Consider the following 52328-nt stretch of genomic DNA (forward strand, 5'->3'; position numbering starts at 1 on the left):
CGAAAGGAATATCAGGCCTAATAAGCTGATTTCAAATCGATCCCTCTTGATATCGTCACTAAATCGTATTATATTAATTAGTTAGAAGCTTTTATAAAATTTTAACCGGACACTAATGACTTAAGTTCTTTCTTAACAATTTCTAATACACTCAAACAGTTTCCTCATTTAAAACGGAACATATTTTTGAGAATTACTATAATCGGTAGATGATCCTGATTATTATATCACCACCTGCTTTTTGTGGCATCATTTTTGCTTATTAAGTTTGTTGTATAAAAAACGAAAAATATTTATGGCAAACAGTATTTAACTTATACCCAAACAGGAGATCCGAAATGAAGAACAGCAAAGAATCCATCTTTGTCGTCGATGATGATCAGGGAATTTTAGATTCTTTTGATGTCATGCTGGGAGACGAATATAATCTGGTTATGATTGACAATGGAACCAAAGCAATAGAACTGCTCGGCAAGGAAATCCCCCGGCTTATATTTCTGGATATTAAAATGCCTGCTCCAAACGGACTGGAGGTTCTAAAAAACATCCGCAAAAAAGCCATTTCTGCAAAGGTAGTCATCGTCACCGCTCTTGTTCAAGATAGCTTTTTTGAAACAGCCAACCGATATGGAATTTACCGCTACCTGAACAAACCGCTTGATGTGGATGAGGTGGAAGATATCGCCCGCAGGGTGCTTCATTAATCTATTTTAAAAACCGAACATAAGGGCAATATCAAATGAATACTTATTTTGCACCTGCCGAAAGAACGGCCGAAAAGGAACTCGCTGTTGAAATTGATTTTGTGAGCAAGAGCCCGGTTGTGTCCGCCCTGCTCCAATCAATCAGTGGCCTGCTGGCCGTACTGGACGACCATCGGCAAATTGTAGCTCTTAATGATTCATTTATACAGATGCTGGGCATCGAGGACCCATCGCAGGCTTTGGGGTTACGGCCGGGTGAGGCGTTACAATGCGTCCACGCCGACGAAGAACCAGGCGGATGCGGCACCACCAAGTTTTGTTCTACTTGTGGTGCCGCCATCGCAATCGTGTCAAGCCTGGGACATGATAAACCTGTTGAAAGAATCTGCGCCCTGTCAGCCAAGAGAGGTGGCAAGACAGTAGATATAGCCCTGCTGGTCAGATCTCACCCAATTACGATTAATAAGAAAAGGTTTCTTTTATTATTTCTTCAGGATATTACGCGACAACAACAAAAAGCGGCACTGGAAAGAACCTTTTTCCATGACATAAACAACATGCTATCCCTGATAGTCGGAACAAGTGAAATGCTTGTAGAAGACCATCCCTCAGAACTAGCAAAAACCATTCATCAGGCTTCTTTGCGTCTACTCAAAGAAGTTGATATTCAACAATGTTTGTCGGAAAACGAATCCTGTAGTTATCAGCCGATATGGAATGAGTTTACCACTGAACAGATTCTTAAAGAGCTTCAATTTTTTTTCGCCCGTCATCCCGTTGCGCATGGAAAACATATTGATATTTCTAAAAGTTATCCAGTTGTCTCAATCAAAACAGATCTATCTTTGCTATTGCGCGTGCTGTGCAACATGATCGTAAATGCCCTGGAAGCCACCGCTAAAAAGGGGGTCGTTAAGGTTTGGCTTGAGCATGAAGACCATTTTCTTTCTTTTTTTGTGTGGAACTCAAAGAAAATACCTCAAAAAATAACCAACAGAATTTTTCAGCGCAATTTTAGCTCAAAAGAACAAGCTGGAAGAGGGATTGGCACGTATTCGATGAAATTGTTTGGGGAAAAGATTCTAGGAGGGAAGGTGAGTTTCACAACATCACAGGAACAGGGTACGGTATTTAAATTTTCTCTTCCCTTATAAAGGATCATGTCGCTGTCATGGAAAAAGGCAGCAGGTTTTATGGAGAAAAGAAATCTTTTAACATATAGAACAACTCATAGGCGATATACAAAATGGCCGGAATGACAATTACAATGACGGCAATGATTATATTAAGGGTTATAAAAGGCTTATTTTTAATGCGCGCCTTAACTTTCGCTTCCTCAGATAGAAGCAGTTGTGAAGCTGACATAATATGAGATCCCGTTTCATTAAAGTTTTCGTTGTTTATCGCTGTCGTTGCTTGCTTTAACAGGCGATGTAACCGTTCTTTGGCGTTGGTTTTGGCATATTTAATGAATTGGGGATCATTAATACGTGAATGTAATGATGATATTTTTTTCTGCAGGCTATCATATTGTTTGTCATCTTTAGCAGCGGTACCGCCATCTTTCTCCGGCGTCTTTTCCGTTGGTTGGGTGTCAGACATTTTGGGTGCCGCACTGTCAGCCATTTCATTGATTTTTAAAAGTTTGCTGACTTTTAACAGTGTGTTTTGTTCCGGAGGGACAGCCTTTTTGGTGACAGGGATATCTATTTCCCTAAACGAATCGGCAGAATCAGACATTCTATTTTGCAGTCTTTCCACGTGGCTGAATATTGCTTTTCCCATTGCTTTACAATCAGTATATCGCTTTTCCTTATCTTTATTCAGCGATTTTGAAAGGATTTTATATGAATCATCAGCCAGGCCGGGTATCTGTTGTTTGAAATTCGGTAACGGACTTTCGCGAATTTTATATATTAAGTCCTCTATGTTTTTGCCCTTAAATGGCAATTTATTGCTAAGAAGGTTAAAAAGTGTCACTCCCAGCGACCAAACATCAGATTTCGGGCCGACATCAGAGGAATATGTCTGTTCCGGTGACATGAAAAAAGGCGTTCCCATAATCATTCCCACCACAGTTTTTTCCATGGCTTGATTTTGTCTGTTATCAAATGCTTTCGCAAGTCCAAGGTCCATGACCTTGACGTTGCCTTCCCGGGAAATCATAATGTTATCGGATTTAATATCGCGGTGGACAATGCCCCTTGCGTGCGCTTCAGCCAATCCCTCGGCCGCCTCTTTTACGATTTCAAAGGCTTGATACTCGGACAGTTTCCCCATGCGTTTAAGACGTTCATTAACAGTTTCTCCATCCACAAATTCCATGATCAGGTAGTTAATTCCGTGTTGTGCTTTAACGTCGAAAACATGGATAAGGTTCTGGTGAATGATTCCGGCAGCAGTTTGTGCTTCGCGAATAAAGCGGTTGGTAAAAGTTGCCCGAGCGTCTGATTCAACTTGCGCTGGTAGCATCATAATTTTAACCGCAACGTCTATATTTAGCCGCAGATGTCGGCCCTTATATATGGCGCCCATATTGCCCTCTTTGAGTTTGGCATATATCAAGACCGGTTCGAGAACTTTATAGTTATCAAAGATGGGGACGTCGGCTAACAAGGGATCCTGAACAAGTGTGTAATTTTTTTTCATGTTCACCAGGGATGTTGCGGTTAACAGTGATTATTTTATACTGGTTTGCATATGCATGAGATAGATATAAATTATTATCGGCTTATGGTGTTTGAAACTTGAGAGTTGAAGGCGGTATCGATTAAAAAGTTTAATTTTTCATATTTTCTCATAAAATAATGAATAAATCAAACAGTTTCGGTGAGAAACCATATAAAGTCGCTGAAGAACAAAGACTTTTAGTTAAAGGCAATCGAACAAAATTAAAGATAAACAGGACCGTGGTTAGACAGTCATTCTTGTTGTAAAAGGATTACCGTAATGCAATCGTTTTTACGGGCAAATGCACTGAGAGCAAAACCATCTTTTTATACCATAGGGCTTTCTTAATAAGATGGTTAATAGTTTAATCAGTTTTAAATCTATGTTTTGGAAAACTACCCGGTAACATGTGATCCGCCTTCGACAAGGTTGGATATTTTATCACCTATATTGACAGCGTAGAATAGCATATTTGTTTGACAAGCCCTTAAGATAGTGTTAGAAATTGGTATCAATGCGCTGGGGGAGCCGGTGAAAACCGGCTGAGAGGAGACTTTTAGTTTCGACCCCTGGAACCTGATCCGGATAATGCCGGCGAAGGAAAGTCGATAAATTCATGACCCTTTTTATCCCACCTCCGCCGTTTTCAAAGCATATCCTTTATATGGTATTTCCAAATCACCTGAATGCGGCCTTTTAACATGCTATCGATTAAAAATTTAAGCAAAAGATTTAACAGCCTTTCCATATTGGAAGATTTCAATTTGACTGTTCCAAAGAATGGATTCACCGTGCTTATCGGCCCATCAGGTTGCGGCAAGAGTACCCTGTTTGATTTACTAACCGGTGTCGTGGAAATAGATAGCGGTGATATCTTCTGGTTTGGTGAGAGGGTGCCTCATCTGAGGGAAACTGCCGCATATATGCAGCAAAAGGATTTGCTTTTGCCATGGTTTTCCCTGATGGATAACGCCCTGTTGCCGGCACGAATTGCGGATATGGATATTGAACAATCGAGAAATAAGGCTCTGGCGCTCTTCGAGCGGCTGGGCATCGGCGGGTTTGAAGACTATATGCCGGGAGAAATATCAGGGGGAATGCGTCAGCGGGGTGCGCTTGTTCGTACGCTTATGTTTGAGCGCGATCTTGTTTTGTTGGATGAGCCTCTTTCAGCTCTGGATGCCATTACCAGGAGAAGTCTCCAATCATTGCTTTTAATGCTCCAGAAGGATTTTAACAAGAGTATTCTGATGAATACCCATGATATTGAAGAAGCGTTATTGCTGGCTGATGAACTGCTGGTGCTTACCTCACCACCCATGCGTATCCGTGAGCAATTTACCTTTGAAGATGAAAAACCGCGGAGTGTCAGCGACCACCGGTTGATTGAAATAAAAGAATACGTTCTCAGCCGGTTACAAAAAGATATGAAAAATGAACCGATCTAGTTTGATTGCATCTTCAGTTGCTTTAGTGATCCTTGCCGTATGGGAATTGTTGTGCCGGAGTTTAAATATACCGGACTTTATTTTACCTGCCCCGGTAAACATCTTGAAAATTGCAATTTTTCGGGCACCGCTTCTTTTACCCCATGCAGGAGTGACAGCGCTCGAAATTCTGGCGGGAATACTGATTTCTCTGGCTGTGGCGGTTCCTCTTTCCATGGTCATGTTTGCATATCCCTCAATAGAAAAGGCGATTGCTCCTTTTCTGGTTGCGTCCCAGGCAATTCCTGTTTTTGCGGTGGCCCCCCTTCTGGTGGTGTGGCTCGGATACGGCATTGCGAGCAAGGTTTTTATGGCTGCGGTGATTATCTTCTTTCCCATTACCGTTAACCTGCTGGAAGGTTTTAAAAGCTGTGATTCGGAGTATCGGGTACTTTTTCAGCTGATGGGGGCACGATTTTTAAAAACCATGCGCCTGCTTTACTGGCCATGGGCCCTGCCCCATTTCTTTGCCGGGCTCAGGGTGGGGGTTTCGGTGGCAACCATCGGTGCAGTGATCGGTGAATGGGTAGGCGCGCAGAAGGGGCTCGGGTATCTGATGATACAGGCGAATGCAAGGTTAAAAGTGGATATGGTCTTTGCCGCAATTCTGTGGCTGTCTGTGATGGGAATGATGCTGTGGATACTTGTCGGCTTTCTGGAAAAAAGGGTTATCAAATGGAAATAATTAGATACCGCCTGAACGAAAACTCCTGTTTTCGGTCATGCACTATCTTGTACCGCAGATTATAGTAGCTGTACACGGCTTGAAACTTGAAATTGGAAAGTAGAAATTTGGGATAGCAGAACCGAGTTTAGAGATGGATGAATACAAACCGGCATAGGCGTTATCAGATATGTTCTGGCACGATTTTTTTAAATATAACAAAAGTTAAAAACTCGGTCCAAAATTGACAATGTTCATCAACGGCAAAAAACATATAGACTGAATTTCCAATTTCAATTTTCTAATTTCAACGTTCTATGAACATTTATCTATTTTGATTATAATTTTTTAAGTTAAGGAGAATAATATAATGAAAAAAGGATGTTTCGTTTCAGTTGTGGTACTTTTTTTATCCCTCTGGGCATTTTCCGCTGTTGCTGCTGAAAAACTCACGGTTATGCTCGACTGGTTTCCCAATGTGGATCATCTTCCGATTTATGTGGCCAGGCAGCAGGGATATTTTTCCGAAAAAGGACTGGAAATCAAAATACTGAGCCCTTCAGACACTTCAGATGCGCTCAAGCTTGCCGCTTCCGGCAGTGTGGATATTGCTGTTTCCTACCAGCCTCAGACCATTATTGCCGCTTCAGAAGGGATAAATATCACTGTCGTTGGTCGCCTGATCGAACACCCTTTGACCACCTTGCTTTTTTTAAAAGGAAAAGGGATAAACAAACCTTCGGATCTGGAAGGCAAAAAGATAGGCTACACGGTTCCGGGTTTAATGGATGTTCTGCTTAAGGCGTTTGCCCGAATCAACGGCATTAAAAACTACACCCCCATAAATGTCGGGTTTACCATAGTACAGTCCTTGGCAGCAGGAAAAGTCGACGCGATTATGGGGCCGTTTAAAACCTATGAAACTGTTGCAATGCGGCACAGGGGATATCAAGCCGGCTATTTTGAGCTGGAACAGTGGGGCATACCGGATTACGATGAACTGATTTTCGTATGCGGCGCAACCGCCTTGAAAGAAAAAGAAAGGGCGATAAAAATATTTTCCACCGCAGTTAACAGGGGTATTGCGTATTCCCGGGCAAATCCTGAAAAAGCGCTTGAGCAATATTTCAAAGCGGTTCCTGAAGCCGACCGAAGGACCGAAACCGAAGCATTTAAACTGACATTGCCGTATTTTTGTTACAGTCAGCAACACGATGTAAGGCGTTGGCAACGATTTGCCGATTTTGCACATAAATACGGTCTGGTGGATCGGCCGGTGGATGTAAAATCAGTGATTAAAGTGTGGGAGAAATGATGCTTTAGCTTTTCTGATCTAACAAATAGTTCAGGGTTCAGGGAGTTTTTCCCAAAGGGCCATTTTGGTAAACTAGTAGCTCTTTAATGATTGTCAGCGGTTCGTCCGGGGAATAGCCCACTCGCCCCGCGTAAGTCTTAACAATATTATCGGGGGACTGACGTGCGGTAGCTATCTCGCTGAGATTAGATTTGAACCAGCCCCAATAGAAAGATTCCCACGGCGGCAGTGATCGTTTCTGCCTGTATGGGCTTAATGCAAAGGATAGGGGGCGGCTTCGAGACATTGTAATCATTTGTTAAGACTTACGCGGGGCGAGTGGGCTATTCCCCGGACGAACAGATTAGAGATTGAAAGACTCCCCGACCCCTCAACTATTTGATTTTCAACTAAAAAGATCTACCCACGATTGGAATCGCAGAACCTTGTCGCGGCCGTATTTTTCAAGACGCTTTAAGATTTTTTCAACCGGTTTTTCTGTTGCTTTTAACTGGCCGTTTTTAGAAAAAAACTTGTCGGCATAACAGATAATCTGTTCTTCTATGGAAACAGGGCACATGTCGCGCTGGGGAAGAGGAAGATGATGAGATATGATTTCTTCTTTGGTAATGCCGAGACCCACGTGTCGTTCACATACCAGGGCATGTTTCGGCAATCGGTTTTTTTCCAGAAGTTCACGGCCCAGATATCCGTGGCAAACATAAGGGTGTTTACCAAAGCAGCCTTTTTTCGGCCAGGCAGTCAGAAAAACACCGATATCATGGAGCATGGCCGCTTCTTTGATAAAATCCCTGTCACACTTGAGGTGAGGTACTTTGTCTGCGGCGTCAAGAGCTTTTTTTGCAACCTGTCGGCCATGATTCACCATGATATCAAACAGCTTTGATCCCGGAGTATAATACTTACTTATAATTTCAATTGGGTCCATGGTTTACGTGTAACCATTCACACTTATTCGGTAAAAAAGGTTGTACAACCTGCCTTCTGTAAACAACCTTGACTATGCTTTTCTCACCAGAAGCGCTTTCTTGATAAAAGGGTCAAGCCCGCCATCGAGGACCTCATTCACGTTCCCTGTCTCGAGGTTTGTCCGGTGATCCTTTACCATCTGATAGGGGTGCATCACATAGGACCGGATCTGGCTTCCCCAGGCGATGTCATCTTTGCTGTTATGTATTTCCTTAAACTTATCATCCTGTTTCTGCTTTTGTTGCTGGTAAAGTCGGGCTTTAAGTACCTTCATTGCCATTTCTTTGTTCCTGTACTGTGATTTTTCCTGCTGGCACTGCACCACAATGCCGGAAGGCATGTGTGTAATTCGGACCGCGCTACTGGTCTTGTTTACATGCTGACCACCGGCTCCGCTTGCCCTGTAGACATCAATACGCAAGTCCGTATCGTCAATCTCTATCTTAATTTCTTTATCCAGCTCCGGATAAACAAAAACAGAGGCAAAGGAGGTGTGACGTTTGCCGCTGGCGTTAAATGGCGAAATACGAACCAGTCGGTGGACACCGGTTTCCGTTTTTAAGTAACCGTACGGATATTCTCCGCTGGCGGTGAAAGTCACGCTTTTGATACCGGCTTCATCACCCGGTTGAAAATCGACCATATTGACTTTAAAGCCTTTTCGCTCCACCCATCTGACATACATTCTAAAGAGCATTTCGGCCCAGTCCTGTGCTTCGGTTCCTCCCGCACCGGCATTTATGGAAACGATGGCATTGTTTTGGTCATCTTTGCCGTTAAGCATGAGATCGAGGGAAAGCTTATTTATTCTTTCATCAATTTCTTCAAGCTTTGCACTGACTTCTTTTCGAGCTTCCTCATCCGACTCTTCCAGTGCCATTTCCAGAAGGAGTTCATTTTCTTCCATATCGTTGGAAAGCGATTTAAAGCTTTCTATTCTTGCGGAAAGGGATGTTCTTTCCTTCAAGATGGCCGTTGTTTCATCCGGGTTGTCCCAAAATCCGTCTTTGCTGATCTGATGTTCAATTTCAGCAAGCCTTTTTTCTTTGCCCCCTATGTCAAAGATAACCTCTTAACTGTTCCAATCGATCGTAAAATTCCTTTATGGTCTGCTTAAGTTCGCTGGACATGGTTATTTTCTCCTGTTGTTTTATTTCTTCCCTGCATTTCGCATAAGGTTTGCCAGTATAACCAGAAGCAGCAGCCCCATGCAGCAGATGGCAAACCAATCTCCAAAGCGGGTATAAAAAGATGTTTCGGTTATCAAGGGAACTGAGTCTGTCCTGACCGCGTCCTGAAACAGTTCGGTCGAATCAGTTACCCTGCCCACCGGGTCGATAAACCCGCTTATGCCTGTATTGGCACTCCTGACAAGGGCTCTTCTGTTTTCCACAGCCCTGAAGACGGCTTTGGAAAAATGCTGATACGGAGCGCCGGTTCTGCCATACCACGCATCATTGGTGATATTTACCAATAATGCCGCCCGATTTTTTGCCATGGCCCGGGAAAGATCCGGAAAAATAATTTCATAACAGATCAGAAAACCGAGTTTGTGTGTGTTCCACTGCAGGGTGTCTCCCTTTTTTCCGGGCCGAAAGTCCCCGACATGCTCCACTATTTTTCCCAGAAACGGAAGCCATCTCTTCAACGGGACGTATTCTCCGAATGGCACCAGATGGGCTTTGTCATATCTGCCATACACGTGACCGGCAGAACTGATCAGATAAGCGCTGTTGTAGTATTCTACCTTATGATTCCGGCGATCATAACACGGACTGCCGATGACAAAGTCTGCTGGGATATCGGCAATTCCCTTTATGATCATCTGAGAAAGCTTTGTGTCTTTTAAAAAATAAAAAGGAGCGGCTGTTTCCGGCCACACCACCAGGTCCGTCTTTTGTCCTTTCGCCGCATGAGATAAATCGATATATTTTTTTATGGTTGCCAGCTGAAATGCCTGATCCCATTTTTCTGACTGTTTTATATTTCCCTGTACAATGGTAACACGCTTTGAGGAAGAGTTCGCCACCAGTCGGTCAATCGATTCGATACGCAGTGCGCCATAGGACCAGACAATAATAAAAATAAATAAAAATAGAGATATAGAAAATAAAGCAAGCTTTATGGTAATTTTTGTATCCTGCCATTTAAGCCCGCTCAAAAATAAAAATCCGATGAAAATGGCCGCATTGGACAGCACAACCAAAAAAGAAACACCATATACTCCAAATATATCGGAAATCTGGAGGATATGCAACTGGTTAAATTGGGAATAGCCGATCAGTTCCCAGGGGAAACCGGATAAAAAAAATGAACGGATATACTCCAGTCCAACCCAAAAAACAGGGAGCATTAAAAATAAAACCGAAGGTTTTACCAGCAGTCGAGAAATGGTTGCTGAGAATACAGCAAAATAGAGTGCAAGATAGGCGGAAAACAGAATGAGAACCATTACAGATAGATGCCAGGGGAGGTGACCATATGTTCTCATCGTATGTATGAGCCAGTATATCAGGGTAAAATAGTGGGTAAGTCCGGTGCAAAAACCAAGCAAGAAACTTTTTTTCCAAGACAGGTCTCTTAAGGATATGAACAGCGGAACAAAGGCAAACCAGGCCAGCCAGCTAAAATTGACATTGGGAAAAGATCCTGTCAGTAACAGGCCGCTGGATATACTTAAGGCTAATTTTATTTTGTCAGATTCTGGTGTTTTCAATTTCGGTCACAGGTTGTATTGGTGAAATGTCGTATACATGCATTCATAAAATACTATTCATTTTTTGCTGACGATTCATGTTGTTCTGCCAAGGATTTTTGGTATGCCTTCCAGCCTGGACACCACGTGGTGTGCCACTGCCAGAGCCTGGCGATTATTGAACCGGGCTTCTTTTCAGCATATTTATGTAATTTACAGACCTCGCAACGAGACTTCATTTTTTTACCTCCTTAAAAATATGTTCGGCCATTTGCAAATACGAAAAGCATTGGCGGTGCACAATTAGGGCTAAACCGGCTGATTGAAAAGACGTATGAGTAAGCGTTAAAAAAAGAGAGCGCTTAAATAGGATTTTCGGCGAGTCGGATAATACCGGTGGAAACTGACTTTTTTGTTATCGCTTACTTATGCCAGAGTTTCAGTCGTTTAGCAACCCAATTGCCAACTGCCTCGAATTTTCCTTACAATCAGTTTGTAAATTTATACTCATAGATTTTGGCGGGCTTGATTTATTACAGCCCCATATCCAAAAATATGTTATGGTGGTTTTTTTTTCATCAGGCGATGCATTTTACCGGGGAACTTCTTGTTAAAAAACGTTTCCAGCTTTTGAGAACAGTTTGCAACCTTTGATATATCTACTCCGGTCTCAATGTTTAACGATTTCATCAGCCAGGCCGTATCTTCCGTGGCGATATTTCCTGCGGCTCCGGGCACAAAAGGACATCCCCCCATGCCCGCCAGAGCGGTATCAAAACGGGCAACCCCACATTCCATTGCAGCCATCACATTCACCAGTCCCAATCCACGGGTATCGTGAAGATGCAACACAACGGGTATTTTATCGACCTCGGGCAGCAATTTTTTAATAAGGCCTTTAATTGAAAATGGATTTGCCATACCGGTGGTATCGGAGATGGCAAGGGTGTGAATTCCCGTTTCCAGGAAATCCCTGGCAATTTTAACCACATGTTCTTCAGAAATCTTGCCTTCATAAGCGCAGCCGAATGCACACTGAATACCTGCGCGTATCTTCATCTTGTATTTTTGTGCAAGCCGAATCATGTCTTTTCCCTTTTCCAGGGCAGTTTCAAATGGCATGCCGGCATTTTTCCGGCTGTGGGTGTCGCTGGCAGATATTGAAATTTCTATATGCTGCAAACCGGAAAGCTGAGCGCGTTCAATTCCTTTCTCGTTTAGCACCAGCGCCCAGTAGCGCACGTCTTTTATGCTGGGAAGGCTCTTTAATAAATCTTCGGCATCTGCCAGCTGAGGGACCACTTGTGGATGAACAAAAGAGGTCACCTGGATATCTTTGAAACCGGCATCCACGAGACCGGAAATGATTTCATCCTTGAGATGGGTGGGAACTATTTTTTTTTCAAACTGGAAACCGTCTCTTGGCCCCACTTCAATCAGTGTTATTTTGTCCGGAAGATTTAAAATCATTAGAAAATGTCCGCATAATAATCTTTTTCAGATTTCGGCTTTTATTGATATACAACTGGGTTAAGATTTTATCAACTCTCAACTTTGATGATGTCGTAAAAAGCTCAAATAAGACACTTTGTGGCACTGTAAACTATAACAAATTATCAATCATATCGAAAGGCTATGATTTGGTTGTTTGAATATTGCTTGAACATCGAGTGATAAAATCGTTGAACCTATGCTGAGGAATCGAGGTGCTCTACCCGTCATAAATTGGCAGAATGTCTTATTCAAAATTCAGCGTTGAAGGTTCGATGTTGGACGTTCATCGCTTTTTAACAGTTCAACACATTCGATTGTTTTGCAAAAAGTCCTTGACCATTTCAACCCGCTGCCTGTAATCAAATCTCACTTATGGAAAAACATGCCCCCTTGAGAATTTGCCTGTTAAGTTACAGAAGCAATCCTCACAGCGGGGGTCAGGGCGTCTATGTTAAAAATCTCAGCAGAGCGCTGAAAGACCTGGGCCATTTGGTTGAAGTGATTTCCGGCCCTCCTGACCCGCAGCTTGACAAGGACATTCCTGTCTTCAGATTGCCATGTCTCGATCTTTACGACCCAAAAGACCCCTTCAGGACCCCCACCTTAAAGGAGCTTTCCAATCCCATAAATCTCATCGAATGGATTGGGGTTTCCACCATGGGGTTTCCTGAGCCGTTTACCTTTGGGCTCAGGGCATATCTTTTTTTAAGAAATAAATATCATCAATACCATATCATCCATGATAACCAGAGCCTTTCTTATGGAGTATGGGCAATCAGCAAATTGGTTCCCACCATTGCCACCATTCATCACCCCATCACCGTCGATCGAAATATTGAGATTAAAGCCGCTTCATCGTTGTGGAATAAATTGAAACAGATGCGATGGTATTCGTTTATCGGAATGCAAAAACAGGTGGCCGGTCGACTGTCGCGAATCATCACGGTATCCAAATCGGCAAAAGTGGATATCAGCAACAATTTTAAAATCCTTCCGACCAGATTCAATATTGTTCCCAATGGCATTGATACCAACCTTTTTTTCCCCATGCCGGGGGTGACCAGGGGAAAAAACCGCATCATTGTCACCAACAGTGCGGATACACCCTTAAAAGGGCTTAGCTACCTTATGCGGGCGGTGGCTGAAATAGCAAAAAATCGTAAAGTCAGGCTGGTTGTGATCGGAACTCCCAAAAAAAGAAGCGGCATAGTAAAACTGATTAGAGAGCTTAATATCGGAAGTTCAGTGACATTTACCGGCCGAATCGATCATCAGAGCTTTGTGGAACAATATGCCAAGGCCGCTCTGGCAGTGGTGCCTTCCGTTTATGAAGGGTTTGGCCTTCCTGCGGGTGAAGCCATGGCATGCGCCGTTCCGGTGATCAGCACAACCGGTGGTGCGTTGCCTGAAGTAGTGGGTGATGCAGGAATCGTGGTTCCTCCTGCCGACGCTGACGCACTTGCCAAAGCCATCATAAAAATCCTGGATAACCCTGACATGGCTCAGCATATGGCCGCAGCCGGCTATAGAAGGGTGCAGCAACATTTTACCTGGAAAAGGGCGGCTGAGAAAACGGTGGAAGCATACCAGGAGGCGATCAATGATTACCGTAGATTTTAGCAGGCTTTCCATCAAGCCTGGCTTTCGCATCCTCGATATAGGTTGCGGGTCAGGCCGGCATATCTGTGCCGCATACCGGTTCAAGGATATCGTCGCTGTGGGTGCCGATCTTAACTTCAGTGACCTTTGCGAGGCAAAAGAAAGGTTGAAAACTCACCACCAGCTGGGAGAACACGGCGGGGGCGTATGGAGCCTTTCAGCTGCGGATGTAAGAAGGCTTCCGTTTAAGGATAATTATTTTGATCTGGTGATCTGTTCTGAGGTGATGGAGCATATCCCGGAGCATGAAGCCGCTGCAAGCGAGGTCATCCGGGTATTAAAACCCGGTTTTAATCTTGTGATCAGCGTTCCCAGATACTGGCCCGAGCGCATATGCTGGTTTCTTTCCGATGAATATCATCAGGTAAACCAGGGGCATGTCCGTATATACAAAAAAAAAGACCTTGTAATCCTGTTTGAAAACTTCGGCGTTAAAAAATGGGCCGGCCATTTTGCCCACAGCCTCCATACACCTTACTGGTGGCTGAAATGCCTGGTCGGCCCGACCCGGAAGGATTGCCTGCCGGTGAATCTATATCACCGGTTTTTGACCTGGGATATCATGAAAAAACCCCGGATTACTCGATTTGCCGATTACCTGCTCAACCCGATACTGGGGAAAAGTGTGGTGCTATATTTTAAAAAGACTTTTGAGCCAATTTCAAAACGTCTCAATATGCCCAACCTTTGAGTCAGACTCGGATCCCCTATCATCAGACCGCGGCCCTGGATTTTCATGACAGTACGTTAACCGCTTCTCTCATCAACTTGCCGATAGCCATCTTTTGAGGACACCTTTTCTCTGCCAAGGAATAGTCTATATTTTCCATTTGGAGCCGGACATTTTCCGGAATTGTTTTAAATTGAGCAGTGGCGTAATCGAATTCACCATAGCTGCGGAAATACATGAGATACCGCATCACATCACCGATGGGCACATTCATTGCAACATTGGATTCACAAATCTGGGTACAACCGGCGCAATAGTCTGAATGCGTTTCCCCAGCATAGCGGTGTAATAAATCAGTGTCTTTTACAGAGAGGTCGGTCCTGTTCAATGCAGCGGCTACATTGGCCTTAAGAATTGTCATGTTCGGCATCTGAGAACATATGCTGGAAATATTCGGATTTTGCCAAACGGCCATTAATTTGGCTTGGGCATCGGTAAATCCTTTTTGCAAAAATCGACCGGCCATTTTGAGTTCGGTAGCTGTATTTGTTTTAACCGATCCTCCGCCCTGTGTTTTCATGGCGGTTAATCCGATGCCCGCTTTTACACAGGCCTTTACCGCTCGCTTCATGCGGTCGGTATGCATCAAACGAAAATTGTAAGTCATCATAATGCCGTCGATCCAGCCAAGCTTGGCAGCCTCCAGCATGCAGGTTTCCATATTGCGGTGGGTACTGAAGCCGAAAAAACGGATTTTTCCCTCCGCCTTGGCCTTTTCCGCCCAGATTTTGGTGCGTTCATCCAATTCACCAATATCGCTGATTCCATGAACAAAATAAAGATCAATATAGTTGGTATTCATTCTTTTAATGGATCGATCAAGGAGCCGGGTCATGCCTCTGGGATTCCGGGCATCGGATTTGGTCACCAGAAAAATCGTATTGCGATCTTCGGGATATTTTTTAAAATATTTTCCAATGCCCGTTTCGCTGCCGCGCTGATAGCAATCTGCTGTATCCCAGTAGGTTACCCCCCAACGCACGGCCTGTTTCATCATTATCTGGTTAGAAGCGATGTCGAACATTCCGCCCAGTGAAAGTATTGAAATTTTTGCTCCGGTTTTGCCGAAGGACCGGACAGGGACCTTTTTATGGGTTTCGGTTGCGTTTGCAATTTGACCGACCGGTACCATGACCGCTCCCAATCCAGCACTACCGGTAGCCTTTAAGAAATCCCTGCGAGACCATCTTCCATCATGTGGGTTCATTTTATATCCTCCGATATTTTCTATTTTTTTTAACATTTCACTTTAATCCTTGAATCTTTTTAGGCTCAACAATTCTTTGGGAAAAGATTGTAGAATAATAAATGGCTAATGGCTGAATTAAAGTTGTGTTTTCATGAAAATACATCTATCGCTTCTTTCATCAACTTGCCGATAGCCATATTTTGAGGGCACCTTTTCTCTGCCAAGGAATAATCCATATGGGTGATTTCCTTGCGGACATTCACAGGTATTTTTTGAAATCTTGTTTTTGCCCGCTGATGGTTTCCATAGCTGCGGGCATACATGAGACAGCGCATCACGTCACTGACCGGGACATCACCTTGAATAGAAGGTTCACAGATGTCGGCGCAGCCGGCACAATACTGTGAACGCGTTTCTTGTGCATATTGTCGAAGAAGCCCCATATCCCAAAGGGAAAGTTTTGTTTTATCCACTGCAGCGGCAACGTTTGACATCAAAATGGTCATATTGGGCATTTCCGAGCATATGCTGCTGATATAAGGATTGTCCCAGACGGCTTTAAGTTTGGCCTGGGCACAGGCCTCCACCGCTCGTTTCATTTCATCGGTGTGCATCATTCGATAATTATAACTCATCATAATGCCGTCAATCCAGCCCAGTTTGGAAGCATGTAACATGCACGCTTCCATGTTTCTGTGAGTACTGAAACCAAAAAACCGGATTTTGCCCTGGGCTTTCTTTTTGTCAGCCCATACCTTGGTTTTATCATCCAGATCACTGATGTGACTCACCGAATGTATAAAAAAAAGGTCAATATAATCGGTTTTCATGCGTTCAAGAGATAGGTCAAGGTCCTGGCTCATTCCTTTAAGGGTCCATGCGTGGGATTTGGTTACCAAAAATATCCGTTTCCGGCTTTCCGGGTATTTTTGCAGATATTTGCCGATACCCTTCTCGCTCTTGCCACCCATGTAAGAATTGGCCGTATCCCAATAGGTGACCCCCCATTTGAAGGCCTGTCTGAGCACCAACAGACTCATGGATGTGTCCAGGCTCCCTCCATAAGACAGTATAGAAACATCTGCTCCAGTTTTTCCGAACGGACGAGTTGGTATTGTTTTTGGCCCTTTGGAAGCTCCTGCAAAAGGGGGGATAGCTGCAAAGATTGAACCCAAACCCGCTGCACCGGCAGCTTTCAAAAAATTTCGTCGGGTGTGGCTGTGTTTTATTGCTGACATACAAAACTCTCCATTTTTAAGCTAGACGCTAATATTTAGGCTGTTGAAAGAAAATTACCCCCAAAATATCATGACTGTTTAACAAGCAATACGTGTTCGGGATTTCTCGATTCATTGTCTGCCGTTACCCGGATCGCACGCTTTCCCGGAACCGGGCACTCGTGTTCGCAGATGCCGCAACCGATGCAGTGTTTGGGATCGACATAGGGTTGCTGAAGCCGTATCTGAATTTCAAGGCGACTTCCCGGTGGCGGTGGTGATTCAAAGGGCAATCCGTCGGCAACTCTCAAGCCCCTTTCCCAGGTGCTGACGATTCTCCGCCGACGAGGACTCGAGGACGATGGAACCACCGCAAAATAATCACCCGTAGCAAATTGATTCATGCTGGACACGGTGCCTTGAAACTCGATATAATATGCATCGGCCTTTGCGACAGTTAGCCTGGAACCCTTATCAACCGTGTTGAAAACTTCGCGGGTTCGAATGGCCTTGGGACTCACCGGGCAATTCTCCTGGCACACAATACAGGGCCTGTCCATTGCCCAGGGCAGACAACGACCCCGGTCGACAAAGGCGGTTCCAATTTTAATTGGTCCCTGTTCGGCATAGCTGTTTTTTCCCAGTCTTTCATCAAGGCTGATGGGCCGTATCGCTGCTGTGGGGCAAAGATTCCCACAGGCAATACAATTAAACTGACAACCGCTGGTTCCGATACGGAAATTGAGAACCGGGGCCCACAAACCTTCAAGACCGCCCTGCACACCCGCCGGCTGGATCACATTGGTCGGGCAAATGCGCATGCACTGGCCGCACTTGATGCAGCGGGATAGGAACTCTTTTTCCGGTAGGGCACCGGGAGGACGCACCAAACCCGGGTTCCAATTTCCAGCAAGATGGCCGCTCACCCGCAGCATGGGAATGGCTGCAGCTCCGGAAACTGCCGAGACCAAAAATTGCCTGCGAGACAGATCCGGTGCGAGAATTTCACCCGAAGCGGAAGGAACGATCTGATACGTCATTAAATGGTTGCGGCACTCGTTCAAACAGTTCATGCACAGGACGCATTCGCTGATTCGAATTTGCGAGGTTGGTGAGCACGCCCCTTCACAATTCTTTTCACAGAGTTGACAATCGGCACATTCATTTTTTGTTTTACCCATTCGCCAGAGGGTGACACGACTCAATATACCGAGCATTGCCCCCGTCGGACATATGAAACGGCAAAAAAAGCGCGGTACCACTATATTTAGCAATACCGCTGACAAGAATATACCTGCAATCAGCCAGGTACCGGTGTAGGCACGTGGACGGGTTGAAATGGATATAGAAGTGTGATCCACAAGTGGCAGGAGAATCAGGTTGATGGAGCGGTACACCAACGGAATTGGATCCAGCAGTCCGATTTGAAGCGCGGCCTGCGAAGTTTGATAGCCGTTATAGAGGGCGCTTAACAACAGCCAGACCGCAAGGATGATCAAAAATACAAGGGCCATTTTTTTTGCATTCGCTCGAGTTTGGCGCATGGCATTGAAGATCATCCAGGTCAATATGGCCAATAACAGGATCCCGAAAAGCAACCGGTTGGTTTCGGGTAAAAGAATGAGATCAACTGCCAATTCAAGGGCCGAAACCGTCAAAAGAAAAATCAGAATCCAATATTTGATCGATTGTCCGGGATGGTATCGATTGAGTTTTATTTTTTCGGGAATCGGTCTGTTGCGTTTGGCCAGAAAACCAACAAACTGGTGAATGGAACCAAACGGGCATATCCAGCCGCAAAAAAATCTTCCCAGAATGATGGTAAACACGATCGTTACCAGTCCCCATAATAGGCCGGCATATACCGTTTTGGTGCTCAACAGGGTCGCCAATCCCACCAACGGATCCAGCTGAATCAACCAGTTTACCGGCCAGCCGCGCAACTGCCACCATTGGTCCCCAAGGGTAGTGACCACACAAAACCATAAAAGCAGCATAAAAAAGAATCCCTGACAGATTCGTCGGGTGGTTACAATATTCATGATTTTTTTTAATGGTGCGCCAAAGAAGTTTTTTAAATGGATGCCATTGCAGGATTCAATTTGTGATAATCTGCGATTCCAATTCCAGCGGCTTCCGCTTTTTTAATGAACGGAAGGTCGTCCAAGGATCTTCCGAGTAAGGATGCACCAATTGCATCGGCAGCGACCTGATCCGTACTGACGATCATCGTATTGGTATTTTTAAGGTCTGAAAGAGAACCTCCGGTGGGACCGTTGGTCATCATACTCGTGGTCGCGTCCAATATCACCACAGACGGCTTGACCATCATGGCCAGCTCCATGATAATGTTGTGTATATCCTGGTGAAAGATATTCCGCCGTCCCCCCAGAAGTCCATACCAGTTTTTCATGACCATGGATGCACCGCTTCGATGGTGATCTTTAAGCGGCGCCATACCGATCACTTTGGTGATGTTCACAAAGGGTTTGTAAAGAACCGGCCAATTGCGGATCAATTTTGCATCTTTAACCGTTACCGGGCTGAACAATTCATCGCGCGGCAATAACACCCGGGCACCGGCACTTCGGGCGGCGTCGGCAATGCCTGTCAGGCCAAAACAGCTGACAGGATCATTAATGGGGTTATCCGTTACCACCACGGATGCAGCGCCGGCCCGAAAACAAAGCCGAGTCATTTCGCTAATAATCGCAGGATTCGTCGTGGCCGACAGCATGGCCGGAGTTGCAAAGGCCGCATTGACTTTGAGCAGCACCCGATCTCCTTTTTTTATAAAGGTTTCAATTCCACCCAGAGATTTTACAGCCATCCGTAGTGTGGCAACTCTGTCCTCTCCGCGGACAATACTCATTTTTTGTCCCACAGCAGAAATAGAAAAATCCGGCAGGATCAGTTGTGATTGATCCTTTTTACGAGAGGGACCCCGGGAGTCATGAAACCAGAAACCCGCGGCACAGGCAGCAGTTATGGAAATCCCTGCTTTGGTTAATCGACCCAGAAACTCGCGCCGGTTCAATCCGTTTATGTCCGGATTGAGGTTCATCGCCCATCCCCCCTTATTCGATGATATAAACGCGTAGCCAGCATTTTCGCCTGTTCAATGGTTGCCGCTTCCCGAATACCTGCCAAATAGGAACCATTAGAAAAAACTATTTCATAGGTGTCCAAAATTTCGATCAATCGCGCATCCTTTATCGATAGCTGGGCTTTTATCTTTTGTCCCCCATAGGCCAATAAAAAAGAGGCATATGCCGAAGTCAATTCTTTTGCCTCCACCGGTGTGTTGCGAAGAGAAAGATAGGCCACAAGCCTGTGGTTATTGAGCTCATATTCGGCTGTGTAAATTTTATCGAATCCATCATAACCAAAAGCATCCGAAGAGATTAGGGTCACACTGTTCTTAACCAAATTATTTTCGGGGAATAAATCCGTCTCATTGACAGTGGCTGCTTCCACAGGCGTGTTACGCATGAATGTTTCGGCCATCAATTTTATAGACCGGGGCAACTGTCCGGATATTTTGGAGGCGATGATTTCGATATAATAATGGCCATGAACAAGAAAAAGAGCATTGAGTGTCCGGTAGGCATATGGTGTCAAATCGAGCGACTCTGCATCTTGCCGGCGTTGGGCGCTAAAAACCGAAAAAGCATTCTGGCCGGTGTCCATGTCATAAACAAAGGCTTCCATCCACAGGTCGGCGGTACGGTCATCCTTAAAGCGCTGACTAACCAAACGGGTAAAACCGGCGGATAGGTACAATTCTGCTTTACCGTTTATTTTATCTGAAAGATTATGGACATCAAATGTCTCTATTGATGTCAAGGGGTGGATGCCTTCTGGCAGGGGGACAAAGGATGCATGCGGAAACAATTGAGAGGATGTTTTGTCTTTGTTTGGCTCGGGTAAAAGCGCATTTTTTTGCAATACCCCGGGGTTGAATTGCGATTGAGTCATCAATATGCCGACCCCGATAAGCACGAGAATGGATAAAATAACCATACTAAAAAACGTTTGCTGCCGACTGTGTTTTTTATTCTCCCGAATCACTGAATCCTCAAACTTTGACTATAATTTTTACAAATACACCTAATGAAGCAATGGGGCGTTAGAATAGCATAAGATCCGGCTGCCAGTGAGAGAAGTCTTTCTGGGATATCAATAAAGGGTGTATGACTAAAATCTGATTGATAGCTTAGCATAATGCGAAAACCCACCAAGTGTCAATTGGCAAATGGATTTTAGGCCTTTTACTAGAAAGTTTTATGACAGCCTTCGTTGAACTTCTGAGTACATTCCAGTCAAAAGAGATGACAGGTAGATGCTGTGTGTCAATAATCATGTGGCAAAAGGTTGTTATATGGTATTGCATGCGGGATATAAATCCATGGAGCCCTTGTTTCATGTACCCGAGGCATTCTTCAGGCGCAAGAATCGTTATTAAATCTTGCCTCTCAAATATCGCTGTCGTTTTGATTCGGGAAATTTTTCAATGGCATAGCGCAACATGGTCCGCGGCATGGTTTTATAATGGTTTTTTAAAAAATTTTCTTCCACGCTCATATCTCGTTTTCCCACTTCGCGAAGCATCCAGCCAACCGCTTTATGGATGAGATCTTCTATATCTGATAATAATATTTTTCCAATCTTCAATGTATCAGAAAACTGGTTGCGCTTGATAAAGAAAAACGTGGATATAATCGATATTCGCCGTTCCCATAAATTTTCAGATTTTGCCAGGTCGTAAAGCGGCTTTTTGCCTTTATCGAAAAGAAAGGCTCCCACAATATGTCCGGCTGAGCAGTCCACCAGATCCCAGTTGTTTATCGATTTGGTATTTTTTAAGTAAAGTTCATATATTCTTTTCTTCTCAGCCGAATCTCCCATTGAATATCGTTGTATGAGCACAAAAAGGGAGAGTAATCTTTCCTCATGAATGGGAGATCCAAGCAGAAGTTTGATTTCCTGAAATGGTAGGGCGTAATATTCCTTGGCCAGCTTTCTTAACTTCGGAACGGGTACCCCGATAAAAGCGTCTCCTTCTCCATATTCACCCGGCCCGGTCTTAAAAAAGCGCTGATGTATTTTTGCCTTTTCTTTGTTTCCGAGGCGCTTTAACTTGTTTTGTATGTCTTTCAGCGATTGGGTCATATAGGTTTATCCTTAGTGATAAAATATGGGTGGTGTCCATAGCTCGTTGTCAGTGGTCATTTGTATTTTTCCCAAATATTCAAGTTTTACGACCCTGATTTCCATCGATGTCAAGCGGTAAGGGATAAAAATAACATTATTAGGATTTATTTGCATCTGACTGAATCAACTGTTTTCTTCGTCCTTATACCACGGACAGCTGACCACTATCAACGGACATAACCAAAAGAAATATATCCTGATTATCCGGTTACTCCTGTCTATAATGAACTACTGTTTTGACAGATTATGCGGAATATGTTCGCTGCCGAGTCGTTTGAGAACGCCCAGGGTTTTAGTCATGGGAAGTTCATGGAAAAGACCGGAGGCAATGGCGAGCTTATAAATACGATAAGGGGCCTGACCGCCCTTGGCAGGGTCTTTAAAGATATCGTGGATAAGAAGATAGCCATCGGGAATGAGGTGGCCGGCCCAGGAATTGTAATCGGTAAATGCGGTTTCATAAGTATGGCCGCCGTCTATAAAAACAAGACTGAGTGGCGTCGTCCACTGCCGCGCAGCCACTTCCGATTTGCAGACTATGGGAACCACCGTATCTTCGAGATTGGTAGTGGTGATGGTTTTCCTAAAATTTTTAAAAGTATCCACGCAGCCGATCCGTGCATCAAAAAGTTCCGGGTCAAAATATTCCTGGCCGGGCTGCTGTTCTTCGGATCCACGATGATGGTCGATTGAAAAGAGTATGCTGCCGGATTTCCTACAGGCAGTCCCCAGATAAACTGTGGATTTGCCGCAATAGCTTCCTATTTCCAGGCAGGGTCCCAGTTTTCCGGCCTCAAGGGCAATTTCATACAGACGGCGGCCCTCATCTTCGTCAAGAAAGCCCTTGATTTTATTTAGTATATCTTGGTCAGGTAGCAATTTGTATCGTCCGATTTAGACGGTTTCGTAATCCGCCTCAGATCAAATTTCCCCGCTAAAAAGCACCGGAATAAAAAGGCGTGTAAATTTTGTAATCATGAGGCGTACTAATGATACGTTGAATGATTACGAAATGCAGCACAACGAAGAAGGTGGCCTTTTTACGAAACCGTCATGGCATCTTATCATATCCCCTCACCAACACTTCACGGGGTTTGGAGCCATCTGAAGGTCCGACAATTCCTTCTCTTTCCATTGTTTCGATAATACGCGCGGCACGGTTGTATCCGATACGCAAATGGCGTTGTAGCATTGATATGGAGGCCTGCCGTGTCTTTGTGATAAGCGCCACGGCATCATCGTATCTTTCATCATAGTCCTCCCCGCCACCTTTTGTTTCATCGACAGCCACAGTTTCAGTTACCTTTTCGTTGTACTCCGGGGGTTTTTGATTGCGCAAAAAATCAGTAATTCCGGTAATTTCTTCCTCTGATATGTATGCCCCGTGAATACGCTGGAGTCTGGACGTGCCGGGTGGCAAAAAAAGCATGTCGCCATCGCCCAGCAGGTTTTCGGCGCCGTTCATATCGATGATGGTTCTGGAATCCGTTTTTGAAGACACCTGGAAGGTAAGACGGGTGGGAAAATTGGCCTTGATGATTCCGGTCAGCACATCTACCGACGGTCTCTGGGTAGCCAGTATCAGATGTATTCCTGCAGCCCGTGCCATCTGTGCCAGGCGTGTCAAGGCAACCTCTACATCCCTGGAAGCCACAATCATCAGGTCAGCCAGTTCATCGATGATAATGATGATAAACGGAAGTTTTTCCAGAGTTTCACCTGCTGAAGGCTTTTTTTCTTTTTCTAGTTTATTGTTGTACTGCTTTATGTTTCTTGCTTTTTTTTCAGAAAGCAGTTCATACCTTCTTTCCATTTCGCGTACAGCCCAGAAAAGGGCATTGGTCGCCTTTTTTACGTTTATGACTACAGGGGTAATCAGGTGGGGAATTCCGTCATAAGTGGACAGTTCTATTCTTTTGGGATCAACCATAATGAATTTTACTTCGTCCGGATTCGATTTATACAAAAGGCTGCAAATCATGGCGTTTAAAGCCACGCTTTTGCCTGCGCCTGTGGCACCGGCAATCAATAAATGCGGCATTTTGTCGAGCTCGGTAACCACTGGATTTCCCACAATATCTTTACCGAGACAGATGGTGAGCTTTGATTTGGCCTTTCCAAAAACACCTGAGGCGACCACTTCTTTGAATCTGACCATCTGCCTTTCAGCATTGGGAATCTCTATTCCGATAACCGATTTTCCGGGAATCGGCGCCACAATGCGGATACTGGTTGCGCGCAGTGCAAGCGCAAGATCATCCGTCAGGTTAACAATTTTGTTAATTTTAATTCCTGGAGCAGGCTTATACTCAAAGGTGGTAATCACCGGCCCGGGTGACACCTCTACCACCTGGCCCTTCACGCCGAAATCATCAAGCTTCTTTTCCACCAGTTTTGATTGCATGCGCAAATTTTCATTGTCCGCATCCACATGTCTTGTTTCCGAAGATTTCAGAAGATTGAAAGATGGAAGCTGAAATCCTGTTTTTGTTTTCATAAAGTCGAAGACATCCTGTTTCGGAGCCGGCATTGTCTTTATCGGTTTTGTTTTTGACGGCTTAATCTTTATCTCCCGGACTTTATGAACGGTTTTCTCTTTTTTTCTTTTTAGGCGTTTTTGTGCTTTTTCCCTGCGTTGTTTTCGTTTTAGATAAAATGTTTTTGCATGATCTTTAAAAGTATAAAAAATATTTCGCCAGCGCTTGAAAAGCCGAACCAGTGATAAACCGGTGGCCATAATTAAACCGATGACCCATAACAGTACAAATATGATAATGCCGCCTGCAGAATTGGAATATTGTATCACATATGTTTTAAACCAGGTTCCGGCAATGCCGCCGGCTGAAAATTTGCTTCCGAAAATCAGGTAACTGCTTTGTTTAAGCGCAAAAAGGCTTCCTGACGTTATAATAAGTAAAATGCCACCAATGATGGTCAGCACCACCGCTTTGCCTTGTTGATCACTGAAAAAATGAATACTCAAAAGAAGGAATAAGAGGGGAATCCAAAAAACACCCAGGCCAAATAATGTGACCAGAATACCTGATAAATGAGCACCAAGCACACCGAACAGATTGTGGATTTCACCCTTCGCCCCGGGGTGGAAAATTGAAGGGTCGCCAGGACTGTATGAAACCAGACTGATCAAAGTGAAAACAACTACAAAAAAAAGCAGTATTCCGATAATTTCCTTACGCATATTTGTTCCGGGTTTCGGGTTACAGGTTGCGCGTTACGGGGTGCGGGTTGGGTGTTATGAAAAAGGATTGTTTTCAATTAACAGGTCACCACACGTAACCCGCAACTCGTAACACAATCTTTCAACATAGGAGCAACATCAAGTCTGAGATCGACAATAATTTTTGGTGTTGCTGCAGCCAGCGCCTAAAACCTTTTTACACTTCAATAATAAACGGGAGTATAACCGGGCGGCGCCCTATGGTAAAGAAAAAATAGTTTTTTAAGTCTGATTGCATTTTTGATCGTATTTTGTCAATCCTATCCGGAACGTCCGGACCGATTTCTTCGATAATTTCCAGAATAACACATTGCGCATCTTCCACAAGATGGCCGGTTTCGGTTTCAAACACAAAGCCTCTGGAAACAATTTCAGGTCCATAAACCACGATTCCGGTTTCTTCATCAAAAGCAATGTTTACAACCACCAGACCGTGTTCGGACAAAAGGCGTCTTTCTTTAAGCACACTTCTGCCGACATCTCCTATACCCTTGCCATCTACGAGCACGCGACCGGTGGTGACATTTTCTTCAACTCTTCCCCCGCTTTTGTCAAATTTGATGATCTGACCGTTTTGAGCCAGAATCACATTTTCATGCAGGATTCCCACCTGTTCCGCCAATCTGGCATGCAATGTCAGGTGCCGGTATTCACCATGGATCGGAATAAAATATTTTGGTTTTACCAGGTTGATCATCAGCTTCAGTTCTTCCCGAAATGCATGACCCGACACATGGATTTCAGATATTTTTTCATAAATAACGTCCGCACCACGCTTGTATAATTTATTTATGATACCGGTGATGGCTTTCTCGTTTCCAGGAATGAACTTAGAAGAGAGAATAACCGTGTCTTCTTGCTTGACCTTTATTTGCTTATGGTTTCCTGAGGCCATACGCGCAAGGGCCGACATGGGTTCTCCCTGACTACCGGTGGTTACGATTATAATTTCGTCATCGGAAAAATCACCGACCTGCTCAATGTCTATTTCCATACCGTCGGGAACGCTAAGGTATCCAAGCTTCCTTGCAATATTAACGCTTATCTCTATACTCCTCCCACTGAACACAATCTTTTTTTCTCTTTCCTGCGCAATATTTACAATATGTTGTATCCGAGTAATGTTTGAAGCAAAAAGCGCAATAATAATGCGCCCTTTTTTCCCCTCCATGATCCTTGCCAAAGTGTCGCTGATCTCTCTGTCGGAAATGGTATATCCTTCTTTTTCCACGTTTGTAGAATCAGAAAGCAACGCCAGCACCCCTTCCTCTCCACACCGGGCAAAGCGGTTCACATCAGTGGTCATTCCGTCAAGAGAGCTGTGGCTTATTTTAAAATCGCCCGTATGAACAATGAGTCCAATAGGGGTATTGATGGCAAGACCGACTCCGTCCACAACACTGTGGCCCACGCGGATGAATTCAATCTCAAAGGCGCCCAGCTTAAGTTTTTCTCCTGGAAAAATTTCATGTAATGCGGCAGAGGAAAGGAGTTTTTTTTCTTCAAGCTTGTGACGTACAAGTCCCAGGGTAAACGGAGTCCCGAAAACCGGTGCATGAATCTCTTTCAGCAGATAAGAAAGCGCGCCGATGTGATCTTCATGGCCATGGGTTAAAATAATACCAGACACCTTGAGTCGGCTTTGCTTTAAATAATCCATATCAGGGATTACATAATCGATCCCCAGCATATAGTCTTCGGGAAACATCAGGCCGACATCCACCACAAAAAGTGTTTCTTCATATTCAAACACCATCATGTTTAGGCCGATTTCACCCAGTCCCCCAAGAGGAATAATTTTAAGTGGCACTACTTTTCCTTTTTCCCTTCATAAAATGAATGACACATAATGTCTTTTACTTTATCCATAAGATCGTCTTTGGTTTTTCTTGTATATTCAGAAGTTTCGATCGGTTGCAATACTTCAAGGATTACATTTCCGGGCATGATTCTAAGGGTGTTTTTTGGCATGATTGACCAGGTACCATGAATGATGACGGGAATAATCGATACCCCGGAATCAACAGTTAAAACAAACCCCCCCTTTTTAAAGCTCCTGATTTTTCCGTCAAGACTTCTGGTTCCCTCGGGAAAAATTAAAACCGATACACCGTTTCTGATTGTATCAGCCGCTTTTTCAAGGCTTCTAAAGGCAGATTTCCGATTTGATCGGTCGATGCTGATATAGCCGCACCCTCGCATGGCGCGTCCGAAAAGCGGTATTCTAAAAAGCTCTGCCTTTGCCAGCCATCTGAACTGGGCAGGAAGGCATCCCAACAGTACCGGTATATCAAAATTGCTCTGGTGGTTTGGCATAAAAATGTAGGACTTGGCAGGATCAATATTATGAACGCCTTTGACTGTGACTTTTATGCGACTCACCCAGAGAATCGATTTGCCCCAGAATCTTGCAATGATATGGGGGAAATTTCCTTTTTGACTGAAAAAGGATGATATGATCGCCACAATTCCCAAAAAAAATGTGGCAAAAACAATCCAGATAAAAATAATCAGAGTTCGTATCATGTTATTATTTCAAGTTTATCAAAGAAGTCATCCACCAAGCCGATCAGCCAGCCTATCTGCTTTTCGGTGGCATACCCGATGCAGTCGCATCGCACTCTGTTTTTTGTACGAATAAGCAGTTCGCAGGCCAACATATCAGATTTAAGCTCCACGGCAAAATAAAAGGGCTGACATTCGGTATGTTCGGCTTGAGTATCTGTAAGGTTCTCCTGTTCTAAAGGGATCCAATAAATGCCGTCGATATCGTTAGAATGGAAGTTTTGATCCAGATATGTCTTTAGTTTTTTAAAATCATCCGGCCTTAGCTCATCAATGACATATTGTTTCATAATCCCTACTGCTATCACAGATCATTATAACTGACAAGATGTATGAAAAAGAAAAATTCTCTCTGTTGACCCCGTTACTAAAATAGTTTACAAGTAAATCCAACTATTTTGGCACAAAAAAGGAGTTTTTTATGCTCGGACTTGAGAGATCCATAAAATTCTATTCGGCAATAATCATATTACTGGTAGTCTTTTTTTCAGGGCAGGCCATTGCGGCTATGGTAAGTCTTTCTTCAGGCAAAAAATTAGATCTTACATCCCGTCAGGTTGAACTGCTAAAGGAGCAGCAAGGCATTTATTTTTTTCACTATCCACCGAGGAGAATTATAAGCGGCAATCTTCAGTACTGGGTATTCATAGAAATACCCCAAGAATTTGGCGGTGGATTTCTTATCGGCAAACCGGATAAAGTGACTGCTGCCATAAACGCTGTGAGTAACGAAAAAGAAGCCGTAGAAACTGATCCGTTCGTAGTTCAAACCAGGAAAGCAGGCTCTTGGTTTCAAAGCGAATTCCTGTTAAGCACAGGTTACAGGGTCGATGACCTTGACTGGAATATCGCAGGGGATATTAACGGAAATAATCCCAATATCTTATCTGAACTAACCTGGAATAATCTGGAAAGCTTTCAGCTTAAAATGGCCAACAAAACCAGTTTCCAACAACGGTTGATGCTTCGTGGTTCGTTGGATTACAGCTGGATTTTTGATGGTGAAAATCAGGACTCAGATTATTTTGGAGATAATCGTACGTTAGAGTTCTCACGCTCAAACAACAATTCGGATGAAGGAAATATGCTGGATGCATCTTTTGGGGTTGGCTGGCAATTTACATTTGGCCGCAGCGATTTTGTGATGGCTCCTGTCATCGGCTATTCCTATCATGAGCAAAACCTGACCATCACCGATGGATTTCAGACGATTCCACCATCCGGTCCTTTTCCAGGGCTGGACAGCACCTATGAAACAGAATGGAAAGGACCATGGATAGGTGTGGACTTAACTTTCAGAACCGATGAAAAAAGCAACATAACGCCTGAAATTGAAACGGTCATAAGCCTGGAATACCACTGGGCGGATTATTATGCTGAGGCGGACTGGAACCTTAGGGCCGATTTTGAGCATCCCAAGAGCTTTGAGCATGAAGCGGACGCTCAGGGGATTATTTTTTCAGCGATTATTAAATTTCTTTTGGATGATCACTGGGGGGTAAACGTAAACCTGGATTATCAAGACTGGTCCACCGATGAGGGAACTATTCGGTTTTTTAACGCTGACGGGACAAGACCCATACAACGCCTAAACGAAGTCAACTGGTCATCATACGCCATCATGGCAGGTATTGTATATCAATTTTAACCATCTGGTAAATCCCGCTATGTGGGACTGCGTTGAGCTGCATTTCGTAATCATTCAACATACGAAAAGTGCATTTTATGATTAAAATTTGCACGCTTTTTTTATCACGCTGCTTTTTAGCGGGTTAATTTGAACTTATCGCCGGGTTTTCCACAGCAGACCTTAAAAGATGGCCTGTTATTATCATGATTCAATCTTCGGGCAGGTCTTGCAAACAAGAAAAGCATACATGGGATGTGATACCCTGATCCTTTTACCAAGCAAAGGACCAGGGGAAATTTTTTTAAAGTGATTAAATTTCTTCTACGGTGATTGCTCCCGCTTCACAAACCTCAACACAACTTTCACAACCCAGGCATTCTTCGGCATTCACAGGAACCGACTTATCATCCTGCATCTCAAATACTTCAACAGGGCAAACATCGACACATTCTTCACAACCTTCGCATTTTTCTTCATCAACAGTGGGGTTAAAAGCCATTTTGAAAAGCCTCCTTTCTAAAAAAATTAATCTATGGTTATATCTTCAACCATTATATCCGCTATCGGGAAAAAGCCTTATACTAATTAATAAGGCTAGTCAAGCCTTCTTGTGTTTTTTTTTGTTGAAAAATAAAAGGGCTTGGATTAATTAAATAAATAGATATATCAAAGGGATACGCAAAGTCATGATGTCAGGGCGAAAAAGCCGAATCATTTATTTAGAAGCCATATTCTGTCAGGCAGAAAAACCGATATGTCCGATTAAAGTGTTTTTCAAACCAACTTGACCTTTTTCAATTTTTTCACAGCTAGAATCAACGTCGGTAAAACGGGAAAAATATTCTCCCGGCAATGTTGCTGGTACCACATATAAAGATAATGAAACTTTTGTGTTGCATTTTGATGCATCAAGACCGAGGGTAAAAGGATGGCCTTTCACCGGCTGTGAACTTTCCGCAATTCGATTAAGATATTCCATCATGTCTTCGGGATATTTTATCGGTTTTTCAAGCTGGTTTTCCACCATTGGGATGGCGTCAATGGAAAGCACACTTTTCGCTTCAGGCGTTTTTTCCAAAAGATGATCGATTGCCTGTCGGCTGCTGGTGACAAAAAGCCCGCAGTTTTCACCCATCCGTGACCTCGGATCGCGACACATCAATAAGGCCCATGCCGCGATACGTTCCGCTATCATATGATCATCATCCGTCAGACAACCGGTTTTAAATGTGTCCTGATAGCCGGGTACCAAAGGTGAAGGCCCATCTTCTCCCTGCAAACTTTTCATTAAATCCACCCGGGCGGTTTCAACCGAGGCGATATCCTGTACTACTTTATCGTTTTGCATGTCAAAATTCTGGGCAATACTTAAAAATATCCTGGCATTAAAAACAGAATCGGACATTGTTCGGTCCGGGCTTTCATCAGCAATATGTTTAATATCCGCCTTGATTTGAGATGTGGATGTATCGTTAAAAAAGGGGATCTTGTTTTTTCTGGTTTTTACAAAGTCGAGTTGTCCCCCTCTGCTTCCCTGGTGAAGGTTTGCCCATGCATCATACTCCTTTAAAATCACCGACAATTTTTCCTCGTCTTTTTTTACTGGAATTCGAATGTCCAGCATATCATACTCGGCCAGTTGGTGTGATTCTTCGGGGATATTTTTACTCGAGGGATGATAAACAATTGTTTTTCCGAAGCAGGCATGCAGGGCTTCAGCCACCGGTTTTGAAATATATGTAAAAGGAAAATATATCGGTTTCATTGGTTGTAAGCGTTCCCAGTTGTCGGTTCACAGTTCACGGTTTTCTCAATGAACGATGCAACAACTCATGTATTTTGCATATTGATCTCAATTCTTAAATTAATTTTTTAAATCTTCGAAAAAGGGCCACATAATTCTCTTATACTTTTTATTTTTTCAACTGTGAACTGTATAACCGGTAACCGTAAACGATTACCATTTATTAATTTTCCGGTCTTGAACAGCAACCCCCATGGATTTTAGTTTATCACGCAATTTATCGGCCAGTTCCCAGTTCTTTTCCGACCTTGCTTTTTCTCTTTGCGCCATAATCTGTTCCACCTTTGAATCGGAAACGGCATCTTGAAAATCAAATATTTTCAATACAGAATCTATTTTGCGGAAAGCAGCCTCTATTTTGGCTGCATCATCCGGATCTATTTTCTTATTCGAGATCAGAACGTTGACCTGTTTAACCGCTTTAAAAATAGAGGCCATGGCTGCAGAGATATTCAAATCATCATCCATGGCGCTGTTAAAGCCTTTCTTTATGTCATACAAAAGCTGTTGAAGTTCTAAACAATGTTTACCTTCATGAACGTTATGAAGGTTGCGGATGAAGGTATCAAGCCTTTTCAGCGATCGTCCGGCATCTTCGAGCCTTTCTGTTGAAAAAATGACATGTTTTCGATAATGGCTTGAACACAGCCAGTACCTGATTTGTCTTCCCCCATAACCCATATCCTTCAGGTCTTTAAGTGTAAGACCGGTGCCCTTGGTGTCCACCTTCTTGCCGTTTACCAGCACCCGGTCACAATGTATCCAATATTTTGCCGGGGTTTTGCCGGCCGCTGCACCGGCAATGGCAATGATGTTTTCATGATGGGGAAATACAAGCTCACGGCTGCTGGTATGAATATCATAGCTTTCTCCAAGATATTTCGTGGATATGGCCGCACACTGCATATGCCATGAAGGACGTACATTGCCCCAGTCTGTTTGGGTATAAATTCCCCTTTTAAGCTCTGAAAGCCTGGATCGCTTAAAAAGGGTGAAATCCCGTGGATTATCTTTTTCATACTCATCAAGATCAACGGTTGCGCCCAGTTTAATCTTATTCAGATCAATACCCGACAGCCGGCCGTATTGGGAAAATCGCGAAATGTCAAAATATAAACTTCGCAGCTTTTCATATGCAAACCCTTTTTGGGTCAGCCTTTCAGCAAGAGAAACCATATCATTGATGTGTTCACTCGCCCTGGGATATTTTTCCGCCGGTTTGATTCCGAGTGCGTCCAGATCGTCTTTAAACGCTCGTATGTGTTTTTCGGTAAATTCTGAAAGCTTTTTGCCCGCCTGTTCGGAGCCATGGATGGTTTTATCGTCCAGGTCTGTGATGTTAAGAATGTGTTTGACTTCATAGCCCCTGTATTCAAGATAACGACAGAGAAGATCGGAAAACACAAACCGTCGTATTTCCCCCACATGCATCCTCGCATGAGCAGTGGGACCGCACGAATACATGGAGACCTTCCCCGGCACATGGGGTTCAAAAGGCTCCTTTTTCCTGCTTAAGGTGTTAAATAAGTTCAGTTTGATCTTATCCTTTACTGCAAAAAGCGGAGTGCTCAGGTATCGTTCCCCGTTATCCGGCAATATCACAACCACCGTGCCGTTAGTCATGGTCGCAGCCTCTTTCAGCGCTCCAACCATAGCCGCTCCGCTGCTCATCCCCACAAAAATACCCTCTTGTTTTGCCAGCCGTCTGGTCATCTCAAAGGCCTCTTCATCATCAACATTTATTTTTTTGTCCAGACGGTTTTTTTCAAAAATTTCAGGGCGGTATGCCTCTTTCATATTTTTTAGACCCTGGATCTTATGACCCAGGTAGGGTTCGACACCGACGATATTTATAGCCGAATTGTATTCTTTCAGTCTCCTGGAAACGCCCATGAGGGTTCCGGATGTGCCCATGGTGGCGACCAGTACGGAAACTTTTCTGTCAGTCTGCTTCCAAACCTCCATGGCTGTGGTTGAATAGTGCGCCTTCCAGTTGGCTTCATTATTAAATTGATCCGTCATAAAGTAGGTCTCGGGATTTTTCCGCACGAGCCTGTAGACCTCTTCAATGGCGCCATCCGTCCCCAGGTGACCTGGAGTTAAAAGGATATCCGCACCACGGGCTTTTAATATTTTCTGTCTTTCCACACTGACTGATTCGGACATGGCAAGCAAAAGCTTATATCCCTTAACAGAACAAACAAGCGCAAGACCGATTCCGGTGTTTCCGCTTGTGGCTTCAATTACCGTTTTGCCGGAAGTAAGCAGTCCTGATTTTTCACCCTCTTCAATCATAAACAGCGCTGCCCTGTCCTTAATCGAACCGCCGGGATTGAAATATTCCAGCTTTGCAAGGATCTTCACTTTCGGGTTGGGATTGAGGTTCCTTATTTCAACAAGAGGTGTGTTGCCGATGGCATCCAGAATTGAATGGCTCATATGGTAAAAGTCCTGTGTGATATGAGTTACGGGTTATGTGTTACGCGTTGCGGATTACGGGTTTCCAATGGGATGGTTTCCTTTTTTATATCTCGTAACACGCAACTCGCAACATCAGCTTTCAACTTAAAAACCACATGTTGGCTGAGATCCGCAACAAATTTATGATATTGCCAAACACCCATGCCTAAATTAAAGCCAGTACCTTCTCGATTGCCAGCTGAACTTTATTTTTTTCCTCAGACGCATCGATCACTCGAAATCTTTGGGGTTCAAGTCGTGCAAGCTCAAGATAACCTGCTCGGATTTTTTGGTGAAAGGAAAGCGCTTCTTTTTCAAACCGTGTTTCATCCCCGTTCCTTGAGCCGTTATCGATCTGCTTCCAGGCTCGTGAAAGACCGATTTCAGGTAAAACGTCAAGAAGGAAGGTTATATCCGGCTTTAATCCTTTGAGGACCAGCTCATGTAGCCGGGCAATCAGCTTTATATCAAGGCCCCTTGCATAACCCTGATAAACCAAGGTGGCATCAAAATAGCGATCACATATAATGGTTTTGCCTTCATCTAAAGCCGGTTTTATTAATTGGTTTACATGCTGAACCCGGTCTGAAAAGTATAGAAGAAGCTCGGTCATCGGTTCCATTCCTTTACTTTCGGGATCAAGCAGAATTGACCTGATTTTTTCTCCGATCCTGGTGCCGCCCGGCTCTCTAGTAACGACACAATCATGACCCCTATTTCCCAGAAAACGATTGATATGGTTTATCTGAGTCGTTTTTCCCGAACCTTCTATTCCTTCAAGTGTAATAAACATAGTCGATTTGCCTACAATTTAACGTATCAGCTTTAGTTAGCAGCAACTTCTTTTAGTTTCATGCGATATTGCTGCGGGTTACGCGTTACGAGTTGCGTGTTGCCTGCCTGTACGTGTCCGCATACAGACAGACGAGATGTTAAACGGAAATAATTTTTATATCCCGTACCCCGTAACTCGCAACCCGTAACACTTACGTGATAACCAAACAAATAAGTTTAAAAAGACGCATTCCCGTAAGCGATAACTGTAGTTGTAAGGTTAATCCCCCTTCCCTCGGTAAAAATGACGCCCAAGCAGGCGATGATATGAGGTCCACGATTCATTCGGATCTTCTGTAGCCATAAAATCGCGAATGCCATTTACCTTGGCATCGATTTCATCGATGTAGTTCAATAAAACAGCCTCTATTGTTTTGGGCGGCTCCGGTGAGCCGAATTCTCTTGTCCCGTGATGACTGATGATCATATGCCTCAGCAAAACGGCCTGGTCCGGTGGGAAATCTTCAATGGCTTCGAGTTTTTCATCCAATATCATCACCCCGATAACAATATGGCTAAGGAGCCGGCCTTCGTCTGAATAGTCGATACTATATTTATAGTTAAATTCCCCGATCTTGCCGATATCATGAAGTATTGCCCCTGCAAGCAAAAGGTCCCGGTCAACGCCGCTGTAATGTCCGGCTATTCTGTCAGCCAGAAGCGCCATGGACAATGTATGCTCAAGGAGGCCACCGATATAGGCATGGTGCATTTTTTTTGCTGCCGGAGCGGTTTTAAATTTACGGACAAAATCCATGTCATTAAAGAACGCTTCAAAAAGCTTTTTTATATGCCCTGCTTCCATGGAAGCCACGATTTTTAGAAGGCGCAGGAACATTTTATCGATATCACGACGTGTGGCTGGGAGAAAATCAGAGGGGTTGGTCGAATCTGCTGGAATGGTGGTCATATTTTTCACCACGAATTGAAGCACCCCCTTGTATTCGGAAACCGAACCTTTAGCCTGCACAAAGTCACCGGAGGTTGTGGCTGCGGATATCTCATCAACCCTGTCCCATATTACCCCCTTTAGACGGCCGGTTTTATCGGATAGGGTGATATTTAGAAAATTATTCCCATCCCGTTTTTGAGCCATTGCTTTTTCTGATAATACAAAAATATCTTCCACCAAATCTCCGGCCCTTAAATCCTTGATAAATAGTTTTTTCATAATTCAATATTCCAGTTTTTTAGGTCTTGAAGTACACTGTAATCCGTCATATCGCATTTAATGGGAGTGATGGAAATAAAATTGTGGCAAATAGCGGCTGAATCAACATCAGGATTATTATCGTGAAACCGGTAATCACACCCCTGCCAGTAGTATGTGTGGTTTCTCGGATCAACCCGTTTTTCAAAATATTCGGAAAAAAATTGAATTCCCTGCCTGCTGAAGCGTAGGCCGGCGGTCTCTTTCATCGGAAGGTCAGGTATATTCACATTAAGAAATGTTCCAAAGGGAAGCTCTTTTTCAAACACTTTTCTAGATAGCACTTCTATAAAAGCGGCCGCATCATCATAGTGGTTGACTTCAGGTCCTTGTATGGACACTGAAATGGCAGTCATCCCGTATAATGCGGCCTCTTTGGCTGCTGCCACAGTCCCTGAATAGTTAATATTAACACCTACGTTTGCGCCTGGATTTATTCCGGAAATGACGATATCCGGTTTTTCATCAAGAATTTCCAGAACACCGAGTTTAATGCAATCTGTCGGAGTTCCGGATATGGCATATCCCTCATATCCGCCATTTACTTCTACATGTGTTGTGCGAAGCGGCTCATTCAAGGTGATTCCGTGTCCTACGGCACTTCGTTCACGGTCGGGAGCAATCACTGTGACCTCATGATCTCCTGCAAACCTTTTGTATAAGGCCCACAGCCCTTTAGCATGTATTCCGTCATCGTTGGTTAACAGTACTTTCATGGTAAATTCTTTATTTCATATCCAACTTATTTTTAATATAATCTTAAATAAGCGAAGGTTGAGGGAACCCCGGGCTCAAGTCGCCCAAGGGTGAAGCCGCAGTAAACGACGGCGAGCCCCTGGCAAGACAGATGATGGGGTATGCACCCTGTTGATTTTAAGTACATCTTGACTTTTATCATTTAGTTAGCTTTATACTTTAAAAACTAATCATGTTCAATATGTTATAATCAAAAATATGAATTAAGCGATTGATTAAAACCAAGCTGAGAAAAATCAAAAAGCCAAAACACAGTGAAACTATGGGGCTGGGCAGCCATATCAGCGGATTTATTCTCATAATAATCATTTCCACCGTTATAATTCCTCAAGCCATGGCCCGGCAGCCTGATTATTTATTCAAATCGCTTGTGGACATCGATCCCGAATCCCCGTGGCAGATTGAAGCCGATGAAATTTTTTATGATGACCAGTCTTTTCGCTATATTGCAAAGGGGAGTGTCACTTTAACTAAAAGGGATAAAAAACTTTCTGCCGACTACATCAGTTTTGATTACAAGAACATGAAGGCATATGCCAAAGGCAAGGTGAGCCTGGCGGTGGGAGAAGATACACTTGCCGGAAGCAGTATGGATATTGATCTTGAGAAACAGACAGGAACCATAGAAAACGGTACTTTTTTCATCAAAGAAAATAATTTTTATATTAAGGGAAGTAAAATCGAAAAGTTGGGTAAAAACACCTATTCCGTTGAAAATACCAGGGTGACCACCTGTGAAGGTGAAAACCCTGACTGGGTAATCACCGGAAAAAGTGCTAAAGTCACCCTGGAAGGATACGGACATGTCTGGCATGCGGCGCTATGGGCAAAAAAAGTGCCTGTGGTCTATACCCCTTTTCTTGTTTTTCCTGCAAAAACAAAGCGCCAGTCCGGCTTTTTATTTCCTGAAATCGGGCATTCCGACAGGTGGGGCGGCTATTTTATACAACCGTTTTTCTGGGCCATCGGCGAAAGTTCGGACGCCACGTTTTACGAACACCACATGCACTTTCGCGGAGATAAACTCGGCCTTGAATACCGGTATGTTTTAAGTGAAAAATCCAAAGGTACCGTCATGTATGACTATTTAAACGATAGAAAGATAGATGACGGGACTTTGGATTCGAGCAAAGAATGGGGATACCAACACGATGATGAACTCAGGCCCAATCACCATCGTTACTGGTTCAGGATGAGCCACCACCAGGCGATGCCTGCCGAGTTCTTTGCCAAACTCGATCTGGATATTTTAAGCGACCAGGATTACCTCCTTGAATTTGAAGACGGCCTCACCGGTTTTAACCAAACGGAAAAATATTTTAATAAAAACTTTGGCAGGGAATTTGATGAATATGACGATCCGGTTCGCACAAACAGGCTGAACCTGACTAGAAACTGGACCAGATACAGCTTTAATGCCGAAACACTCTGGTATGATGATATCATCAAAAGACGATGGGAAGATACGGATACAACCATACAGAAGTTGCCTTTCATCGGGTTTGACGGATCCAAACAGCCGGTGTTAAAAAGCCCGCTCTATTTCAGTTTGGATTCCGAGTATACATACTTTTATAGCGAAGATGGCCAGAGGGGACACCGGGCGGACCTGTATCCTCGTTTTTATATTCCGTACCGGTTTAAAAATATTTTTTCTTTTGAACCTTCGGCCGGGGTGCGGGAGACGGGCTGGTATATGGACAGAAAAGAGACGGGCGAAGATTACCTGTCAGAAGAGAAAAAAAGATTTAACCGGCAGATTTATGATATAAAACTGGATTTTTCCTCAGAAATATATAAGGTGTATGATGGTTCGATATTCGGCACCAGTGGCATCAAGCATTCGGTAACCCCACAGGTGATTTATGAATATATTCCGGATCAGGATCAGGATGAATTTCCTGACTTTGATGTGGATTCCATTGACCGTATTGAAAAAAAGAACCAGCTTACTTACTCCATTACAAGCACATTTACTTCAAGATCAAAAAAAAGCGTGCTAAAAAGTGATGACATTCCTCGGATTGAAAATGATGGACCGATGGCCTACAATTACAGACAGTTCCTCTGGTTCAAGCTTGAACAGAGTTATGACTTTTATGAGGCCCGGGAGGATGATCCGCTGAAGTGGGAAAATCAGACGGACCAGAGACCTTTTTCTCCGCTAAAAGGTGAACTGGAGTTTTACCCACTAAAGTACCTATCGTTTGAAGGTGATGCTGAGTGGTGCCAATATGATGATGAGTTTTTATCTTATAATGCAAAGATGAGCCTGTCGGATAACCGGAACGACCGGTTATATGTCGAGTACAGGTATAGCAAAGACGCTATTAAATCGATTGTCGCTGATCTAACTTTAAAAATTACTGACTCCCTGACGACTTATGGCGGATATGAACGCAACATTTTAGATGACCAGCGAATTAAAACGAGTGTGGGCATTAAATATCAGGCACAGTGCTGGTCTGTAGGGATAGGCTACACGGATGAGCCGGATGACCGTAAATATGAATTTTCCATCAATTTGTATGGACTGGGTGAAGTGGGGAATTAATGGCAACCAAACTGCAACATTTATGGTACGTTCTTCATACAAAAAGCAGGTTTGAAAACGTAGTCAACGACGGGTTGATGAATAAATCGGTGGAGGTGTTCCTCCCCAAAATTCAGGTCAGAAGCAAGCGCCGTGACAGGAAAGCCATGATCACCGTTCCACTTTTCCCCGGATACCTTTTTGTTAGAACCGATCTAAATCCTCACCACCACCTTGAAATCGTAAAAACAACCGGCGCTGTCCGATTGGTTGGTACCAAGGATGGCCCGGTTGCCGTCCCTCAGACAGCCATAGAATCTCTAAAAATCATGGTTCAGGGAAATAATCAGGTTTCAACCGGATATCGTTTAAAAAAGGGGGATCCGGTTATGGTAATAGCCGGTCCCTTTACCGGGGTATCCGGAATATTTGTGCGGTATAGGGGACAAGAACGTGTCGTTGTAAATATAGAGGCTTTGGGACAATATGCGAGTATCGAAGTAAATGAAGAAGATGTTGAGGTGTTGCCTGAAATATTCGCATAAGTCCTTGACTTTTTATCAAGTTTTGTTTTATTATAAACGACAGGTAAATTTCCACCATTTTTTGCATAAAGGAGGATATATGAATAAATTGGAGCTTATATCCGCTCTTAAAACAAAAGCAAACATCTCGAAAGCAGAAGCAGCCAATGTCATCCATATTTTTTTCGATAATATGTCCCAGGCCATGACCCAGGGAGAACGCGTTGAAATTCGCGGACTGTGCAGTTTTTATGTAAAGCATTATAAAAGCTATACAGGCAGAAATCCGAAAAGCGGTGAAAAAGTCGTTATAAAACCCAAGCGTTTGCCATTTTTTAAGGCCGGAAAAGAATTAAAAGAACGGGTCGATTTCTAACTTTGTGTCCGACCTTTGATTCGATAACAGATCAGAAACGGCCCGTGCGAATCCTGGCTGCTTTTCTTCAAAAACGCAGCATTCCCCATGCGTTACTTTTTACCGGAATTGACGGCGTTGGCAAAAAAGATGCGGCTACCGCTTTTGCCATGGCATGCAACTGTATTGGAGAAAAGACAGAACCGTCTGAACTTATTGATCCTTCCACTGCCAAAACGAACTTACCGATAGCTGTCAACCCGTGTGGACATTGCCGATCATGCCGAAAAATAGAATCGGGTAATCACCCGGATATCATTAGGATAAAGCCTTCCGGTGCATTTATAAAGATAGATCAAATAAGAGGCTTGTGTGATATCCTGGCCATGAAACCATATGAAGCCAAGGTACGGGTGGTAATCATCTCTGATGCCCACGCGATGAATCCTTCAGCCGGTAATGCGCTTCTCAAGATGCTGGAGGAACCACCTGACCGCTCCATTTTAATACTTACTGCCTGTCAGATATCCGACCTTCTGCCAACGATTGTTTCACGCTGTCAGCACATCAGATTTAATCCTGTTTCGGTAAAAAGCATTAAGACCCGGCTTATGGAAAATCAGGGTCTTGCACCGGATAAAGCTTCAGTCATAGCGGCCATGGCAAACGGTAGTATTTCCCGAGCCATTGTCATGAGCCAGTCAAACTGGATAAATCTTCGGAACTGGCTTATCAATGCCATCGGCCCTGATCAATCCGGGGCATTATGTTCAGTGTCATCCGGTATACTTATGGCAGTTGCTGAAACGCTGCAAAAAAATAAAGATTTTCTTTTTGATTCGCTTGAGATAATAAAGTCTTGGCTAAGGGACCTTGTTGTATATCGGTTTCACCCTGAAAAAATCATGAATAAAGATTTAATAGAAAAAATTCAATTTGTCTCACCCAACATTGACATTCGGTCCCTTCTGCTTAAAATAGATGCCATCCAGACGGCGCAGAAAAATATTCAGTCCAATGCAAATTTGAGGCTCACCCTGGAAACCATGATGATGCAAATCGGGAGGGGCAGCGACCCATTAACCAAATGAAAAAAGTAGTCGGTATTACATTTAAGCCTTCCGGTAAAATTTATGACTTTGACTGTGGAGCGTTTGTACTGAACCGGGATGATTGTGTGATTGTGCAGACGGAGAAAGGGCTCGGTTTTGGAACTGTGGCCCTACCACCGGTTCCCTTTGACGAACGTCCGCCATGCAAGCCGCTTAAAAAAATATTTCGGCTGGCCAGCGAAAAAGATTTTCTTCAAAGAAAAAAGAATATTGAAACTGAAAACAAAGGTCACAGTTATTGTTTAAAGTGTATTAAAGAACTCGGTCTCAATATGAACCTTTTTTCCGTTGAAAAGGCCTTTGATTCGAACAAATTGACATTTTTCTTCACTTCCGATGGACGGGTGGATTTTCGTCAGCTTGTAAAAATGCTGGTCAAAGAGCTTGGTGCAAGGGTTGAGATGCGCCAGGTGGGAATACGCAATCAGGCAAAAATGTGCGGCGGAATCGGAAGGTGCGGGCGTAGCATTTGCTGCACGTCATTTCTGGAGAAATTCGGACATGTATCGATCCGAATGGCAAAGGAACAGAAACTTTCTTTAAATCCCACCAAGATCTCAGGTCTGTGCGGTCGGCTGATGTGTTGCCTTAAATTTGAATATGAAACTTACCTTGCGCTCAACAAAAAAACGCCAAAAACCAACGGGTCGGTAAAAACAGCTGCCGGAGGAAAAAAAGCGGGCAGGCATCATGTGAATAACGGCCAACCACGCCTGAACAAGGAAGATAACCATGAGGTAGAAACGATTTCTGATAAACTTGAAAACGAAAGAGACTTTTAAAAATGCCGGGATCCTTTTACATCACCACGCCGATTTATTATGTAAATGCTAGGCCCCATCTGGGACATGCATACACAACCATCATAGCCGATGTGGCAAGTCGGTTCAATAAAATGTGCAAAAAAGACACCTTTTTCCTCACCGGCACCGACGAACACGGGGACAAAGTTGTACGGGCGGCAAAAAAAGAAAATTTAAGCTCCAGAAAGTATGTGGACCATATCAGTACACTTTATAAACAGCTGTGGCCAAAACTGAATATAAAGTACAATCATTTTATCAGAACAACGGATCCTTCTCATATAGCGGTGGTGGAGCAAATCCTGCAAAGAATTTACGATTCGGGAGACATATATTTCAGCGAGTATGAGGGGCTTTACTGTTTTGGATGCGAGCGTTTCTACAATCAGCGGGAACTTGTGGACGGCAAGTGCCCTGATCATGAAACAGTCCCGGATGTGATTAAAGAGTCGAATTATTTTTTTAAAATGAGTCAATACCAGGACTGGCTGATCGATCATATTAAAAAAAATCCTGACTTTATACGCCCGCATCGTTATAAAAGAGAAGTTTTGGCTTTTTTAAAGGAACCCCTCGAAGACTTATGTATTTCCCGACCGAAAACACGACTCAAATGGGGCATTACCCTTCCTTTTGACAAGGACTATGTGACATATGTCTGGTTCGATGCCCTGTTGAATTATGTTTCTGCACTGGGATATCCTGATGGCGATCTTTTTAAAAAATACTGGCCTGTGGCCCAGCACATCGTGGCCAAGGATATTCTTAAACCACATGGCATTTACTGGCCAATCATGCTAAAAGCAGCCGGAATTGACATCTACCAAAACTTGAATGTTCATGGCTACTGGAATGTCGATCAATCAAAGATGTCTAAAAGCCTGGGAAACGTCATCGAGCCTTTGCAACTAAAGGAAATCTACGGCCTTGATCAATTCAGGTTTTTCCTTTTAAGAGATATGGTTTTCGGGTTGGATTCAAGCTTTTCAGAAGAGACCTTTGTACGCAGGATCAATTCAGATCTGGCAAATGACCTTGGCAATCTGTTTTCAAGAATTCTTTCAATGGCACATAAGTATTTTAACGGGATTGTCCCTCAGGCTGATCCGCAAGCGGAAAAACAGCTAAAGTCTGATCTTGAACAGGACGCGCGGACTGCGGTTGAAGAATTTGAAAAGGAGATGAAGACATTTGCCTTTCACAAGGCATTGGATGCGGTCTGGGAGTTAATCAGCCGCATGAATAAATATATTGATGTGACTGCCCCGTGGGTGCTGGCAAAGAAAAAATCGGCCCAAAAACAGCTCCAGACCATTATGTATAACCTTCTTGAAGGATTGAGAATCATATCCGGGATGATCTACCCTGTCATGCCGGATACCGCCGTGATGATGCAAAAGCATCTGGGTATGAATGTCTCGGAGCCGTTCTATACTCTCGATCGGCTCTATGCCTGGAAAGGCCTGTCTCCAGGCACAGCGCTTTTAAAATCGATTGCACTTTTTCCCAGAATCGATATGAAAAACCTCAAGGCCGATAAAAAAAGAGAACCAGGATCAGGTGATACAGTGTTCAAAGTTAAACCGGAAATTACATTCGAAGAATTTTCCAAGGTGGATTTTAAGGTCGGCACAGTTGTTCGTGCTGAAGCCATACCAAAGGCAAAAAAGCTTCTTAAGATTGAAGTGGATATAGGTGAAAAAAGAACCATTGTGGCCGGTATCTCGGAAAGTTACCATCCGGATGACCTGACAGGTAAACAGGTGCTTATTGTTGCAAACTTAAAATCTGCCAAAATCATGGGGATAGAATCCAACGGAATGCTGCTCGCCGCTGTGGATGATCAAGTATGCGCGGTTGCCACGTTTGACAAAAAAATAAACCCGGGAACATCTGTAAGGTAAAAGGTTAAACCGGAACAAACGGCAAAGAAAAAGATTCTTATCACCAAACACGAAAGGACGAAAAAGATAAAATGATGATTTGGTGTTTTCCTTATTTCATGTTGTCGTAATCGGTTTTTTCCTCAAAATCCCCAAAAAGTTAATTTTAAGAATGAACAAGCTACCGACATGCTACGGAATCATACCTGCCCGATATCAATCCACACGTTTTCCGGGAAAACCGCTGGCCGATATTCTCGGCAAACCGATGTTCTGGCATGTCTTCAAGCAAGCCAGTTTGTGTCCTGAACTCGAAAGTGTGGTGCTGGCAACGGACGATGAGCGAATTTTGTCTGCGGCAAAAAAACTCGATGTCCCGGTGGTCATGACCAAAGAGAACCACCACAGTGGAACCGATCGGGTGCTGGAAGCCGCCGAATCCATAAAAGTTCCCCGGGATGCTGTGGTCATAAACATTCAGGGAGATGAACCGGCACTCAATCCCGCTGTGATCAGCGAGCTGATTGTTCCTTTTAAAAACCCCGAGGTTCATGTCACCACCCCGGCAAGGAAAATTACCATGGAAGAGGCCCAAAGTCCGCATATGGTCAAGGTTGTTTTTACCATGAACCAAAAAGCACTCTATTTTTCCCGTTCTTCCATTCCCCATCCCAGGGAAAACCAGCAGGGTCAATTTTATGGTCATATCGGACTGTATGCTTTCCGCATGAGTGTCCTCCAGCGCTTTGTGGCGCTGCCACCCGGTCGCCTTGAAAGGATTGAAAAACTTGAGCAGCTTCGTTTCCTGGAAAATGACATACCTGTGCAGGTGATGGTAACCACACATAGAAGTATCGGGGTCGATCGCCCGGGCGATATTGAAAAAGTCAGTAAATTGCTTAAAAAAGAAAATAACTCAGGTGGATAGATTGAAGTCTAAACACCTTAAGCCTGACTACGTGAGTAGTTACAAAAAAAGAGAATAAAAATGAAAAAACCCGAAAAAGCATACTTTAAAATCATGGTTGGAAAAATGGGCGCATTTTTTCTAGCTGCCTGTAAACTTGCTTATCGCTGCCTGATGGCAAATGTTTATTTTTGCAATAGCAAATCCAGCGCAGTGGAAAATTCCATTATCTTTTTTCCTTATGCGGAAAACGTTCTCAATTGTGGACTTGCAGGCATCGTTTCATTTAAGGGCAAAGACAAGGCCGATCGGTCAGTCGACATGGCCTCTTTAGACGACATGGCTCAAAAAATGAGCCGGTTTTCCTATACGGCCTGTGAGAAAAACAATGACTCTTTTGACAGTCATTATCTTGGTGAAAATGACCTGATCGACTCTTTGTTACAATCCGTCCGTACACTCAAAGAAAAAGATTTTTTTTACCATCTTTTCATGAATGGAGACACACAGGACGAACTTGTAAAATTGGCAGATTTCCTTTCCAATACCATTGATACCGAAGTGAAATTGCTGTCTGACCATATGGGGCATCTGGATACCCAAGCGGTCGATACCATCACCCAACGAATTGAAAGCTTAAAAGATATTGCCTGGTGTATTCATGCTGAAATCATAGACAATTTAATAAAGGTGAAGGATCTGCTCAGTCTTTGCCCGACTTCGCCTACCTTTTCATCGGTCAGTATATTTAAAAATATTAATGCGGTGCTTAACAGCATTGATCGGCTGGAAGTCCGGGGGCGTGATTCGGCAGGTATCTCTTTGATGTTTATCCTGGAAAAGAGCCAGTTTAAAAGATTTGAAAAATCAATTAAAAGTGCCAACCTTTATGACCGGTTTAAAGAGCGGTCGGCCCAGGAGGTTCTTACCAACATGGGCATCAGTGTGAATGAAACCAAAGATGAAAGCGGTGAAGAACTCTCAGCGATCACGCTTACTTATAAAGTTGCGGCTGAAATAGGAAAACTGGGAGATAATATTAAGTTTTTGCGAAAACAGATTAAAAACGACCCTGTACTTCAAATCGTGGCCGGTTTTCCCCACCGGTTTCACACTGTTTCTTCCCATACACGATGGGCATCGGTTGGCGCGATCACCGAGGCAAACTGTCACCCGGTGGACAACGATGTACCTGGAAGCGAAACGGAAAAAACCGGAATCATTCATGTGTGCTTAAATGGCGATATCGATAACTACCTTCAGTTGAAAGCGGAATTTGAATCAGAGGGAAATTCTATCCACAGCGACATCACCTCCGATACTAAAATCATTCCCCTCCGGATTGAAAAGTATCTTAAACAGGGCCACCGTGTTCGTGAAGCATTTCGGCTGGCGGTCAATGATTTTGAAGGATCCCACGCCATATCCATGCATACCGATCTTGCACCCGGCAAGCTTTTTCTGGCCCAGAAAGGAAGTGGACAGTCTATATTTATTGGACTGGCGAACCATCATTACATGCCGGTTTCTGAAGTTTACGGGTTTATTGAAGAGACTCAATCCTTTATTAAAATGGACGGGGAAACAGTTGCCGATGGGATTGAAGGAACAACCCAGGGACAGGTTTTCACTCTCAGTCAGCAATCAGCGGGAGGCATTCATGGCATCCAGGCCATGTTTTATGACGGAACTCCGATAAATCTGGGCGAAAAAGATGTTAAACATACCGAAATCACCTCAAGAGACATCGATCGCCAGAAGTTTCCCCACTATTTTTTAAAAGAGATTTCAGAATCTCCCATCTCAGTGGAAAAAACTATTCAAAACCGCTGGAAGATTAAACCCGGCGAAAAAGACACTTATATTACGGCCATGGATGAAACCATCATACCCCGATCATTACAACAGGCCCTGGCTGAAAACCGGATACGACGGATATTTTTTGTGGGGCAGGGTACGGCGGGGGTCGCCTCCCTGGCATGTGCCAACATTATGACTTATTACCTGGATGATCCGGGGATACAAATCGATGCGCTCAAAGCCTCGGAACTTTCCGGGTTTAAGCTTGACGAAAAAGATGATGCGCAGAGCATGATCGACACTCTTGTTATCGCCATCAGCCAGTCAGGAACGACCACCGACACCAATCGTTCGATTGAAATGGTGAAAGATCGGGGCGCGTATACCCTTGCCATTGTCAACCGGAGAGATTCGGATATCACCTTCAAAGTGAACGGCGTCATGTATACCAGCAGTGGCAGGGATATTGAAATGTCAGTGGCTTCAACAAAGGCATTTTATTCCCAGATTATTGCCGGAGCTCTCCTGGGGCTTTTTATAGCCGACTTGCAAGGTCGCAGAAATGATGCCTTCATATCAGAGGAGATAAAACGACTTTTGAAAATTCCTTCGCAAATGAGAAAAGTTCTGGCAATGAGAAGTAAAATCGAGCAATCCGCCGGAAGACTCGCCCCGACCAGAACATACTGGGCGGCGGTCGGAAGCGGCCCCAACAAGGCTTCGGCAGATGAGATACGTATCAAGCTTTCCGAGCTTTGTTACAAGACGATTTCGTCCGACTTTGTGGAGGACAAGAAGCATATAGACCTTTCATCCGAGCCGCTTATCATCGTCTGTGCAGCCGGGACAAGGCCCACCGTCATCGGTGATATTATAAAAGATACGGCTATATTTAAAGCGCATAAGGCCATGCCCGTGGTCATCGCTGATGAGGGGGAAAACGGGTTTGATACCTATGCCGAGGATGTCTTCCATGTTCCTGTGGTCAGTGAACATCTTGCCCCCATTCTAAACACGCTGGTGGGACATATCTGGGGATATTACGCCGCCTTGGCCATAAACAAGGGGTCGCGTTTTCTCTACGGTTTCCAGGAAGAAATTCGAAATACGTTGGACAAACATGCCCAAAAAGGCAGCGATGTCTACGAAGCAATTCTGGAAAAATCGTTCAGGGAAAAGATAATGACCTTTTATACTGAACTTAGACGAAAGAAAACCCAAAACCGTTTTCCGGCCGCCATGGGACTCGAAGCCGCATCGGATCTGACGCTTCTTCTTAAATACCTGGCCGGAAGGCTTCCGGTGTCTGATTTTGAGCTTGAATTTGGTGTAAAAGGAACACCGCTCAACATGCTGAACAGGCTTTTCAGGTGCCTGGGTGAGTCGATCAACAGCATGGCCCGTCCTGTGGATGCCATCAAGCACCAGGCAAAAACAGTTACCGTGGGAACCAGTCGAATCAGTGAAAAGGTCGAAGGGATACTTTTTGAAGCTTTGGCTGCCCACCATTTCAATACCTACCAGTTGATAAACAGAAATATTCTGGTTCTTAAAAACCTGCAACAAATCGTTTCCGATATCAAAGGAGCGATTCGTTACAAAATCGGAAATTTAAATCTTCTTGGTGAACCGACGGATGAAACCACTATCGAGGTATTGAAAAAGGAAGGGGTGCTTAAACCTATTCCATCCCGGGTGGAAACCGACACGAAGCTAAAAGGAACAAAGAAAATCATTGTCAGACAGGGAAATGTCTATATCGGCAAAGGTCGTAAAGATGACAGGAGCATTATTGTGATCCCCATCATTTCTACCTCCCCGGATATGCCGAACATGATTGAATACCTGCTGTTGCTGAATATCGGTTTTAAAGAGAATATTCCACTTTCAACCAAAATAAAGGCCCTGGGGGGCAAGTACGAGCATATCAAGAATATCGTTCAGGAAAACAGCGCCCCATGGGATGACCGGCACCTGGAATTGGTTGAAACGGATACCCTTTTCGGAAGATCGGCAGAAAAGATAGGAGAATTTATCGTATCAAGCCTGAGAAAGTAAACGCATTTCTTGTTAACTGAGCTGTTGTAAAAACACGGGAGGTATCACCATGAGTAAAGCAGCGCCTGATATAAATAAGAAAAAGATGAAAAAACGATCGATAATCGATCGTCGCTCAGGTGATGACCGACGCAAAAGCTACAGCTTGGATTACTTTGAAAATGAAGGAAAGGAAAGAAGAGTTAACGAAGAGCGCCGGAAGCAGGGTGAACGCAGATCCGATCAAAAATAAATATTGTAGGCCTGGGAAAGGTTTCAGCTAAGCAGTTGCTGTATTTTAGAATTATTAATTCTTTATTCGTTGGCCATGGAATAATATTGACATTGACGCCATAAGTTCTATATTATCTATTAGTTTCAAAGGATTATATAAGATCAACGATATCATTGAAGATCCCATTTTCCTGTAAAATATTGATTATGAGGTGCTCCGATGAATATATTTACCGCTATTTTGCATAAAGAAGAAGATTTCTATGTGGCACTATGTCCCGAGGTAGGAACGGCCAGCCAGGGGGAGACCATTGAAAAGGCTGTAAAAAATCTCCAGGAAGCGACAGAGCTTTATCTGGAAGAATTTCCCATGGATCAAACGTCCCGCTCACTTATGACCACCTTTGAAGTGTCAGCCCATGCCTGAACTTCCCAGAATATCAGGCAATGAAGCCATTAACGCATTCAAAAGACTCGGTTTTTATCAGGCACGCCAGAAAGGTAGCCACGTTGTGATGCGCAAGGATGACCGAGGATGTGTCATACCTTTGCATAAAAATCTTGCCATTGGAACACTAAGAAACGCAATCCGACAGGCCGGCGTTTCCGTTGACGAATTTGTTGTTGCCTATAAAGAGAAATAATCCCCCCAGAAGTCGCTTGGCTGTTTTAATTTCCGCCCGAACGATTAAGATTTCAATTATCCGGTTGCTGGTCAGATGTTATTTCCCACGCTTTTATCGTAATATTGGGTTGCGGATCACGGGCCCATCAAATTATAACTCAAGTTTCGCACCCCGGTTTGGCGAAAAGAAATGTCCTGATGGCACGTAAAATATAAAATCAGATGTGAATCGAAACGGTTGTATTCTTTTCTGTAAGGGGATATGTGGGTCATCTGTTCCACCTTTTCGCAGTGTCCGGGTATTTGGGATAGACCGTCCTTTTTATATTGTTTAGCAACGGGTAGACTTTATCCCAAATATCCGGACACGCTGCAACCGATTTAATTCATATCCCCTGGAAGAAAATAATATAACTGTCTCGATTCACACCTTCAACACCAATCGGTGCCTTAAAAATTTATGCTCCACCGTAGATAAGGGGTGCGAAACTTGAGTTATAAGATTCTATTTATCGATTAGTGAGTATTCATTTTCTGACGCTATTTGCTCTCCACGCTGAACACTCATGCTGACCGCCGGTTGCGAGATATTAAGCTTCAAAGCCAAATCCGTCATGGTAAACCCCAACTCCCTGACCGCCCAGTAACACAAAAGACTTCTTGCTTTGACTTTTATCGGCTGCTTTCCGGGTTGAAATATATCTTCCGGGTGAATGGAAAAAATATGAGCCACTCTATCTGAAAGTTTATCTATATTATAACCCTTTGATTTCAGATCATACTTTCGGTCCAGAGCCTCATTGGCAGACCTTAAAACCCTTTCAACAAAATCAGAATCGCCCAGCACACGCTCGTCACTTTTAGAGTGAATCTTAGCTCGCCGAAGAGATTTGAGCATAGTCCAGCCGCCACTGCTTCGGATGAGGCCGCCTCCGGTGAGGTCATGACGCTTCCCTTGCTGGATACCTTTCTGAACGAATATTTTATAGCGGCGTCGCGCTGTTGATCTGTTTTCATGGAACAGTTTCAGCACATAATTATCATCCTGCCATTCTTTTTTCTTGTTACCCATAATAACGGCGTGTCCGCAAAAAGAATATTTGTCCAGTGCCTTGATGTCCGCAACTAACTTGGCTCGAATCGGATTAAGGTGGATATAGCGGACCAGTTCCAATAGGTAGGTATCTTCCTGACACAGAATCGATTTGTAACGGTTCTGAAATAGCTGGCCGCTGCGACGATGTCGGCGGTTATAATACATGGCATGTCCGGTGAGAAGCCTGCGCATCACAGTGGAAAGCGGACAAGCACCTGTACGCAATAAAAGGTGAAAGTGGTTGGGAATCAGCGCCCATGAGAAGCATTGGGTATCGGTTTCTGAAAGCACCTTTCCCAGCCGATCCAGAAAATGAATCCGGTCGACGTCATCATCAAATATGTTTCTTCGCTCGATGCCTCTGGCGATAATATGATGGAGGGCACCCGGAGCATCAATACGGGCTTTACGTTGCATGGTAGGACTATATCATATATCAGATAAAGTAGAAACTTATAATTTTATGGGCCCGCAACCCAGGATCGATATTGGCCTGCTTCAAACCGAGGATCTTTTCAAAAGTCAAAATTATCAGTTTGAGCCGCTGAGCTTTGAGATTCTAAAAACCGCTTCCGAGATCGATGACATCCCGGAGTTGCATGACCGGCTTATTGCCGCAACCGCCGGATATCTTGACTTGCCAATTATCACCAATGATCCTGTCATCAGAGATTCTCAATTTGTTGAAGTTCTGGAATGATTTTAAAATAAGGAAGCCGCTTGTCTATCTTAACCGTTCCCGCCTGTCATGATAAAGTGCATTTATACATAAGTAATTTTGATCGTACAGAATTTTTATCTATCTTATTTATTTTGCTGCGGTAAAAATGCCGTCCGATAAAATTGTCTTATGTACACTGCATTTATCACGCCAGACAGGAACTCTACTTGCAGAAAGCGGCTGTCTTATCTTATGCCCGCCCGCCAACCCTAAAAGGATGGAATCGATTTTATTGCAATTAAAAAGAAAAGGCAGTAACGCTTAGCCAGCTACTGCCTTGTGTTTAATTGAAATTTCAACAACTACACCCACAAGCCATTCTACATTACTTCTTGTGTTTATTTTGGTATACTCCAAGCCCGCAATTCATACATTTGCTCGAAAAACCGTTTGCCCAAAATTTTGACCAGAAGAAAAACTTATTACAATTTGGACATCTAGTAAAATTCAAAACAACAAGCTGCCAACCAATTATAATGAAAGCTAATATTGCGAAGATTAGGGTCACCTTTTCCGATTTAAAAAGATAGTCAGTTATCCCAATAAATGGAACAAAAAATAAAATTGATAATAAAGCAATATTTCTTCTACGCAGTATCCCCCTTATTATTTTAATCAGGTCGTTATTGCCAGATGATTTTATAACCATTTTTAACCTCTGAATTAAAAAATTGCCAACATTATCACGGACAAGGATTCGTCTCACCATCAAATATTGGATAAAAAATTGTATTATTATTTGAAATAGTTCCTTCAACCGGGGCCCCTTTAGCCCAGCCAAACACAAATCCCCATTCCCAACTTCCACCATCATTCGTTACAAAACCTACTGAAAGTGGACCAAGTCCTAATGTCGCAATCTCAGTTTTTCCACTCATAGAGCCAGTGTAGAACCCGGCTTCATAACCTATGGAGGCTCCAGCACCTGTTGTAGTTCCTGTCGTTGTGTAACCACCCATTCCAGAACCAGAATCATATGCAATACCACTTCCGGCATTCCCTCCCCAGGGGCCCCATGAAGCAACACCGGTTGTTCCACCCCAAACTGCCCATAATCCCCACGGATCAACTGCATTAACCGGATCATTTAGGACATATCCATAAAGATCGGTATCTCCACCGGCAAACAGAATGGGATCTTTTGCCGTCCATCTTCCGATATCAGGATCATAGTCTCTGTAACCGAATCTGAGA

Annotated in this window: 44 protein-coding genes and 1 riboswitch; of the genes, 20 read left to right on the plus strand and 24 right to left on the minus strand. The window is 43.8% G+C overall.

Going from position 1 to position 52328, the window contains the following annotated elements:
- The first annotated feature begins 338 nt into the window (after positions 1–338).
- Together SWH54_03730 and SWH54_03735 are read left to right on the plus strand one after the other, a co-directional pair.
- The gene (locus SWH54_03730) at positions 339–704 is read left to right on the plus strand and encodes a response regulator (protein MDY6790360.1); all 366 of its coding nucleotides are present in this window, start codon (positions 339–341) and stop codon (positions 702–704) included.
- A 35-nt stretch (positions 705–739) separates the two neighbouring features.
- On the plus strand, positions 740–1858 hold the full coding sequence (locus tag SWH54_03735) for a PAS domain-containing sensor histidine kinase (protein ID MDY6790361.1): 1119 nt from the start codon (positions 740–742) through the stop codon (positions 1856–1858).
- Positions 1859–1895: 37 nt separating this feature from the next.
- Here SWH54_03735 and SWH54_03740 read toward each other — a convergent pair whose 3' ends face one another.
- The gene (locus tag SWH54_03740) at positions 1896–3353 is read right to left on the minus strand and encodes a serine/threonine-protein kinase (GenBank protein ID MDY6790362.1); all 1458 of its coding nucleotides are present in this window, start codon (positions 3351–3353) and stop codon (positions 1896–1898) included.
- A gap of 532 nt (positions 3354–3885) precedes the next feature.
- Positions 3886–3994, plus strand: a riboswitch (TPP riboswitch).
- Between the two features lie 81 nt (positions 3995–4075).
- Here SWH54_03740 and SWH54_03745 point away from each other — a divergent pair.
- From SWH54_03745 to SWH54_03755, 3 genes are all read left to right on the plus strand, one after another.
- Positions 4076–4822, plus strand: coding sequence for an ABC transporter ATP-binding protein (locus tag SWH54_03745; GenBank protein ID MDY6790363.1), 747 nt, complete (start codon positions 4076–4078; stop codon positions 4820–4822).
- Positions 4809–5546: an ABC transporter permease gene (locus SWH54_03750; GenBank protein MDY6790364.1), complete on the plus strand. Its 738-nt coding sequence runs from the start codon at positions 4809–4811 to the stop codon at positions 5544–5546. Before SWH54_03745 ends, SWH54_03750 begins: the two co-directional genes overlap by 14 nt.
- Positions 5547–5895: 349 nt before the next feature.
- Positions 5896–6840 (plus strand): ABC transporter substrate-binding protein, encoded by a 945-nt coding sequence (locus tag SWH54_03755; protein ID MDY6790365.1) that lies wholly within the window; start codon positions 5896–5898, stop codon positions 6838–6840.
- Positions 6841–7225: 385 nt separating this feature from the next.
- On the opposite strand, the gene SWH54_03760 is transcribed toward SWH54_03755, so the two are convergent.
- The 4 genes from SWH54_03760 to SWH54_03775 all read right to left on the minus strand — a co-directional run bounded on the left by SWH54_03760 (position 7226) and on the right by SWH54_03775 (position 11974).
- Positions 7226–7768 carry an HD domain-containing protein gene (locus SWH54_03760; GenBank protein ID MDY6790366.1) on the minus strand — a complete coding sequence of 181 codons (543 nt, stop codon included), beginning with the start codon at positions 7766–7768 and terminating at the stop codon, positions 7226–7228.
- 72 nt (positions 7769–7840) lie between these two features.
- A protein-coding gene (prfB, locus tag SWH54_03765) for a peptide chain release factor 2 (GenBank protein ID MDY6790367.1) occupies positions 7841–8939 on the minus strand; the annotation gives its coding sequence in 2 pieces (ribosomal slippage) (positions 7841–8869 and positions 8871–8939; 1098 coding nt in all).
- Between the two features lie 20 nt (positions 8940–8959).
- Complete coding sequence (gene lnt, locus SWH54_03770; GenBank protein MDY6790368.1) at positions 8960–10525, minus strand: apolipoprotein N-acyltransferase; 1566 nt, start codon at positions 10523–10525, stop codon at positions 8960–8962.
- A 537-nt stretch (positions 10526–11062) separates the two neighbouring features.
- Positions 11063–11974, minus strand: a complete 912-nt coding sequence (locus SWH54_03775) for a hydroxymethylglutaryl-CoA lyase (protein ID MDY6790369.1) — start codon at positions 11972–11974, stop codon at positions 11063–11065.
- 396 nt (positions 11975–12370) lie between these two features.
- On the opposite strand from SWH54_03775, the gene SWH54_03780 reads away from it, so the two are divergent.
- Positions 12371–13618 (plus strand): glycosyltransferase family 4 protein, encoded by a 1248-nt coding sequence (locus tag SWH54_03780; GenBank protein MDY6790370.1) that lies wholly within the window; start codon positions 12371–12373, stop codon positions 13616–13618.
- Positions 13599–14348 (plus strand): class I SAM-dependent methyltransferase, encoded by a 750-nt coding sequence (locus SWH54_03785; protein ID MDY6790371.1) that lies wholly within the window; start codon positions 13599–13601, stop codon positions 14346–14348. Before SWH54_03780 ends, SWH54_03785 begins: the two co-directional genes overlap by 20 nt.
- 43 nt (positions 14349–14391) lie before the next feature.
- On the opposite strand, the gene SWH54_03790 is transcribed toward SWH54_03785, so the two are convergent.
- From SWH54_03790 to SWH54_03840, 11 genes are all read right to left on the minus strand, one after another.
- On the minus strand, positions 14392–15594 hold the full coding sequence (locus SWH54_03790; GenBank protein ID MDY6790372.1) for an aldo/keto reductase: 1203 nt from the start codon (positions 15592–15594) through the stop codon (positions 14392–14394).
- A 131-nt stretch (positions 15595–15725) separates the two neighbouring features.
- Complete coding sequence (locus tag SWH54_03795; protein MDY6790373.1) at positions 15726–16814, minus strand: aldo/keto reductase; 1089 nt, start codon at positions 16812–16814, stop codon at positions 15726–15728.
- 68 nt (positions 16815–16882) lie between these two features.
- Complete coding sequence (locus tag SWH54_03800; GenBank protein MDY6790374.1) at positions 16883–18790, minus strand: 4Fe-4S binding protein; 1908 nt, start codon at positions 18788–18790, stop codon at positions 16883–16885.
- Positions 18791–18867: 77 nt separating this feature from the next.
- Complete coding sequence (locus SWH54_03805) at positions 18868–19857, minus strand: DUF362 domain-containing protein (protein MDY6790375.1); 990 nt, start codon at positions 19855–19857, stop codon at positions 18868–18870.
- A complete protein-coding gene (locus SWH54_03810; protein ID MDY6790376.1) occupies positions 19854–20816 on the minus strand; it encodes a DUF6599 family protein in 963 nt (320 codons plus the stop codon). Before SWH54_03810 ends, SWH54_03805 begins: the two co-directional genes overlap by 4 nt.
- A 438-nt stretch (positions 20817–21254) precedes the next feature.
- A complete protein-coding gene (locus SWH54_03815; GenBank protein MDY6790377.1) occupies positions 21255–21965 on the minus strand; it encodes a DNA alkylation repair protein in 711 nt (236 codons plus the stop codon).
- Positions 21966–22235: 270 nt separating this feature from the next.
- Positions 22236–22886 carry a class I SAM-dependent methyltransferase gene (locus tag SWH54_03820; GenBank protein MDY6790378.1) on the minus strand — a complete coding sequence of 217 codons (651 nt, stop codon included), beginning with the start codon at positions 22884–22886 and terminating at the stop codon, positions 22236–22238.
- Between the two features lie 172 nt (positions 22887–23058).
- Positions 23059–25206 carry a DNA translocase FtsK 4TM domain-containing protein gene (locus SWH54_03825; protein MDY6790379.1) on the minus strand — a complete coding sequence of 716 codons (2148 nt, stop codon included), beginning with the start codon at positions 25204–25206 and terminating at the stop codon, positions 23059–23061.
- Positions 25207–25402: 196 nt separating this feature from the next.
- Positions 25403–27055, minus strand: a complete 1653-nt coding sequence (locus tag SWH54_03830) for a ribonuclease J (GenBank protein MDY6790380.1) — start codon at positions 27053–27055, stop codon at positions 25403–25405.
- The gene (locus tag SWH54_03835; GenBank protein MDY6790381.1) at positions 27055–27771 is read right to left on the minus strand and encodes a lysophospholipid acyltransferase family protein; all 717 of its coding nucleotides are present in this window, start codon (positions 27769–27771) and stop codon (positions 27055–27057) included. Before SWH54_03835 ends, SWH54_03830 begins: the two co-directional genes overlap by 1 nt.
- Positions 27768–28100, minus strand: a complete 333-nt coding sequence (locus SWH54_03840; GenBank protein MDY6790382.1) for a hypothetical protein — start codon at positions 28098–28100, stop codon at positions 27768–27770. Before SWH54_03840 ends, SWH54_03835 begins: the two co-directional genes overlap by 4 nt.
- A gap of 131 nt (positions 28101–28231) precedes the next feature.
- Here SWH54_03840 and SWH54_03845 point away from each other — a divergent pair, with 131 nt between their 5' ends.
- Positions 28232–29458: a hypothetical protein gene (locus tag SWH54_03845; GenBank protein MDY6790383.1), complete on the plus strand. Its 1227-nt coding sequence runs from the start codon at positions 28232–28234 to the stop codon at positions 29456–29458.
- Positions 29459–29750: 292 nt separating this feature from the next.
- On the opposite strand, the gene SWH54_03850 is transcribed toward SWH54_03845, so the two are convergent.
- The 6 genes from SWH54_03850 to surE form a co-directional block, all read right to left on the minus strand.
- A complete protein-coding gene (locus SWH54_03850; GenBank protein ID MDY6790384.1) occupies positions 29751–29939 on the minus strand; it encodes a ferredoxin in 189 nt (62 codons plus the stop codon).
- Positions 29940–30176: 237 nt separating this feature from the next.
- The gene (locus SWH54_03855) at positions 30177–31205 is read right to left on the minus strand and encodes a hypothetical protein (GenBank protein MDY6790385.1); all 1029 of its coding nucleotides are present in this window, start codon (positions 31203–31205) and stop codon (positions 30177–30179) included.
- A gap of 192 nt (positions 31206–31397) precedes the next feature.
- A complete protein-coding gene (gene cysS, locus SWH54_03860; protein ID MDY6790386.1) occupies positions 31398–33683 on the minus strand; it encodes a cysteine--tRNA ligase in 2286 nt (761 codons plus the stop codon).
- Between the two features lie 187 nt (positions 33684–33870).
- Positions 33871–34497 carry a dTMP kinase gene (tmk, locus tag SWH54_03865; GenBank protein MDY6790387.1) on the minus strand — a complete coding sequence of 209 codons (627 nt, stop codon included), beginning with the start codon at positions 34495–34497 and terminating at the stop codon, positions 33871–33873.
- Positions 34498–34758: 261 nt separating this feature from the next.
- Positions 34759–35709, minus strand: a complete 951-nt coding sequence (locus SWH54_03870; protein MDY6790388.1) for an HD domain-containing protein — start codon at positions 35707–35709, stop codon at positions 34759–34761.
- Positions 35706–36464, minus strand: coding sequence for a 5'/3'-nucleotidase SurE (surE, locus tag SWH54_03875; protein MDY6790389.1), 759 nt, complete (start codon positions 36462–36464; stop codon positions 35706–35708). Before surE ends, SWH54_03870 begins: the two co-directional genes overlap by 4 nt.
- Positions 36465–36715: 251 nt before the next feature.
- On the opposite strand from surE, the gene lptD reads away from it, so the two are divergent.
- From lptD to SWH54_03930, 11 genes are all read left to right on the plus strand, one after another.
- Positions 36716–39058, plus strand: a complete 2343-nt coding sequence (gene lptD / locus SWH54_03880) for an LPS assembly protein LptD (GenBank protein MDY6790390.1) — start codon at positions 36716–36718, stop codon at positions 39056–39058.
- A complete protein-coding gene (locus SWH54_03885) occupies positions 39058–39582 on the plus strand; it encodes a UpxY family transcription antiterminator (GenBank protein ID MDY6790391.1) in 525 nt (174 codons plus the stop codon). The genes lptD and SWH54_03885 overlap by 1 nt, the downstream gene beginning before the upstream one ends.
- A gap of 79 nt (positions 39583–39661) precedes the next feature.
- Entirely contained in the window at positions 39662–39937 is a 276-nt protein-coding gene (locus SWH54_03890; protein ID MDY6790392.1) for an HU family DNA-binding protein, read from the plus strand.
- A 44-nt stretch (positions 39938–39981) separates the two neighbouring features.
- Entirely contained in the window at positions 39982–41007 is a 1026-nt protein-coding gene (gene holB / locus SWH54_03895; GenBank protein ID MDY6790393.1) for a DNA polymerase III subunit delta', read from the plus strand.
- Positions 41004–41810 (plus strand): regulatory iron-sulfur-containing complex subunit RicT, encoded by an 807-nt coding sequence (ricT, locus tag SWH54_03900; GenBank protein MDY6790394.1) that lies wholly within the window; start codon positions 41004–41006, stop codon positions 41808–41810. Before holB ends, ricT begins: the two co-directional genes overlap by 4 nt.
- A gap of 2 nt (positions 41811–41812) precedes the next feature.
- A complete protein-coding gene (metG, locus tag SWH54_03905; GenBank protein ID MDY6790395.1) occupies positions 41813–43735 on the plus strand; it encodes a methionine--tRNA ligase in 1923 nt (640 codons plus the stop codon).
- A 151-nt stretch (positions 43736–43886) separates the two neighbouring features.
- On the plus strand, positions 43887–44642 hold the full coding sequence (kdsB, locus tag SWH54_03910) for a 3-deoxy-manno-octulosonate cytidylyltransferase (protein ID MDY6790396.1): 756 nt from the start codon (positions 43887–43889) through the stop codon (positions 44640–44642).
- Between the two features lie 60 nt (positions 44643–44702).
- The gene (locus SWH54_03915) at positions 44703–48479 is read left to right on the plus strand and encodes an SIS domain-containing protein (GenBank protein MDY6790397.1); all 3777 of its coding nucleotides are present in this window, start codon (positions 44703–44705) and stop codon (positions 48477–48479) included.
- A 49-nt stretch (positions 48480–48528) separates the two neighbouring features.
- Positions 48529–48711 (plus strand): hypothetical protein, encoded by a 183-nt coding sequence (locus SWH54_03920; GenBank protein MDY6790398.1) that lies wholly within the window; start codon positions 48529–48531, stop codon positions 48709–48711.
- Between the two features lie 201 nt (positions 48712–48912).
- A complete protein-coding gene (locus SWH54_03925) occupies positions 48913–49119 on the plus strand; it encodes a type II toxin-antitoxin system HicB family antitoxin (protein MDY6790399.1) in 207 nt (68 codons plus the stop codon).
- Positions 49112–49336, plus strand: coding sequence for a type II toxin-antitoxin system HicA family toxin (locus SWH54_03930; protein MDY6790400.1), 225 nt, complete (start codon positions 49112–49114; stop codon positions 49334–49336). The genes SWH54_03925 and SWH54_03930 overlap by 8 nt, the downstream gene beginning before the upstream one ends.
- 486 nt (positions 49337–49822) lie before the next feature.
- Here SWH54_03930 and SWH54_03935 read toward each other — a convergent pair whose 3' ends face one another.
- The gene (locus SWH54_03935) at positions 49823–50830 is read right to left on the minus strand and encodes a transposase (protein MDY6790401.1); all 1008 of its coding nucleotides are present in this window, start codon (positions 50828–50830) and stop codon (positions 49823–49825) included.
- On the opposite strand from SWH54_03935, the gene SWH54_03940 reads away from it, so the two are divergent.
- A complete protein-coding gene (locus SWH54_03940; protein MDY6790402.1) occupies positions 50829–51113 on the plus strand; it encodes a hypothetical protein in 285 nt (94 codons plus the stop codon). The two genes, SWH54_03935 and SWH54_03940, sit on opposite strands and share 2 nt — an antisense overlap.
- 704 nt (positions 51114–51817) lie before the next feature.
- Here the strand turns inward: SWH54_03940 and SWH54_03945 are convergent.
- Positions 51818–52328 (minus strand): RHS repeat-associated core domain-containing protein (locus SWH54_03945; protein MDY6790403.1); only part of this gene is annotated, 511 nt, incomplete at its 5' end.

The sequence above is a fragment of the Thermodesulfobacteriota bacterium genome (assembly GCA_034189135.1).
Classification (GTDB): Bacteria; Desulfobacterota; Desulfobacteria; order Desulfobacterales; family JAUWMJ01; genus JAUWMJ01.

Coding starts and splice junctions, on each gene's coding strand:
- SWH54_03730 (MDY6790360.1), top strand. CDS start 339: ATGAAGAACAGCAAAGAATCCATCTTTGTCGTCGATGATGATCAGGGA.
- SWH54_03735 (MDY6790361.1), top strand. CDS start 740: ATGAATACTTATTTTGCACCTGCCGAAAGAACGGCCGAAAAGGAACTC.
- SWH54_03740 (MDY6790362.1), bottom strand. CDS start 3,353: ATGAAAAAAAATTACACACTTGTTCAGGATCCCTTGTTAGCCGACGTC.
- SWH54_03745 (MDY6790363.1), top strand. CDS start 4,076: ATGCTATCGATTAAAAATTTAAGCAAAAGATTTAACAGCCTTTCCATA.
- SWH54_03750 (MDY6790364.1), top strand. CDS start 4,809: ATGAACCGATCTAGTTTGATTGCATCTTCAGTTGCTTTAGTGATCCTT.
- SWH54_03755 (MDY6790365.1), top strand. CDS start 5,896: ATGAAAAAAGGATGTTTCGTTTCAGTTGTGGTACTTTTTTTATCCCTC.
- SWH54_03760 (MDY6790366.1), bottom strand. CDS start 7,768: ATGGACCCAATTGAAATTATAAGTAAGTATTATACTCCGGGATCAAAG.
- SWH54_03775 (MDY6790369.1), bottom strand. CDS start 11,974: ATGATTTTAAATCTTCCGGACAAAATAACACTGATTGAAGTGGGGCCA.
- SWH54_03780 (MDY6790370.1), top strand. CDS start 12,371: ATGGAAAAACATGCCCCCTTGAGAATTTGCCTGTTAAGTTACAGAAGC.
- SWH54_03785 (MDY6790371.1), top strand. CDS start 13,599: ATGATTACCGTAGATTTTAGCAGGCTTTCCATCAAGCCTGGCTTTCGC.
- SWH54_03790 (MDY6790372.1), bottom strand. CDS start 15,594: ATGAACCCACATGATGGAAGATGGTCTCGCAGGGATTTCTTAAAGGCT.
- SWH54_03795 (MDY6790373.1), bottom strand. CDS start 16,814: ATGTCAGCAATAAAACACAGCCACACCCGACGAAATTTTTTGAAAGCT.
- SWH54_03800 (MDY6790374.1), bottom strand. CDS start 18,790: ATGCTGCTTTTATGGTTTTGTGTGGTCACTACCCTTGGGGACCAATGG.
- SWH54_03805 (MDY6790375.1), bottom strand. CDS start 19,857: ATGAACCTCAATCCGGACATAAACGGATTGAACCGGCGCGAGTTTCTG.
- SWH54_03810 (MDY6790376.1), bottom strand. CDS start 20,816: ATGGTTATTTTATCCATTCTCGTGCTTATCGGGGTCGGCATATTGATG.
- SWH54_03815 (MDY6790377.1), bottom strand. CDS start 21,965: ATGACCCAATCGCTGAAAGACATACAAAACAAGTTAAAGCGCCTCGGA.
- SWH54_03825 (MDY6790379.1), bottom strand. CDS start 25,206: ATGCGTAAGGAAATTATCGGAATACTGCTTTTTTTTGTAGTTGTTTTC.
- SWH54_03835 (MDY6790381.1), bottom strand. CDS start 27,771: ATGATACGAACTCTGATTATTTTTATCTGGATTGTTTTTGCCACATTT.
- SWH54_03840 (MDY6790382.1), bottom strand. CDS start 28,100: ATGAAACAATATGTCATTGATGAGCTAAGGCCGGATGATTTTAAAAAA.
- SWH54_03845 (MDY6790383.1), top strand. CDS start 28,232: ATGCTCGGACTTGAGAGATCCATAAAATTCTATTCGGCAATAATCATA.
- SWH54_03850 (MDY6790384.1), bottom strand. CDS start 29,939: ATGGCTTTTAACCCCACTGTTGATGAAGAAAAATGCGAAGGTTGTGAA.
- SWH54_03855 (MDY6790385.1), bottom strand. CDS start 31,205: ATGAAACCGATATATTTTCCTTTTACATATATTTCAAAACCGGTGGCT.
- cysS (MDY6790386.1), bottom strand. CDS start 33,683: ATGAGCCATTCAATTCTGGATGCCATCGGCAACACACCTCTTGTTGAA.
- tmk (MDY6790387.1), bottom strand. CDS start 34,497: ATGTTTATTACACTTGAAGGAATAGAAGGTTCGGGAAAAACGACTCAG.
- SWH54_03870 (MDY6790388.1), bottom strand. CDS start 35,709: ATGAAAAAACTATTTATCAAGGATTTAAGGGCCGGAGATTTGGTGGAA.
- surE (MDY6790389.1), bottom strand. CDS start 36,464: ATGAAAGTACTGTTAACCAACGATGACGGAATACATGCTAAAGGGCTG.
- SWH54_03885 (MDY6790391.1), top strand. CDS start 39,058: ATGGCAACCAAACTGCAACATTTATGGTACGTTCTTCATACAAAAAGC.
- SWH54_03890 (MDY6790392.1), top strand. CDS start 39,662: ATGAATAAATTGGAGCTTATATCCGCTCTTAAAACAAAAGCAAACATC.
- ricT (MDY6790394.1), top strand. CDS start 41,004: ATGAAAAAAGTAGTCGGTATTACATTTAAGCCTTCCGGTAAAATTTAT.
- metG (MDY6790395.1), top strand. CDS start 41,813: ATGCCGGGATCCTTTTACATCACCACGCCGATTTATTATGTAAATGCT.
- kdsB (MDY6790396.1), top strand. CDS start 43,887: ATGAACAAGCTACCGACATGCTACGGAATCATACCTGCCCGATATCAA.
- SWH54_03915 (MDY6790397.1), top strand. CDS start 44,703: ATGAAAAAACCCGAAAAAGCATACTTTAAAATCATGGTTGGAAAAATG.
- SWH54_03920 (MDY6790398.1), top strand. CDS start 48,529: ATGAGTAAAGCAGCGCCTGATATAAATAAGAAAAAGATGAAAAAACGA.
- SWH54_03925 (MDY6790399.1), top strand. CDS start 48,913: ATGAATATATTTACCGCTATTTTGCATAAAGAAGAAGATTTCTATGTG.
- SWH54_03930 (MDY6790400.1), top strand. CDS start 49,112: ATGCCTGAACTTCCCAGAATATCAGGCAATGAAGCCATTAACGCATTC.
- SWH54_03940 (MDY6790402.1), top strand. CDS start 50,829: ATGGTAGGACTATATCATATATCAGATAAAGTAGAAACTTATAATTTT.
- SWH54_03935 (MDY6790401.1), bottom strand. CDS start 50,830: ATGCAACGTAAAGCCCGTATTGATGCTCCGGGTGCCCTCCATCATATT.